53 protein-coding genes and 2 riboswitches (1 of these 55 running past the window's edge) are annotated in these 57,671 nt (G+C 47.8%); of the genes, 21 read left to right on the top strand and 32 right to left on the bottom strand.

Translation table 11 applies throughout. The annotated features are described in order from the left end of the window. From B3M90_RS13380 to B3M90_RS13420, 9 genes are all read right to left on the bottom strand, one after another. A partial coding sequence (locus B3M90_RS13380; RefSeq protein WP_290784452.1) for a TRAM domain-containing protein occupies positions 1 to 299 on the bottom strand: 299 nt, incomplete at its 3' end. Positions 300 to 324: 25 nt separating this feature from the next. Then, positions 325 to 1,287, bottom strand: a complete 963-nt coding sequence (locus tag B3M90_RS13385; RefSeq protein WP_214852387.1) for a diacylglycerol kinase — start codon at positions 1,285 to 1,287, stop codon at positions 325 to 327. Between the two features lie 147 nt (positions 1,288 to 1,434). Continuing rightward, positions 1,435 to 2,868, bottom strand: coding sequence for an Asp-tRNA(Asn)/Glu-tRNA(Gln) amidotransferase subunit GatB (gene gatB / locus B3M90_RS13390; protein ID WP_035410227.1), 1,434 nt, complete (start codon positions 2,866 to 2,868; stop codon positions 1,435 to 1,437). Positions 2,869 to 2,882: 14 nt separating this feature from the next. Then, on the bottom strand, positions 2,883 to 4,325 hold the full coding sequence (gene gatA, locus B3M90_RS13395; protein WP_214852385.1) for an Asp-tRNA(Asn)/Glu-tRNA(Gln) amidotransferase subunit GatA: 1,443 nt from the start codon (positions 4,323 to 4,325) through the stop codon (positions 2,883 to 2,885). A gap of 15 nt (positions 4,326 to 4,340) precedes the next feature. After that, the gene (gene gatC, locus B3M90_RS13400; protein WP_023469336.1) at positions 4,341 to 4,631 is read right to left on the bottom strand and encodes an Asp-tRNA(Asn)/Glu-tRNA(Gln) amidotransferase subunit GatC; all 291 of its coding nucleotides are present in this window, start codon (positions 4,629 to 4,631) and stop codon (positions 4,341 to 4,343) included. 200 nt (positions 4,632 to 4,831) lie between these two features. Next, positions 4,832 to 6,076 (bottom strand): Nramp family divalent metal transporter, encoded by a 1,245-nt coding sequence (locus tag B3M90_RS13405; RefSeq protein ID WP_290756756.1) that lies wholly within the window; start codon positions 6,074 to 6,076, stop codon positions 4,832 to 4,834. A 111-nt stretch (positions 6,077 to 6,187) separates the two neighbouring features. Beyond that, a complete protein-coding gene (gene putP / locus B3M90_RS13410; protein WP_290784455.1) occupies positions 6,188 to 7,699 on the bottom strand; it encodes a sodium/proline symporter PutP in 1,512 nt (503 codons plus the stop codon). 78 nt (positions 7,700 to 7,777) lie between these two features. Next, positions 7,778 to 9,322 (bottom strand): L-glutamate gamma-semialdehyde dehydrogenase, encoded by a 1,545-nt coding sequence (gene pruA / locus B3M90_RS13415; protein WP_029342578.1) that lies wholly within the window; start codon positions 9,320 to 9,322, stop codon positions 7,778 to 7,780. 131 nt (positions 9,323 to 9,453) lie between these two features. After that, complete coding sequence (locus B3M90_RS13420) at positions 9,454 to 9,741, bottom strand: HesB/YadR/YfhF family protein (protein ID WP_035410238.1); 288 nt, start codon at positions 9,739 to 9,741, stop codon at positions 9,454 to 9,456. A 121-nt stretch (positions 9,742 to 9,862) separates the two neighbouring features. Here B3M90_RS13420 and B3M90_RS13425 point away from each other — a divergent pair, with 121 nt between their 5' ends. From B3M90_RS13425 to B3M90_RS13440, 4 genes are all read left to right on the top strand, one after another. Next, on the top strand, positions 9,863 to 10,702 hold the full coding sequence (locus tag B3M90_RS13425) for a hypothetical protein (RefSeq protein ID WP_290784457.1): 840 nt from the start codon (positions 9,863 to 9,865) through the stop codon (positions 10,700 to 10,702). A 13-nt stretch (positions 10,703 to 10,715) separates the two neighbouring features. After that, positions 10,716 to 11,165 (top strand): thioredoxin-dependent thiol peroxidase, encoded by a 450-nt coding sequence (gene bcp, locus B3M90_RS13430; protein ID WP_056063163.1) that lies wholly within the window; start codon positions 10,716 to 10,718, stop codon positions 11,163 to 11,165. A 330-nt stretch (positions 11,166 to 11,495) separates the two neighbouring features. After that, a complete protein-coding gene (locus tag B3M90_RS13435; RefSeq protein WP_214852369.1) occupies positions 11,496 to 13,145 on the top strand; it encodes a peptide ABC transporter substrate-binding protein in 1,650 nt (549 codons plus the stop codon). 269 nt (positions 13,146 to 13,414) lie between these two features. Then, entirely contained in the window at positions 13,415 to 14,065 is a 651-nt protein-coding gene (locus B3M90_RS13440) for a homing endonuclease associated repeat-containing protein (RefSeq protein WP_214852367.1), read from the top strand. 97 nt (positions 14,066 to 14,162) lie between these two features. Here B3M90_RS13440 and B3M90_RS13445 read toward each other — a convergent pair whose 3' ends face one another. Next, positions 14,163 to 15,860 (bottom strand): GGDEF domain-containing protein, encoded by a 1,698-nt coding sequence (locus B3M90_RS13445; RefSeq protein WP_214852365.1) that lies wholly within the window; start codon positions 15,858 to 15,860, stop codon positions 14,163 to 14,165. 134 nt (positions 15,861 to 15,994) lie between these two features. On the opposite strand from B3M90_RS13445, the gene B3M90_RS13450 reads away from it, so the two are divergent. Then, a complete protein-coding gene (locus B3M90_RS13450; protein WP_214852363.1) occupies positions 15,995 to 16,603 on the top strand; it encodes a YktB family protein in 609 nt (202 codons plus the stop codon). Between the two features lie 31 nt (positions 16,604 to 16,634). Here the strand turns inward: B3M90_RS13450 and B3M90_RS13455 are convergent, their stop codons facing one another. The 6 genes from B3M90_RS13455 to B3M90_RS13480 form a co-directional block, all read right to left on the bottom strand. Then, the gene (locus B3M90_RS13455) at positions 16,635 to 17,147 is read right to left on the bottom strand and encodes a hypothetical protein (protein ID WP_035410262.1); all 513 of its coding nucleotides are present in this window, start codon (positions 17,145 to 17,147) and stop codon (positions 16,635 to 16,637) included. Positions 17,148 to 17,309: 162 nt separating this feature from the next. Then, positions 17,310 to 18,380: an ABC transporter substrate-binding protein gene (locus tag B3M90_RS13460; protein WP_056063175.1), complete on the bottom strand. Its 1,071-nt coding sequence runs from the start codon at positions 18,378 to 18,380 to the stop codon at positions 17,310 to 17,312. Between the two features lie 3 nt (positions 18,381 to 18,383). Further along, positions 18,384 to 19,184, bottom strand: coding sequence for an ABC transporter permease (locus B3M90_RS13465; RefSeq protein WP_035410268.1), 801 nt, complete (start codon positions 19,182 to 19,184; stop codon positions 18,384 to 18,386). Next, complete coding sequence (locus tag B3M90_RS13470; RefSeq protein ID WP_414655232.1) at positions 19,184 to 19,990, bottom strand: ABC transporter permease; 807 nt, start codon at positions 19,988 to 19,990, stop codon at positions 19,184 to 19,186. Before B3M90_RS13470 ends, B3M90_RS13465 begins: the two co-directional genes overlap by 1 nt. Beyond that, positions 19,990 to 21,084, bottom strand: a complete 1,095-nt coding sequence (locus tag B3M90_RS13475; protein ID WP_035410273.1) for an ABC transporter ATP-binding protein — start codon at positions 21,082 to 21,084, stop codon at positions 19,990 to 19,992. Before B3M90_RS13475 ends, B3M90_RS13470 begins: the two co-directional genes overlap by 1 nt. Positions 21,085 to 21,097: 13 nt before the next feature. Further along, positions 21,098 to 21,643, bottom strand: a complete 546-nt coding sequence (locus B3M90_RS13480) for a helix-turn-helix domain-containing protein (RefSeq protein WP_290784461.1) — start codon at positions 21,641 to 21,643, stop codon at positions 21,098 to 21,100. Between the two features lie 187 nt (positions 21,644 to 21,830). Here B3M90_RS13480 and B3M90_RS13485 point away from each other — a divergent pair, with 187 nt between their 5' ends. From B3M90_RS13485 to B3M90_RS13495, 3 genes are read left to right on the top strand one after another with little or no spacing between them, the layout of a single operon-like run. Continuing rightward, the gene (locus B3M90_RS13485) at positions 21,831 to 22,676 is read left to right on the top strand and encodes a DegV family protein (RefSeq protein WP_290784462.1); all 846 of its coding nucleotides are present in this window, start codon (positions 21,831 to 21,833) and stop codon (positions 22,674 to 22,676) included. 59 nt (positions 22,677 to 22,735) lie between these two features. Then, positions 22,736 to 23,464: a tryptophan-rich sensory protein gene (locus tag B3M90_RS13490; RefSeq protein ID WP_214852355.1), complete on the top strand. Its 729-nt coding sequence runs from the start codon at positions 22,736 to 22,738 to the stop codon at positions 23,462 to 23,464. A gap of 51 nt (positions 23,465 to 23,515) precedes the next feature. Continuing rightward, a complete protein-coding gene (locus tag B3M90_RS13495; protein ID WP_035410282.1) occupies positions 23,516 to 23,863 on the top strand; it encodes an iron-sulfur cluster biosynthesis family protein in 348 nt (115 codons plus the stop codon). Between the two features lie 233 nt (positions 23,864 to 24,096). On the opposite strand, the gene B3M90_RS13500 is transcribed toward B3M90_RS13495, so the two are convergent. The 3 genes from B3M90_RS13500 to B3M90_RS13510 form a co-directional block, all read right to left on the bottom strand. Beyond that, on the bottom strand, positions 24,097 to 26,139 hold the full coding sequence (locus tag B3M90_RS13500; protein ID WP_214852352.1) for a bifunctional diguanylate cyclase/phosphodiesterase: 2,043 nt from the start codon (positions 26,137 to 26,139) through the stop codon (positions 24,097 to 24,099). Positions 26,140 to 26,319: 180 nt separating this feature from the next. After that, the gene (locus B3M90_RS13505; protein ID WP_290784463.1) at positions 26,320 to 27,057 is read right to left on the bottom strand and encodes an anti-sigma factor; all 738 of its coding nucleotides are present in this window, start codon (positions 27,055 to 27,057) and stop codon (positions 26,320 to 26,322) included. Then, positions 27,038 to 27,601, bottom strand: a complete 564-nt coding sequence (locus B3M90_RS13510) for an RNA polymerase sigma factor (protein WP_029342596.1) — start codon at positions 27,599 to 27,601, stop codon at positions 27,038 to 27,040. Before B3M90_RS13510 ends, B3M90_RS13505 begins: the two co-directional genes overlap by 20 nt. A gap of 226 nt (positions 27,602 to 27,827) precedes the next feature. Here B3M90_RS13510 and B3M90_RS13515 point away from each other — a divergent pair, with 226 nt between their 5' ends. From B3M90_RS13515 to B3M90_RS13525, 3 genes are all read left to right on the top strand, one after another. Next, a complete protein-coding gene (locus B3M90_RS13515) occupies positions 27,828 to 28,091 on the top strand; it encodes a metal-sensitive transcriptional regulator (protein ID WP_214852345.1) in 264 nt (87 codons plus the stop codon). 177 nt (positions 28,092 to 28,268) lie between these two features. After that, complete coding sequence (locus B3M90_RS13520; protein ID WP_290784465.1) at positions 28,269 to 29,075, top strand: SMP-30/gluconolactonase/LRE family protein; 807 nt, start codon at positions 28,269 to 28,271, stop codon at positions 29,073 to 29,075. A 126-nt stretch (positions 29,076 to 29,201) separates the two neighbouring features. Further along, a complete protein-coding gene (locus B3M90_RS13525) occupies positions 29,202 to 29,930 on the top strand; it encodes an MBL fold metallo-hydrolase (RefSeq protein ID WP_214852343.1) in 729 nt (242 codons plus the stop codon). Positions 29,931 to 29,991: 61 nt separating this feature from the next. Here B3M90_RS13525 and B3M90_RS13530 read toward each other — a convergent pair whose 3' ends face one another. After that, positions 29,992 to 31,602: an alpha-glucosidase gene (locus tag B3M90_RS13530; RefSeq protein WP_290756713.1), complete on the bottom strand. Its 1,611-nt coding sequence runs from the start codon at positions 31,600 to 31,602 to the stop codon at positions 29,992 to 29,994. Positions 31,603 to 31,750: 148 nt separating this feature from the next. On the opposite strand from B3M90_RS13530, the gene B3M90_RS13535 reads away from it, so the two are divergent. The 4 genes from B3M90_RS13535 (at position 31,751) to B3M90_RS13550 (ending at position 35,700) form a co-directional block, all read left to right on the top strand. Then, positions 31,751 to 32,938, top strand: coding sequence for an aminotransferase class I/II-fold pyridoxal phosphate-dependent enzyme (locus tag B3M90_RS13535; protein ID WP_290784468.1), 1,188 nt, complete (start codon positions 31,751 to 31,753; stop codon positions 32,936 to 32,938). A gap of 62 nt (positions 32,939 to 33,000) precedes the next feature. Next, a riboswitch (SAM riboswitch) is annotated at positions 33,001 to 33,105 on the top strand. An 83-nt stretch (positions 33,106 to 33,188) separates the two neighbouring features. Continuing rightward, positions 33,189 to 34,202 carry a methionine ABC transporter ATP-binding protein gene (locus tag B3M90_RS13540; protein ID WP_214852337.1) on the top strand — a complete coding sequence of 338 codons (1,014 nt, stop codon included), beginning with the start codon at positions 33,189 to 33,191 and terminating at the stop codon, positions 34,200 to 34,202. Beyond that, positions 34,192 to 34,857: a methionine ABC transporter permease gene (locus B3M90_RS13545; protein ID WP_214852335.1), complete on the top strand. Its 666-nt coding sequence runs from the start codon at positions 34,192 to 34,194 to the stop codon at positions 34,855 to 34,857. The genes B3M90_RS13540 and B3M90_RS13545 overlap by 11 nt, the downstream gene beginning before the upstream one ends. A 27-nt stretch (positions 34,858 to 34,884) precedes the next feature. After that, complete coding sequence (locus tag B3M90_RS13550; protein ID WP_290784470.1) at positions 34,885 to 35,700, top strand: MetQ/NlpA family ABC transporter substrate-binding protein; 816 nt, start codon at positions 34,885 to 34,887, stop codon at positions 35,698 to 35,700. A gap of 60 nt (positions 35,701 to 35,760) precedes the next feature. On the opposite strand, the gene B3M90_RS13555 is transcribed toward B3M90_RS13550, so the two are convergent. The 3 genes from B3M90_RS13555 to B3M90_RS13565 form a co-directional block, all read right to left on the bottom strand. Further along, complete coding sequence (locus B3M90_RS13555) at positions 35,761 to 36,258, bottom strand: GNAT family N-acetyltransferase (RefSeq protein WP_290784472.1); 498 nt, start codon at positions 36,256 to 36,258, stop codon at positions 35,761 to 35,763. An 88-nt stretch (positions 36,259 to 36,346) separates the two neighbouring features. Beyond that, positions 36,347 to 37,225, bottom strand: a complete 879-nt coding sequence (locus tag B3M90_RS13560) for a CAP domain-containing protein (RefSeq protein ID WP_214852329.1) — start codon at positions 37,223 to 37,225, stop codon at positions 36,347 to 36,349. Positions 37,226 to 37,313: 88 nt separating this feature from the next. After that, positions 37,314 to 37,595 (bottom strand): hypothetical protein, encoded by a 282-nt coding sequence (locus B3M90_RS13565; RefSeq protein WP_290784475.1) that lies wholly within the window; start codon positions 37,593 to 37,595, stop codon positions 37,314 to 37,316. On the opposite strand from B3M90_RS13565, the gene B3M90_RS13570 reads away from it, so the two are divergent. Beyond that, positions 37,576 to 37,932, top strand: a complete 357-nt coding sequence (locus tag B3M90_RS13570) for a hypothetical protein (protein WP_035410328.1) — start codon at positions 37,576 to 37,578, stop codon at positions 37,930 to 37,932. The two genes, B3M90_RS13565 and B3M90_RS13570, sit on opposite strands and share 20 nt — an antisense overlap. Before the next feature lie 17 nt (positions 37,933 to 37,949). Here B3M90_RS13570 and B3M90_RS13575 read toward each other — a convergent pair whose 3' ends face one another. After that, on the bottom strand, positions 37,950 to 40,700 hold the full coding sequence (locus B3M90_RS13575; protein ID WP_290784477.1) for an FN3 associated domain-containing protein: 2,751 nt from the start codon (positions 40,698 to 40,700) through the stop codon (positions 37,950 to 37,952). Positions 40,701 to 40,828: 128 nt separating this feature from the next. Continuing rightward, positions 40,829 to 41,008 carry a hypothetical protein gene (locus B3M90_RS13580; protein WP_035410333.1) on the bottom strand — a complete coding sequence of 60 codons (180 nt, stop codon included), beginning with the start codon at positions 41,006 to 41,008 and terminating at the stop codon, positions 40,829 to 40,831. Between the two features lie 600 nt (positions 41,009 to 41,608). Here B3M90_RS13580 and B3M90_RS13585 point away from each other — a divergent pair. Further along, complete coding sequence (locus B3M90_RS13585) at positions 41,609 to 43,639, top strand: thioredoxin domain-containing protein (RefSeq protein ID WP_290784480.1); 2,031 nt, start codon at positions 41,609 to 41,611, stop codon at positions 43,637 to 43,639. 200 nt (positions 43,640 to 43,839) lie between these two features. Continuing rightward, on the top strand, positions 43,840 to 47,427 hold the full coding sequence (locus B3M90_RS13590) for an SH3 domain-containing protein (protein ID WP_290784482.1): 3,588 nt from the start codon (positions 43,840 to 43,842) through the stop codon (positions 47,425 to 47,427). 330 nt (positions 47,428 to 47,757) lie between these two features. Here the strand turns inward: B3M90_RS13590 and B3M90_RS13595 are convergent, their stop codons facing one another. From B3M90_RS13595 to B3M90_RS13615, 5 genes are all read right to left on the bottom strand, one after another. Then, on the bottom strand, positions 47,758 to 48,846 hold the full coding sequence (locus B3M90_RS13595) for a universal stress protein (protein ID WP_290784484.1): 1,089 nt from the start codon (positions 48,844 to 48,846) through the stop codon (positions 47,758 to 47,760). Further along, a complete protein-coding gene (gene kdpC, locus B3M90_RS13600) occupies positions 48,843 to 49,364 on the bottom strand; it encodes a K(+)-transporting ATPase subunit C (RefSeq protein ID WP_290784486.1) in 522 nt (173 codons plus the stop codon). Before kdpC ends, B3M90_RS13595 begins: the two co-directional genes overlap by 4 nt. 14 nt (positions 49,365 to 49,378) lie before the next feature. Further along, positions 49,379 to 51,445 (bottom strand): potassium-transporting ATPase subunit KdpB, encoded by a 2,067-nt coding sequence (gene kdpB / locus B3M90_RS13605; protein ID WP_414655234.1) that lies wholly within the window; start codon positions 51,443 to 51,445, stop codon positions 49,379 to 49,381. A gap of 20 nt (positions 51,446 to 51,465) precedes the next feature. After that, positions 51,466 to 53,106: a potassium-transporting ATPase subunit KdpA gene (kdpA, locus tag B3M90_RS13610; RefSeq protein ID WP_290784490.1), complete on the bottom strand. Its 1,641-nt coding sequence runs from the start codon at positions 53,104 to 53,106 to the stop codon at positions 51,466 to 51,468. A gap of 325 nt (positions 53,107 to 53,431) precedes the next feature. Next, a riboswitch (cyclic di-AMP (ydaO/yuaA leader) is annotated at positions 53,432 to 53,585 on the bottom strand. Positions 53,586 to 53,825: 240 nt separating this feature from the next. Continuing rightward, the gene (locus B3M90_RS13615) at positions 53,826 to 54,020 is read right to left on the bottom strand and encodes a hypothetical protein (RefSeq protein ID WP_023469379.1); all 195 of its coding nucleotides are present in this window, start codon (positions 54,018 to 54,020) and stop codon (positions 53,826 to 53,828) included. 170 nt (positions 54,021 to 54,190) lie between these two features. Here B3M90_RS13615 and B3M90_RS13620 point away from each other — a divergent pair, with 170 nt between their 5' ends. Further along, positions 54,191 to 54,670, top strand: a complete 480-nt coding sequence (locus tag B3M90_RS13620) for a glutathione peroxidase (protein ID WP_035410348.1) — start codon at positions 54,191 to 54,193, stop codon at positions 54,668 to 54,670. A 46-nt stretch (positions 54,671 to 54,716) separates the two neighbouring features. On the opposite strand, the gene B3M90_RS13625 is transcribed toward B3M90_RS13620, so the two are convergent. Both B3M90_RS13625 and B3M90_RS13630 read right to left on the bottom strand, forming a co-directional pair. After that, on the bottom strand, positions 54,717 to 55,286 hold the full coding sequence (locus B3M90_RS13625) for a hypothetical protein (protein ID WP_290784492.1): 570 nt from the start codon (positions 55,284 to 55,286) through the stop codon (positions 54,717 to 54,719). Positions 55,287 to 55,349: 63 nt separating this feature from the next. Further along, a complete protein-coding gene (locus B3M90_RS13630) occupies positions 55,350 to 56,423 on the bottom strand; it encodes a glycerate kinase (protein WP_290784494.1) in 1,074 nt (357 codons plus the stop codon). A 133-nt stretch (positions 56,424 to 56,556) separates the two neighbouring features. On the opposite strand from B3M90_RS13630, the gene B3M90_RS13635 reads away from it, so the two are divergent. After that, positions 56,557 to 57,246, top strand: a complete 690-nt coding sequence (locus B3M90_RS13635) for a hypothetical protein (RefSeq protein WP_290784496.1) — start codon at positions 56,557 to 56,559, stop codon at positions 57,244 to 57,246. Further along, positions 57,243 to 57,671 carry the 5' portion of a hypothetical protein gene (locus tag B3M90_RS13640; RefSeq protein ID WP_290784498.1) on the top strand. 192 nt of this gene lie beyond the right edge of the window, so only the first 429 of its 621 coding nucleotides appear in the window; it begins with the start codon at positions 57,243 to 57,245; the stop codon falls past the right edge of the window. Before B3M90_RS13635 ends, B3M90_RS13640 begins: the two co-directional genes overlap by 4 nt.

Here is a 57,671-nt window from a genome sequence, read left to right on the forward strand (position 1 = left end):
CGGTTGTGCTTGAACTTGAGTTCTGCATCGTATGACAAATGTTGCAATTGGCAACCACCACACTGGTTGTAAACCGGGCAAGGCGGCTCGACACGATCGACACTCTTCGTCTTTTGACGGATGATGCGACCGAATCCGTAAGACTTCGTCGTTTTCGTGATCTTGATCTTGACCTGTTCCGTCGGCAATGCGCCCGGGATGAAGACCGTATATCCATCGATGCGCGCGACCCCTGACCCTTCATGTGTCAGATCGACGATCTCGACGACGTGTTCATCGTTCTTTTGTACTGGAATCATGAATATCCTCCTTAAAAACCTCGCTTCACGCGAGGTTCGTTTCTGCTTCTTGAAGTTGTGTATTGATTTGTTCCATCTCTTCGATCCGGAACTTTGGTGTCATGACTTCGAAATGAGAGCGAAGATTCGTCATCTCGCCTTCGCAGATGCCGCCAAACTCACCATCGATGTTCAAACTCATCTCTGATGTATTCTTCATGCGGACGAATGAGGTCGTGACATGCTCGATGCAAGGGTCTGAGAAATGATCCCCTTTTAAGGCAAGACGCATGACACGAATCAATTCGACGAGGTTACATTTCTTCAGAATGAAGAGATCGAACCGACCGTCATTGAGTGACGCGTTCGGTGACAACTTCTCGAATCCACCGACAGAGTTCGTATTGGATGTCAAGAACAGCATGACTTCTCCTTTGAATATACCCTTTTCATGCTCCAGTTCGACATATGTCGGTCGGATTTGCGGAAGTTTCTCCATCCCTTTGACGTAGTACGCGAGCTGTCCAAGTGCCGTCTTCAGCTTTGAAGGCACTTCGTACGACAGTTCTGTCATGATGCCGCCACCAGCGATGTTGATGAAGTAATGGACGCCTGTCGAACCTTCGATCTTACCGATATCGACCGGCATCGTATGTCCCGTGCAGATAACATCCATCGCCCCTTCGATCGTCAACGGAATACGCATCGCCCGACCAAAGTCATTCGTCGTTCCAACAGGTAATACACCAAGCTTTGGACGTTTGCTATAAGCTGCCATTCCACTGATCACTTCATTCAACGTACCATCGCCGCCTGCAGCAACGACAAGATCAAAGTCTGCTTCGCATGCTCGTGCTGCTTCATACGTTGCATCACCGACCGCTTTCGTCGAGTAAACAGATGTCTCATAACCCGCTGCTTCGAGTCGGTCGAGGATATACGGTAAGTTTCGTTTAACCATCTCTTTCCCGGAAGTCGGGTTATAAATCACGCGCGCTCTAGGTCTCATAAGATTTTCTCCTTTTTGACTCAACCGTTCATTTGATACATAACTGTTTTATTTTACATGAACTCTCGAGACATTACAAAGCCAAAAAAGACAGCGTCCGTTTCTTCACCTCAGCGAGGGAGAGACAGACGCCATCTTAAGTGCAACTTATTTCAGTTTTTCGAGCTCTTCGTAGAAGAGTTGATCAAGGAGAGCAGGGTTTGCCATTCCTTTTGTTTTCTTCATGATCTGACCGATGACGAAGCCTTTCTTCCGATCACGTCCACCGAGTAACTCCTCAACGACGGCTGGGTTCGCTTCGAACATCTCGACGATGAGACCACGCAACAATCCTTCATCCGAAATTTGTGCAAGACCGTTTGCTTCAACGTATGCACGCGGCTCGACACCTTCTTCGATGACTGCCGTGAAGACTTGTTTGGCGATTTTCGAAGAAATCGTGCCGCTTGCGATCAAGTCGATCATCTCTGCCAAACGCGCTGGTGTCATCTTGACTGTTTCGAACGTTTCCGTCGATTTATTCAAGTGACCTTGGATCTCACCGACTGTCCAGTTGGCTGCTGCTTTTGGCTCTGCACCAGCTGCAAGTGTCGCTTCGAAGTACTCTGCCATTTCACGCGTGACCGTCAATTGTTTCGCATCATACGCTGAAAGACCGAGTTCTTCTTGGTAACGAACACGGCGTGCGTCTGGAAGTTCCGGGATGCCGGCACGAATCGCTTCTTTCCAATCGTGATCCAATACGAGCTTGACGAGGTCAGGCTCTGGGAAGTAACGATAGTCCGACGCCCCTTCCTTGACACGCATGAGGACGGTTTGTTTTTTCGTCTCATCGAAACGGAGTGTTTCTTGACGCATCACACCACCAGCAAGCAGTAACTTGCGGTGACGATCTTCTTCAAACTCAAGACCCTTTAAGACATTTCCGAACGAGTTCAAGTTCTTGAGCTCTGTTTTCGTACCGAACTTCTCTTGTCCGTATGGACGCACCGAGATGTTACAGTCGCAACGGAGTGACCCCTCTTCCATCTTGACGTCTGAGACGCCTGCATATTGCAAGACTTCCTTGAGACGTTCGAGGTAGGCGACTGCGTCTTTCGGTGAACGCATATCCGCTTCACTGACGATCTCAATTAGCGGTGCACCTGTCCGGTTGAAGTCGACGACCGAATGGTTGGCACCCGTGTGGTTCATCTTACCGGCATCTTCTTCCAGATGGACACGTTCGATTCGGAAGCGTTTCGTTTCGCCATCGACTTCCGCATCAATGTAGCCATCAAAGCCGATTGGTTGATCAAACTGCGAGATTTGATACGCTTTTGGCGTATCCGGATAGAAATAGTTCTTCCGGTCGAATTTTGTTTGATCAGCTACTTGGCAGTTGAGCGCCATCGCTGCACGAACGGCGAGTTCGACGGCTTTTTCGTTGATTTTCGGCAAGACGCCCGGGTGTCCAAGACAAATCGGACACGTTTTCGTATTCGTCTCTGCGCCATATTCCCGCGCACAACCACAGAACATCTTCGTGTTCGTGCTCAGTTCGGCGTGGACCTCGATCCCGATGATCGTTTCAAAGTTCATGATACATTCGCTCCTTATAACTTCGGAAGCGCGAATCCACCTGTCGCAAGCTCAAACGCATGCGCAGCGCGATAGATCGTCGCCTCATCGAAATGTTTTCCAATGATTTGTAAGCCGACCGGAAGACCGTCGACGAATCCAGCTGGAACCGAGATCGCTGGGACACCTGCTAAGTTAATCGGAATCGTCAAGATGTCATTCGCATACATCGTGACCGGGTCATCGAGCTGTGCACCGAGTTCGAATGCTGGTGTCGGTGCTGTTGGTCCGATGATGACGTCATAGTTCGCGAGGACATCGTCGAAATCCTTTTTGATCAACGTCCGAGCTTGTTGTGCTTTTTTATAGTAGGCATCGTAGTAACCAGAGCTGAGCGCATACGTTCCGAGCATGATCCGGCGTTTGACCTCGTCTCCGAATCCTTGTGAGCGGGAATACTTGAAGACATCTTCAAGTGCATCCGCTTCCGCACGGACTCCGTAGCGAATACCGTCAAAGCGCGCAAGGTTTGATGATGCTTCTGATGAAGCGAGTAAGTAGTACGTCGCAAGCGCATATTTCGAGTTCGGGAGTGACACCTCATCAACCGTCGCACCGAGTGCTTCGAGTTTTTGGATCGCTTCACGGATGTTGGCTTTGACGCCTTCACTGACACCCTCGCCGAAGTATTCTTTCGGAACAGCGATCTTCAGACCTTTGATATCACCAGTCAACGCTTGTGTATAATCCGTTGCTGCAACGTTCGCAGACGTCGAATCCATCCCACAGTGTCCTGCGATCGCGCTCAAAAGATACGCGTTATCTTCGACTGTTCGGGTCAACGGACCAATTTGGTCAAGCGATGACGCGAACGCAACGAGACCAAAACGTGAGACGAGACCGTAAGTCGGTTTCAACCCGACGACACCACAATAGGCAGCCGGCTGACGAATCGAACCACCTGTATCCGAACCGAGGCTGAACAAGACTTCGCCTGCTGCGACAGCAGCTGCTGAACCACCCGAAGAACCGCCTGGAACGTGTTTCGTATTCCATGGATTGCGAACCGGTTTGTACGCTGAGTTCTCGTTTGAAGAACCCATCGCGAACTCATCCATGTTCAATTTCCCGATCGTGATTGCCCCTGCTTCATGCAGACGCTCGACGACCGTCGCATCATGTGCTGGTACGAAGTTCTCAAGGAATTTCGAACCACATGTCGTCGTCATTCCTTTCGTGACGATGTTATCCTTGACGCCGATTGGAAGACCAAACAGTGGGTTCGCTTCGTGTTTCGCGACATCATCCATTCGTTTCGCTTGCTCGAACGCTTCTTCATTCAATGAGAGAAACGCACCGATTTTTCCGTCGACGCGGTCGATTTGATCAAAGGATTCCTTGACGAGTTCAGAAGCTTTGACTTCGCCATCCTGAATGAGTGTGTGTAATGTTTTGACACCATGTTCAAAAAGTGACATCGGGTCATTTCCTCCTTATTCGAACACCGCTGGGACGCGGACTTGTCCGTCTTCCCAATCGGGTGCGAGTCTTTCTACTTCCGTACGCGGAAGTGATGGACGTACTTCGTCCTTACGTAGGACGTTCTTTAAATCGAGGACATGAGTCGTCGGTTCGACGCCTGTCGTATCGAGTTCATTTAATTGTTCAGCGAACCCAAGAATCTTCTCGAGTTGTCCTGTGAATTGTGCTACTTCTTCATCTGTCACGGCAAGGCGTGCCAAATGCGCCACGTGGCGGACTTGCTCCTCATTAATCTTTGCCATGTCATTCCACCTCCGGAACTTTTGCGATATATTTTACACTATTTCTAATCATAGCACTTTTCGTCCAGACAAAAAAGACGATGGTGCATCGGGGGGAGGTCCGCACCATCGTCCTTATAGGGGTAGCAAAGCTTCCGGGCGGAAAGCTTCTAGTTATGAAATACCCGGTTTAAATCAGACGAAACAAAAATACTGAATATTCATACTAAGACATCAACAAGCAGATAGACATTGAAGACGATGACGATCGAGACAATGATCCAGGACAACGCGTTCATGAACCGACTGTTCCGATGTTCTCCCATGTACCGCTCACTTGCTGTCGCCCGAATCAAGGGAATCAACGCAAACGGAATCCCGAACGATAAAGCGACCTGACTGAGGACAAGTGCCCGTGTCGGATCAAAACCGGAGAAAAGTAACAAAATCGCCGGTAACATCGTCACGGTCCGGCGAACGAACAGTGGCAGCTGGAGATGGAGGAAGCCGCGCATGATCGCGTCCCCCGACATCGTCCCGACGCTTGATGAAGCGAGACCTGATACGAGTAAGGCAATCGCAAACAGATACGGCGCGATGCCACCGAGCGTGACATGTAGTCCTTCATAAATTTCTTCAAGCGAACCGGCTTGATACTTCGTGTCGTAAAAGACGCTGGCCGCGATGACGAGCATCGCTCCGTTGACTGCTCCGGCAATCAACATCGCACCCCAAATATCGAAGCGTTGGATCCGTAGCAACGGCATCTTGTTCGCGACATGCCCCATCCGTCGTTTCGTTAAATCGGAATGGAGATAGATCGCATGCGGCATGACGGTCGCTCCAAGCATCCCGGCAGCAAGGACGATGCTCGACGTACCTTCGAATCCCGGTAACAACCCTGCCGATAAATCTCGGAACACCGGATGGACTTCAAATACTTCAATCGCAAAAGCCGCTGCGATGATTAAAACAAGAACGGCGATGACGGCTTCGAAATGACGGAGTCCCTTTTGCTCGAATCCGAGGATGACGAATGATAGGACTGCCGTCAACAATGCCGCCATCCGTAAATCGATCGCAAACAGTAAATGAAATCCGAGTGCGGCTCCGACGAACTCGGCGAGATCGGTCGCCATCGCGACGAGCTCCGCTTGTACCCAGTAGAAGAAGCGATAGACCGGCGACAACTCTTCCCGGATCACCTCCGCTAAACTGAGATTGCTGACGATTCCAAGTTTGGCTGATAGGAACTGAATGACGACCGCCATCAAGTTCGAGGCAACGATGACCCAGAGCAACAAGTAGCCATACTGGGCACCTGCCGTCATGTTCGTCGCGAAGTTTCCCGGATCAAGATACGCGACGGCAGCGACGAACGCCGGTCCGATATATGTCCGTTTTCTTGGTAAATCTTGTGTAAGTGGCTGTGTCGCCATCTCGTTCACCTCACTTTTTGTTTTCATTATACGCTTATTTTGCGCAAGTGCAACAAATATGTTTATGGTAAATAATAACGTATCAAGTAAATAAAAAAGGGGTGTCTCCTTTACTCAGGAAACACCCCTCTCCGTTATTTAGACGATTTTCCGCTCAGGCTCTGCACCTTTTAGCTGCGCTTGTACTTGATCGAACTCATCATAGATCGCTTGACTCGGTTCCTTCGTCACAAGACTACCGATGACGAGCGCAATCGTCGAAGCGATGAAAGCTGGAATCATCTCGTACATTTCCGAAATGTACGATGGTAATCCGGCGACGTTCTGATTGATGAGAATCCAAGCGATGACGACGACGGATCCCGTAATCATCGAAGCAAGTGCTCCGGTCTTGTTCATCCGCCGCCATAGTAGGCTGAACAGCACGACTGGACCGAACGCTGAACCAAAGCCAGCCCACGCATATCCGACGAGCGTCAGAATCGACTTTTCTGCACCAAACGATAAGAGAATCGCTAGAAGCGCCACGACGAGAACCATCAAGCGTCCCATGATCATCAATTCACGATCTGAAGCATCGCGTTTAAAGAAACGGTGATAGAAATCATTCGTTGCCGCACTTGAAGAAACGAGCAGCTGCGTCGAAATCGTCGACATGATCGCAGCAAGTAAGGCTGCAAGCAACAACCCTGTAATGAACTCTGGGAAAAGGTCACGTGATAATTGAATGAAGACATTCTCTGGATTTTTTAATCCTGCACTTTGTTGCGTGTAATAGGCATATCCGATCAAGCCCGTCACCATTGCACCAACGATCGAGAACGTCATCCAAATCATCCCGACACGACGCGCCGACTTCATCTCATGTAAGTTACGAATCGCCATGAAACGAACGATAATATGCGGCTGTCCAAAATATCCGAGTCCCCACGCGAGAAGCGAGATGATACCGATCGTCGTCGTCCCTTTGAACAGTTCCAGTTTCGAGACGCCTGTCGACCGGATCGTCTCGAGTGTATCGTTAATCCCACCACTTAAAGTCAGCGCGACAGCTGGTACGATCAGCAATGCGATGACCATGATCATCCCTTGCACGACGTCCGTCCAACTGACGGCAAGGAAACCACCGAGGAAGACATACGCAATGACGACGCCTGCGAGAATCCAAAGACCTGTTGTATATTCAAGACCAAAGACAGCTTCGAATAAACGACCACCTGCGACAAAACCACTTGATGCGTACATTATAAAGAATATTAAAATAACTCCAGCTGAAACGGTACGCAAAACACCACTTTTATCGTGGAATCGTTTTTCAAAGTAATCGGGAATCGTGATTGCATCCCCTGCATGTGCCGTATACGCACGCAGACGAGGCGCGACGAGTAACCAGTTGGCATAAGCGCCAAGTAATAATCCGACGACAATCCATCCACTGGACAGACCAGTTGCATACATCGCACCCGGTAAACCCATCAACAGCCACCCACTCATGTCACTTGCTCCTGCAGAGAGCGCCGTGACGACGGGACCGATCGTACGTCCTCCAAGCATATAGTCATTCATGTTCTTCGTCCGATAATACGCAATGACGCCAAGTGCGACCATCAGGCCGAGATATAGCAAAATCGCGAACCACATTCCGTTCATCCTTGCTCCCCCTTTTTCCGTGATATAAGAAAAACGGGTGTGCAGGTCGCACACCCGTTTCGTCTATTAAACACCATTTCAGAACATTTCTGAAGTAGTTTTTGCTTGAAGATGTAAAGTCAAGTAATCCGGTCCGCCCGCTTTCGAATCCGTACCTGACATGTTGAACCCACCAAATGGTTGGTAGCCGACGATTGCGCCTGTGCAACCCCGGTTGAAGTAGAGGTTACCGACGTGGAAGTTCGCACGTGCGTACTCTTGATTCGTCCGGTCTTGCGTGATGACAGCACCTGTCAATCCGTATTCCGTGTTGTTTGCGATATCGATTGCTTCTTTGAAATCTTTCGCTTTCGTGAAGGCGACGACTGGTCCGAAGATTTCTTCTTGCATCAAACGATCCGTTGGTTGAACGTCCGCGACGACTGTCGGTGAGACGAAAAATCCTGTTGAATCGTCAGCCGTACCACCTGCGACGATGCGTCCTTCTTCTTTTGCGACGTCGAAGTACGACGTGATTTTCTTGAAGGCTGCTGCATCGATGACTGGTCCGACATTGTTTGAGACATCCGTCGGGTTACCGATGCTGAGTTTGTTTGTGTTCGCGACGACTTTTTCGAGCAACTCGTCATAGACAGAGTCGAGTGCGACGACACGTGAACAAGCTGAACATTTTTGACCTGAGAATCCGAATGCCGCTTTCGTGATCATGTCCGCTGCGTAATCGAGGTCAGCCGACTCATCGATGACCATCGTATCTTTTCCGCCCATTTCCGCGATGACACGTTTGAGCCAGATTTGACCTTCGTTCAGTTTTGATGCCCGCTCATTGATGCGAAGACCGACATCACGTGATCCCGTGAAGCTGATGAAACGTGTTTTTGGGTGATCGACGAGGTAGTCGCCGACTTCTGCTCCTGAACCGGGTACGAAGTTCAAGACGCCTGCCGGAAGACCAGCTTGCTCCATCACTTCAACGAATTTCGCTGCGACGACCGGTGTCGTCGATGCTGGTTTCAAGAGGATCGGGTTCCCTGCCACGATTGCTGCGACGGCTGTTCCAGCCATGATTGCGAGTGGGAAGTTCCATGGTGAGATGATGACACCGACACCGAGTGGAATGTAATCGTAACGGTTGTATTCGCCTGGACGACTCTCGACTTTCTTACCGTCTTTTAAGACGAGCATCTGACGTGCGTAGTACTCGAGGAAGTCGATTGCTTCTGCTGTATCCGCATCCGCTTCATTCCAAGGCTTCCCTGCTTCTTTGACGAGGTAGGCAGAGAACTCATGCTTCCGCTTACGGATGATGTTCGCTGCTTTGAATAGGACGTCCGCACGTACAGACGGATTGACGAATTTCCATGTTTCGAAGGCTGTGACTGCTGCTTGCATCGCTTCTTCTGCATGTTCCTGTGTCGCTTTTGAGACACGTCCGACGATCTCTTCTTTGTTGGCCGGATTGACGGAGACGATTTTATCTTCCGTCGTCACATGTTTTCCACCGATGACGAGCGGATAATCTTTGCCGAGTTCTTGCGTGACGAGTGCAAGTGCCTCTTCGAACGCTTTCTTGTTTGCTTCTTGTGAGAAGTCCGTGAATGGTTCGTGTTTGTACGGAATCATCTCTATTCCCCCTTTAATCTCTACTTTAAATCGCTTACATTCTCCATTGTACAGAAGCATGAGTCCGCTTACAATTATTCTAGTCAAAAAAAATAAAGGAGCGACCGATTCGGTCTCTCCTCGTTCCTCTATCATTCCTTCGCTTGTGAAAAAACAATCTCTTCGTTTTCGATCGAGACTTTGACGTCTTGTCCTTGGAATAACCAGTCATCTTGGTCAGATACGACGAAATGAATACCGTCGACGACTTCCTCGACCGCTGCCCGTTCGACTTCTTCCATATGAACGCCGACGGAGAAACCTTGCGTTAAATCCGTTGATCCACCATATTTTGCGAAAAAGCGAATCGTATCGCCCGATTGTGCTTCCATCTCATTTTTAAAGTATTGCAATGCCTCGTCTGTAATATGAATTTTCATACCTATCACTCCCCTTTCGTTTAGTGTACCGATATCCTACTCAAAAAAGCGAATTTCCTGTATGGTAGAGACAAGATTAGCTATGAAATCATCACGGAACACCCATCTAGGAGGAATTCGAATGAAACGATCGCTCGTAGTGTTGCTTGCGACCAGTCTCGTACTCGTCGGTTGCGGAAACGATTCCCCGTCTTCTACAAATACCAAATCCCCGAAGACGACGGAAACGAAACAACAGAAGGCTGAACAAGCCGTTCTCGATATCTATCAAACCTATGAAAAAACGCTCGGTCAATCGGGACGAGCAGATGCGAAAGACCTCGCATCGATTGAATATACAGGTGACGCAAAACAACTTGAACCCCTCGCCGTTGGTGCGAAGAACTTGAACGTCATTCCCGGTAAAATCGTCAAGTCGTTCCAAAAGGGTGACGTCGCTTATATCATCCATGAATTCAAGGATGCGAAGGGATCCATTCTCCCGAACCGCGGATCGAAGCTGTTATTGAAGAAAGACGATGAATGGAAGATCGTTCTGACACCGACGACGTTCGACCCGGCCGTCTTCTCGACGCTTGGTGACCTATTCACTGGGTTTAACGCCGATGAGTATGGTGTCAATGCGAAAGCAGCAGACGAAATCGGGAAAACGGATGAAAAAGAACAGGATGCCGTCTTCTCTCGCGTCAATGCACAAACGGATTATATGGCGCTTGAGATGAACAGTAACATTCTGATGATTTACGGTGAGGCGCTGAAGAATGAAGGAAACCCAGAGACGCTCGTTGATTACTATCAAGACTATGCGGATTGGTATGAGGACGAACAGCCTCTCCTCATGAAGACGGCGAAAGCCGGTACGGATTATGAGAAGTACTTGATCGCACTCGATCCGTTAAAAGAAAGCCTTCAAAAGAAGCTTGAAAAATATGCGGATCAATTAAACATGGAATTAGGATAAGGAGGAATTTTTCATGCAAGCACCAACATTCACCCTTCCAAATGCACAAGGAGAACCAATCTCCCTTGAGGATTATCGTGGAAAAAAAGTCGTACTTTATTTCTATCCAAAGGATTCAACGCCGGGTTGTACGACCGAGGCATGTGATTTCCGAGATGCGACGCAAGCTTTTGAAGAGAACAACACCGTCATTCTCGGCGTCTCCGCCGATAGCCAGAAGCGTCATCAGAACTTTATCGCGAAATACGAATTACCGTTTCAATTGTTATCAGATGTCGATCACGAAGTCTGTGAACAATATGGCGTCTGGCAATTAAAGAAGAACTACGGTAAGGAATATTATGGAATCGTACGCTCGACTTTCTTAATTGATGAATCCGGTGAAATCGTCAAGGAATGGCGTAGTGTGAAAGTAAAAGATCATGTCGCAGAAGCACTTCAATACGTACAAGAACGGAAATAATTCGAAGAACCAGTTGAATCATCCAACTGGTTCTTTTTGTATGTGCAGATTATTAATATTTCTAATTTTATCCTTACATAAAAATAATTTCATGTAAGGAAACGTTGGTATCACACACAATTTTAATGATTTTGAAATAATCTGAAAATATCCTATTGATTTTTCTGAATATTGTATTTATTATTGATAACAAGTTGATCCGGTGCTTTCCATAGCTTAAGAATAAAAGGCGATGACCCCTCTTATTTTTAGTCGGACACCGGATCGCTATCCTATCGGTTCTTATCGTTTCACCATATATATCTATTTCTTTTGGGAGGGATTTACTTTATGAAGAAGAAAAAGGCACTCGCACTCGTCGGAGCACTGACAATCGCTGGATCAAGTCTTGCGGCATGTTCGACGACAGATGAAGGTAAAAAAGAAGGCGGCTCGACGTCAGGCGACAAAACTTCAGACAAACAAGTCTTGAACTTAACGAGCGGTTCAGACATTCCGGCTCTTAGCCCGACAGTCGCAACGGACTCTGTATCCTTCACGGTATTGAACAACGTTCAAGAAGGTCTGTTCCGTCTTGACGAGAATCAAGAAGCGACACCAGGTGTTGCTGAGAGTGTGGATGTTTCGGAAGATGGACTTACATACACGTTCAAACTTCGTGATTCAAAATGGTCGGATGGCAGCGATGTCACAGCAAAAGACTTCGAATATGCGTGGAAACGCGTCCTCGATCCGAAGAGCGGTTCGCAATATGCGTATATCATGTATATCATCGATGGTGCGGAAGCGTACAACACGGGTAAAGGGAAAGCAGATGACGTTGCAGTTAAAGCGGTCGACGACAAAACACTCGAAGTCAAGTTGACGCAACCGGCTGAATACTTCAAATCATTGACTGGTTTTGGTTCATTCATGCCGCTCAAGCAAGAATTCGTCGAAAAACAAGGGAAAAACTTTGCGACGAAGCCGGATACATTCCTCTACAACGGACCATTCACTCTCTCGGATTGGAAGACGGAAGTCGGCTGGAGCTTTAAGAAGAACGACCAATACTGGGATAAAGACAACGTCAAGCTCGATGACATCAACTTCAAGATCGTTAAGGAAGTCTCAACGAGCGTCAACCTTTACGAAAAAGGTGATGTCGACCAAGTCGGTCTGACGAGTGAGTTCGTTGATCAGTACAAAGATAGCAAAGAGTTCGATACGCGTCTTGATGCATCAATGTACTACATCCAAATGAACTTCAAGAATGAACTCTTGAAAAACAAGGATATCCGTAAAGCGATCGATTCGGGATACGATAAAGCGCAGATGGCGAAAGTCCTCTTGAACAACGGTTCGATCCCTGCATACTACTACGTACCAAAAGACTTCGCAAAAGGTCCAGACGGTAAAGACTTCCGTGACGGAAACGAAGGCTTCGGTTCATACGACGCTTCTTCAGCCAAAGCATCGTTCGAAAAAGGTCTCAAAGAAGTCGGTAAGAAATCGGTGAAACTCGAGCTTCTTTCGTACGATGATGACAACTCGAAGAAAATCTCTGAGTACCTCAAAGGCGAGTGGGAGAAAAACCTCCCAGGTCTTGAAGTCACGATCAAACAACAACCGTTCAAAAACAAATTGGATCTTGAATCAAAAGGTGAGTTCGAACTATCCTTCGCAGGATGGGGACCTGACTACCAGGATCCGATGACGTTCCTCGATATGTGGGTAACGGGTGGGCCATACAACCGTGGTAAATACACAAGCGATAAGTATGATTCGCTCATCAAATCGGCTCAAAAAGAAGTCGATGCAGCGAAACGTTGGCAGTCACTGAAAGATGCTGAGAAAACACTCCTTGAAGATGATCAAGCCATCTCAGTCATGTACCAACGTGGAGCATCCTTCCTACGTAAACCGTATGTCAAAGGAATCGTCAACCACAAAGTTGGTGCCGATACTTCGTACAAATGGGCTTCCATTGAAGGAAAATAAGTTATACCCGAAGACCAGATTCGCTGACGAGCGTGTCTGGTCTTTTTTTCCATATGAGCCGTTTGTCCTATTTTTCTGAATAGAATTAAAATTTCGTGTCATTCTGTTTTCATTTCCATGACTTCCATTTATACTAAGCAAAGAATCCGATTCACTTTATTTACAATATTTTGCGGGAATTATTCATAATTAATGGAAATGTACCGATATATCTAATACAGAGGACTTTTGCCTCAATATTACATCGAACTAGGAAGGAGGACTCACTCATGAAGCAACGTGTACTTACGAGTCAACAGAGTTATACAGAAGAGCAGCTTGAGATGATTGAAGCCATCCGTGCGGTCGGTGAACTCATCCAGGATCGTCCACGCCGCACTGTCTATCGCCGTTATGCTCTCGCGAATGACTGGCCTCAGCCAGAAAACATCATTCGTCAATTCGGTTCATGGCCAGAAGCCTTATCGGCTGCTGGATACGAGTGGAATGTCGATCAACAGCCGGAGGAACTCGAGCGGGCACCTAAATACACGAAAGACGAGATCTTAAAGTCATTCGAACGGTATGCACAAGACGTCGGCTCGACGATCACGCTCAAAAAGTATCAAATGTGGCGTAAATCCGTCCATCATGCCCCGAGTCACTATCACATCGTCAAGATGTTCGGTTCATGGCATGACGCTTGTACCGCAGCAGGACTCGAAGCAAGTGTCACCTATTCAAAAGCTGAACTTGCTGCTTCCCTGCGTCAAGCAATCGAAGAAGTTGGCTTCTCCCTCTCCTTTGAAGCATATCGAGAATGGGCAAAGCGAAACAACAAACCATCGACGAAAGCCTTACTTCATCGCTATGGGTCTTGGTCAGCCGCGATCCATGCGATCGAAAACGAGATTCGCCTTAGTAAACAACAAGCCCAATGAACTTATACCTTCTTCAATCCTTCTCGTTCATTTGAACTGGAAGGATTTTTTACATCAAAAAAGAAGGTGACGCATCCGCCACCTTCTATTCGCTTCTTTAAATGACCTTCTCTTTCCACTCCTGATACGATGCGACACGATCGCGTCCTTGGAACTTGGCACCGACGTACATCGCCCGGTCCGCATTTCGAATCAGACTCGCAAGATCCCCAAGTTCCTTTAACGTATCGATTCCGATACTTGCTGTGATTTGAAGGGTGTGACCTTCAACTAAAATAGGATGCGCATGTAACGTCTCACGAATCCGTTCTGCAACGATTTGTGCGGAATCAAGATCCGTATTTGGTAGCAAGATGACGAATTCCTCTCCCCCGTAACGCGCAACGAGATCCGTGATTCGTGTTGCTTGCATCAATAACTTCGCGACTTCAAATAAAACGACATCTCCGACTTCATGACCATACGTATCATTGATTTGTTTAAAGTGATCCAAATCAATCATCAATGCAGAGAACGGATACAGATCGCGTTGTTTAATACGACGATCGCCCCACTCTTGTAGCGCACGATAGTTTGGCAATTTTGTCATCGCATCTGTTCGACTATCCGTCAATAACCGTTCTCGCTCGTGCGCTCGTTCAACGGCCCACGATAGAACACGTAAAGCACGGTATAACTCGTATCCGAAGTCCTTCGTGAACTCTCCACTCGCATGGGACGCAAGGAATAAGGAGCAGTTAATCGTCTCCGTCGCCTCCGGTTGGATGAAGAGGACAGATTGTGTTTCTTCTGGCAGACAATCGTACAGACGAATATCCCACTCTTGTTGCATGCCGTAAAGAAGGACTTCTTCTTTTTCGATGATATCTTCAATGATTCGTCCTTCGACATGATCTGCTTTTAACTTTCGTCCATCCTTCAACGAATAGTAGACAGTCTGCTTGCCTTCTTCAAAATCAAACTTAATCCAAGCGATATCCGGTTTGACGAATTGGTTGAGCTGTCGCAGATACCGCTCGATGATGAACTGTGCATCGCCGTCCTTCCAAGCTGCTTCTTTCAATCGCTCGATTTGCTCCCAATGTTCGATACGATCAGACGCTTCGACCGAACTCCCGAGTGCTCGTTTGATGATGAACAATGCAAATGCTGCCATGACGAGTCCACTATTCCCATTCCCTTGGACGACGAGTGTACTGAAGATCCCATATAACAGTTCTGCCGTGATGACGACTGCTTCAAAGCGTAAGAGCTGGAACATGACGTCACTCGGGATGTTTTCTCCGAGAAGAAATCGAGATAACTGGTATTGTAACAAGAGTACGATCCAAAGGATCGCGACCATCGCTAGTAACGGAACGATGTTTTCTGTCAACAGGAATGCGTCTCCGTGTGTTCCACCTAGGGCATTATAGGCAAGACCTGCTGGCACGATCAGAAACAACTCGAGCGCGACATTGAACGGATAGTTGTGCAACATCCGACGACGTCCGATTGGCGTATGGATCGTCCGCAACTGATAGATGAGCATCGTCAGTTGACCGACGAAAATCGCTGATAACAAACCATATGATAAGAACGTGAAGAGAACAAATCCAAAATGAAAGGTAAAACTCATATGACGACGGCGGACAGGATCGATGACGAAAATCGTCGACAAGGCGGTAATCAATAAGAACGTAAACAAATCGATGCTGAGATTATAATCCTTTGACTTCGCAAAAAGATCGATGCCAATGACGATTACGAAAAAAACGACCCAGCTTCGGAGGAGATATTGTTGAAAACGACGCACAAAACATTCCCCTTCCTCTTAAGTATATATTTGTACATTAATGGAAATCGATATGTCCATTATTCTACTTTTCAAGCAAAATGTCGAACTTCGATAGTATCCTTTGATACAATTGATGTGAGGTGATATTTTTCATGACAAACACATTCACGCAACATGCATTTGATACATTTCAGATTGATGGATTAGAACCCCGGATGAAGGCGATTCGTGAACGGATTCAGCCTGTCTTCCGCGACATCGGTCAAGAAGTCGCACCTGACTTGACGGTCGCAACAGCAGAAGATGTCCATGTCCACATCGCGCAACATGCTCGGCGGAAGGTCAATCCTCCGAAAGATACATGGATGGCATTCTCACCCGATAAACGTGGATATAAAAAACATCCGCACTTCCAAGTCGGTCTATTTGATGATCACTTGTTCATTTGGCTCGCTTATATTTATGAGTTACCGAACAAACAACAATATGCATCAAAACTGTTACAGCATACGGAACTGCTGACGACTCTTCCGGATGATTTCGTTGTTTCTTATGACCATATGAAAAAAGACGCGGTTCCTGTTCACGCGACGGATCTTCAAAAAGGTTTACAACGTTTCCACGACGTCAAAAAAGCAGAGTTCCTTGTTGGTCGCCATATTCCGGCAGAACAAGTTCATCAACTGTCACGCGAAGAATTACTCGCAATGATTCGAAATACCTATTCACATCTCGTACCACTCTATAAAACGATTAAATAAAAAGGATGGCCGAATCGGTCATCCTTTTTCGTTAGTTATATTTTACTAGAATTGACATGACTTGTGTACGGTCGGAATTTAAATTTAGATAAATGTTGACCTGTTTCGAGGAAACAGTCATGACGTTGAATGTTTTATCGAGTTTCGCTGTCGGATATGCTTTTTTAGCTTCTTTGACCGTCACCGTCCGTTTGATTTGCTTTGGATCATAGACGATGGCGCTAACTTTAGCTTTTGTGTCCTTCACACCATACGTTGAACAGTAATGTAGGGAGCGATCTGCTGAAGCAAGACCATTTCCACTTTGACACCAATTGGAGTTCTTTTCCCCTTTGTACGCTTTATGTACTTGTGCAAGTGTCGTTTTTTCAAGTACGACTTTTCCATCGAGTGAGCGCGCTTGTTTCGCTTGTGTTTGAATTTCTTGAAGCCATTTGACGTCTGATTGTTTTGATGCCTCGACCGGTTGCTGTTTATATGAAGTTCCTGACACGATGCTGACAGTGAGAGCGGCAGTTAAGATGATTCCTAAAACTTGTTTCATGATGATGTCCTCCCCGGTGCCTGTAAAAAGGCGTTGATAATAAACTCATTCCCCTATTTCAAAAAATTATTCAGTTTTTACAGTTTTTTTTTGGGAACTTATATTTATTTTTATGAAGAGAAATAAAAAAAGAACCTAGTGCCCCTAGCACTAGGTCTTTCCTCATTTCTTATGCATCTTAAACTCTAAGAACAACTCATTGTAATGTGCGAGCATCTTCTTCCCGAGGTTCTCATAGACTTCAAGCGTATCAGTGACTTGTTTATCAGGATAGAATCGTTTATCCGTCCGAACCGACTTGTCGAGTAACTTTAAGCCTTCTTTGTTCGGTGTCGAATAACCGACGTAGTCCGCATTTTTCGCTGAAATATCTGGGCGTAACATGAAGTTGATGAACTGATGTGCTCCCTTGACGTTTTTAGCTGTCTTTGGAATGACGATATTATCGAACCAGACGTTTGAGCCTTCTTTTGGAATGACGTAGTCAAGTTTGTCGTTCTCACTCATGATCTCGTTCGCATCTCCAGACCAGACGACACCAAGTCCTGCTTCTTCGTTCGCAAGCAATAACTTGATTTCGTCCCCGACGATCGCTTTGACATTTGGCGTCAAACGCATCAGATTCGCCTTTGCTTCCTGTAGCTTCGACTCATCCGTCTCATTCAAGGAATAACCGAGACTGTTCAAACTCATACCTATCACTTCACGCGCACCATCGGCAAGTAGAATCTGGTTCTTCAGCTTCGGATCCCATAGATCCTTCCAGCTCGTCGGTTTTTTTCCGATCAAGTCTTTGTTGTAGACGATACCGACCGTTCCCCAGAAATACGGAATCGAATACTTATTTTTCGGATCAAAGGATAGATCCAAGAAACGTGAATCAATATTTTTGAGATTCGGGATTTTTTGATGATCAATCGGCAGGACGAGCTTCTCATCGATCATCTTTGCGATCGCATAGTCGGATGGGACGGCGATATCATACGTCGTTCCTCCCTGTTCGATTTTCGTCAACATCGCTTCATTCGAGTCGAATGTCTGATAGACGACCTTGATGCCGCTCTCTTTTTCGAACTGTTTGATCAGTGCCGGATCGATATAATCGCCCCAGTTATAAATGTTCAGGACATTCTTACCTGAATACCCTTGTGTCTCGTTTAACTGATTCAAGGTGAATAGGATGACACCCGAGATCAAGAAAATCGCGACGAATAATTGAATCAATTTTTTCAACGGTCATTTCACCTCCGGTCGCGAAAGCTTCGTAGCAGCTCGTTGGTTCAAGAAGTAGTAGCCGATGACGAGCAGGAATGTAAACAAGAAGATGACGGTCGACAACGCATTGATCTTCATCGAAATCCCTTGGCGGGCAAGTGAGTAGATTTCGACAGATAACGTCGTAAAGCCGTTTCCTGTCACGAAGAATGTCACCGCAAAATCGTCAAGTGAATACGTCAATGCCGTAAAGAATCCAGCAAAGATACCGGGTGTGATGTACGGCAGGACGACCTTCGTTAAGACATCCCAGCGACTCGCGCCTAAGTCACGCGCCGCATCGACGAGCGTTGGACTCATCTCCTGTAATTTCGGCAAGACGAGAATGACGACGATCGGTACCGAAAATGCGATATGAGAGAGTAAGACTGACGTAAAGCCAAGCTGGATTCCAAGCATCGTAAAGAAGATCAGAAACGATGCTCCGATGATGACATCAGGGCTGACGATCAAGATACTGTTGAGCGTCAACAACGACGTCTCGACACGTTTCTTGCGGACCGCCTGGATCCCGATCGCTCCGAATACTCCGAGAATCGTCGAGATTGCAGCTGACAACAACGCGATGACGAGTGTGTTCAAGACGATGATCAACAAGCGTGAATCTTGGAAGACTTCCTTGTACCAATCCCACGTGAACGAATCGAAGTTCGTCATGTTATCAGCGCTGTTGAACGAATAGAATGCGAGATAGAAAATCGGAGCATACAAAATGATGAAGACACCGATCAAATAAAGATTTGCTAGTTTCAGACGTTTCATCAAGTCGTCGCTCCTTTCTTCCGTTTCGTACTTGTCAAGGCAAGGATGATTGCCATCGCGATGATGAGGAAGACGGCAATCGTAGCGCCCATGCCCCAGTTCTGTGTCACGAGGAATTGCTGTTCAATCGCCGTACCGAGCGTAATGACGCGGTTCCCGGCAATCAAACGCGTGATCATGAACAGTGACAATGCCGGAATGAAGACAAGCTGACAGCCTGATTTCACACCGTCAAGTGTCAACGGAAAGACGACACGACGGAATGTCGTGAAATTCGAAGCTCCGAGATCACGTGCCGCGAAGACGAGAGATGGGCTCAGTTTTTCTATCGCGTTAAAGATCGGTAGGATCATGAACGGAATGAAAATGTAAACCGAGACGAAGACAAAACTGAAATCGGTAAACAGGATTTGCTTCCGTCCGATTCCGATCGCTTCAAGCGTTTGATTTGCGAGACCATACGTACTGAACAATCCGATGAAGGCGTAGGTCTTCAACAATAAGTTGATCCACGTCGGCAAGATGACGAGCAACAGCCAAAGTTGTTTATGTTTCGTCTTCGTCAGCAAATAAGCCGTCGGATAACCGATCAAGAGTGAAAACAAGGTGATCAAAAAGGCATACCAGAACGAACTAAGCGTCATCGTTAGATACGTCGATGTGAAGAAGTTCCGGTAGTTCTCAAATGAGAAATTGCCATCAAGATCAAGGAATGAATAATAGACGACGAGCACAATTGGTGCGATGACGAATAAGGCGACCCAGAATAGATACGGGATGAGATACCAGTTACGTGATTTCTGCATCATAACACCCCGTCGTAGGATTCCAGACGCTTATCAAATTCTTCTTCCGTCTCGTTCAATCGCATGACGTGGATCGCTTCCGGATCAAACGTCAGACCGATTTGTTCACCAACCGTCGCTTTTTTCGTACTGTGGACGAGCCATTCGTTTCCGACTTCATCCATACAGGCGATTTCATAGTGCACCCCACGGAACAACTGTGAGTCGACCGTAACCTTTAGTTTTCCTTGTGTCACGTTCGTGATTTCAAGATCCTCGGGACGAATGACGATTTCGACCGGTTCGTTCAGCTCAAGACCGCGGTCAACACATTCGAATTCTTTTTCTGCGAACCAAACTCGATAATCTTCGATCATACGTCCAGGAATGATATTCGACTCGCCGATGAAGTCCGCGACGAAGCGGTTGATCGGTTCATCATAAATATCTGTCGGCGTTCCCGATTGTTGAATGACGCCGTGATTGAGAACGAAGATTTCATCTGACATCGCGAGTGCCTCTTCTTGGTCGTGTGTGACGAAGATGAACGTGATTCCAAGGCGACGTTGTAAGTCGCGGAGCTCATATTGCATCTCTGTCCGCAATTTCAAGTCGAGTGCCGAGAGCGGCTCATCAAGCAAGATGACTTCCGGTTCATTGACGATTGCCCGGGCAATCGCGACACGCTGCCGTTGTCCACCCGACATCTCGGTGATTTCCCGTTTCTCATAACCGGACAAGTTGACGAACTTCAATGCATCGGTCACACGTTGTGCGATTTCCGCTTCCTTCACCTTCTTGATCCGAAGACCAAAAGCAATGTTTTCGAAGACATTTAAGTGTGGGAACAGTGCGTAATCTTGGAAAACGGTATTAACTTGACGTTTGTTCGCCGGCACATCATTGATCCGTTTCCCGTCGAAGATAATGTCTCCCTCTGTCGCTTCCGAAAAACCGGCGATAAGTCGTAAGATCGTCGTTTTTCCGCACCCCGACGGTCCGAGTAACGTATAAAACTTTCCGCGTTCGATTTCAAAGCTGACTTGATCAAGAACGGTCTGATCGTCATAACGTTTCGTGACGTCCTTGAATTGAATGATCGTAGTATCTGCCAATCTAGTTCCTCCTTTATAGGTATGAGTCGGTTGCGGTCACGAGGACCTTTGTCTCTTGCATTGACTCATTGCGTAATTGATGAATTTCTGAAGCCTTATAGTAAAGTGTCTCCCCTTGCTTCGCTAAAAAAGACTGACGTCCGAGCATCAATGTGACGTTCCCCGCGAGCACATAGACAAATGTTTCCGCCCCCGACGGTTCATACGTCTTGAAGGCTCCCCCTGGCGCAAGTGTCAGCAGGACCGGTTCCATCTCTTTTTCATTCGATTCCGGAATGAGCCATGTGACATGATACCCTTGTTCTTCGTCCGCATATGTTGTGACATCTTCTTCTCCATAGACGACTTTTTGATTGAGTGCGTCCTCATCAAAGAAATCCTTCGGTGAGATGCCAAGGACTTCAAGGAGATGAAACAGTGTCTCGATCGATGGGGAACTGATTTCCCGTTCGAGTTGCGAGATGTATCCTTTACTCAGGTCTGTTCTTTCCCCGAGTTCCTCTTGCGTCAATCCCTTTTGAAGACGGAGGTTCTTGATTTTTTGTCCGATTGAGTACAATCGACGTCCTCCTCTCATCGGCTTAGTTTAGTATAAGATGACTAAAAGTTTACTAATCACGTACCGATTATAGCGTATTTCATTATTTAATCAACTAAAACGTTTGATATTTTTTAATGTTCATTTGACAGCGAGAACGCTTACACCTACAATTATTATCAGGTACTAAATTTAGGAGGAACTTGTAATGCGGATTGCTTGGATCACTGATAGTACGACGATTTTACCGGATACGATCGCAAAGCGCGACGATCTCTCGGTTGTCCCTTTACTCGTCATGAAGGATGGCGAAAGTTTCATCGATGGGGTCGATGTAAATGCGGAAACCGTCTATAGCTGGATTGATGCAAAACATAAAGTGACGACGAGTCAACCTTCCATCGGTAGTTTTACCGAACACTACGAACGACTAAAAGAAGATTACGACATCGGTTTTGCTGTCCACCTGTCGAGTGAACTGAGCGGAACGTACAACGCTTCCGTCCAAGGCGCAGAAATTGCCGGCTTCCGCTTGATCGCGATTGATTCTCGTTGTGGGATTTATCCGGCTGGTCAGCTCTTAGCAGAGGCAATGGAGCTCGTCGAAGCGGGACACTCGATTGAATCCGTCGAACAGATCATTCTGGAGCGTCGCTTCGACCACCATATCGAATTCACTGTCGCGAACCTCGATCAATTGCAAGCCGGTGGACGGATCTCCTCGACGAAGGCATTCGTCGGTAACTTGTTGCAACTCCGTCCGTTGTTCCACTTCGAAGAAGGCAAGATCGTTCCATACCAAACCGTTCGGACGTTCAAGAAAGCCTATTCGAAGATTTTTGATCACCTTGTTTTGATTCTCGAGCGCGGTCAAGTGACGGACATCTCGTTGTTCCACGCGACAGCGTATGAACTGGCGCTCGATTGGAAAAATCGACTCGAAGCACAGTTCGACGTCCGGGTCCGAATCGATGATTTAACGCCGGTTCTCGGTTCACATACCGGAAACCCCGCCATCGGCATGTCCTTTTTGAACCCGATGCGTCGACCATGATGACTAATGAAAATGATTTTTGGGTAAACCTTCTTTAGAGAATAAAGGAGGTTTTTTGTTTGAAAAATAAATGGATTTGGCTTAACTGGGTCGGCTTCATCTTTACGATTGCTGTGAACGCCCTCGATGGTGGAAAGACAGGACGGATTTCTGACTCCATCTTTACGTTATTCAAACCGGCTGGTTATGCGTTCTCGATTTGGGGATTGATCTATACGATTTTACTCATTTGGTTGATTCTCCAAACGATCCCAAAATTCAAGGAACATGAACTGGCGAAAAAAATCGGACCATGGTTCCTGATCAGCTGTTTATTCAATGCTGGCTGGATTGTCTCATTCACCTTCGAATTGTTCGTCGTATCTGTCGTCGTCATCGTTGGTCTCTTGCTGTCATTGATCGTCATCTACTCGAAAATCGACCGCGAGACGAAAGGCTTACGCTTCAAGCTACCTTTCTCGCTTTATCTCGGCTGGGTATCGGTCGCAACGATCGCCGACATCTTCCTGACGATCAACGCAGAGGGCGTGACGTCGTGGCTTGGAATCGGAGATGCCGGTTGGACGATGATTATGCTTGTCGTCGGTGTCATCGTCGCCCTTCTCTTCATGTTCGCAAACCGCGATCCGATTTATCCGCTCGTCTTCGTCTGGGCGTACATCGCAATCAATTTCGAGTCGGATAACGGTCTCGTCGATACGGCGGTTCTCGGTAGCGTCGTCTTATTGTTAGCCGGGTATATCTTCCTTCTTGTACGGATGCGCCGTCGAGTCAGCGTGAGCAAGTGACGTTCCTTTCTCATTCGAACGGCGTATACTAGAGAAAAGGAGTGAATGACCATGAACATCACATTTACACCATCTGCTCAGGAACGAATCAATCAATTACGCGGTGAAGTATCCGGTCAACTACACCTCTACTACGATACAGAAGGTTGCGGTTGCGGAAACTCTGGTATCTTCAGTATTCGTCTCGTCGATGAAGCGACCCCGGAAGACATGACGATCGACTCGAATGTCGGACCCGTTCTTGTCAAACGATGGTCGAGTCATTTCCTCGATCAAGACATGACGCTCGATTACAACGCGGAGAAAAAAGCGTTGATCCTTAAAAGCGATGGACAATACTTCAATACGAACGTGCTCGTTACGGATCAGACAGGCTGTGTCCTCACGGTTCGTTCATAAGCACAGACGAAAAAGGCAACTTCCGCGATGGAAGTTGCCTTTGTTTGTGTTCGAACAGACAGGTGCTACGTTAAAAGCTTGGATGGTCTGAGTATGATTGAATGTACTAGATGTCTGTCTGCGTCGTGCACAAGCTGGTGAGAAAATCCAGCGCTTTGCGTCCCCCCAGACGTCGCATGCATCATCCTCGCATGCTTATCTAGTATACGAACGAAAGTCGTGTTTGGATTGCTTTATCCGACATTTAGAACGGTCTCTTCAATCATCCGCTGATTCAGATCCTTCACATGCATCGGCTTACTGTAATAATAACCTTGTCCATAATCACAACCGAGACGTTTCAGGAAAAGATGCTGTTCGAGTGTCTCGACGCCTTCCGCGACGACTTCGATCCCGAGACTCTTCGCAAGCTGGATGATCATTTCCGTGATTGCCGTTCCGCGTTCGTCATGCGGGACTTCATCGATGAACGATTTATCGATCTTCAGGATATCAATCGGGAGATGCTTCAGGTGTGTCAATGATGATAGACCCGTTCCGAAATCATCAAGTGCGATCGTCAGACTGAGTTGTTTCAGTTCACCGAGCATCATCATTGCCCGGTCGAGGTTCTCCATGACGGATGTTTCCGTGATTTCAAGCTGTAGCTGTAGTTCGCTCCCATTCTTCAATGAATGGTGGACGATTTCCTTAATCATTAAGTTGTGTGACTCGGACCGGAAATGCATCGCTGATAAGTTCACCGAGACTTGGCGAATGAAATAATCTTCCTTCTTCCAAATCTCCATCTGGGCGACGGTCTCTTTGAGTACCCACTCAGTTAAACGGTGAATCAAACTGTATTTTTCTGCAAGCGGGATGAACTCCGCCGGTGAGATGAATCCAAACTTCGGATGATTCCAGCGGATCAAGACTTCCGCTTGATCAACTTTTCCCGTCGCAAGGGCGATCTTCGGTTGATAGACGAGGGTGAACTCCTTGAAATCCGTCATCGCCCGGCGTAAGGATCCGACAATCAATTGCTCTCTACGATCCGAGTGTAGTGAGTCATCATACACGATGAAGCGATCACGCCCCTCATTTTTGCCAGCCCGAAGCGCACTCTCCATCTGACCGATCCGCATCTCAAGTGATTCCTTCGCATTCGGGAGGATGACGCCCATCGTTGCTGTCAAATGAACCGGTTGATCTTCGAGATCAATCGGAAGACGTACATCGTCTAAAATTTGTTCGAAGACATCCGTCATGTCTTCTTGTGAGACACGTTTGATGAGGAAGAACTGCGTCCCGTTATAACGAATACACGCTTCATCTTCCTTCAACGTCTGTAACATCCGTTCTGCGAATTGGCGGATGACCGCATCTCCCTTATCGAATCCGAATGTGTCATTGACCCATTTGTATCCATCAAGATCAAGTAACGCCATCGCCATCTCCTGCTTAGCACGACCATACTGGGCATCGACTCTTGTCATGTGATGATCAAGCCATCGTCGGTTGTGTAATCCCGTCAGATGATCGGTATACGCCATCATCTGCAGTGCACGACGTTCGAGGTGAATGTAGAGACCTGCAATCAACACGAGAATCAAGAAGACCGGTATCGCGACTTCGTTCAAGATGTTCGACGTGATTGGAGCATCACCGATAAGTCCGGCATCTGAGGCTGGAATACAGAACGATGTGCCGAGCATTCCGACATAATGCATCGAAGAGATGGCAAACCCCATCACGACTGCGATGGGAATCAAGATTCGTTTCTTATCGACATGTCTCAAGCGATGAAGCAGTAGCAAGGCGATATAGGCGACAGTGACTGCAATCAGGACGGATAAAAAAAATAAACTCTTCTCATACCGAACGGCTCCACCGAACTCCATCGCCATCATGCCAAGGTAATGCATCGTAGCGATTCCGCACCCCATCAGGGATCCTGCTAAAATGACCTTCTTTCGCGTAATCGTCGACGAGTACAACAAATGAAAGGCAATGAAAGCAGCCAAAATAGCGGGAATGACGGATAAGAACATTAAAAACCAATCATAGCGAACCGTGACGGACAGAGAGAATGCTCCCATCCCGACGAAATGCATTCCCCAGATCGATAACCCCATCGTCAACGACGAGAGGAACAAGGCACGCTTCTTTAAGGAAGTCGCTTTCGCTAGACGACGATTTAACTCCAGTGAACCATATGAGCCGAGGATGGCAACGAGCACCGATAACACGACCAATGTCACTTCGTAGTGTTTCGTTAAGATGATCCATTCATTCATTGTATGAGGTCTCTCCTTATGAAATGTCATTCTCCTAACTATCGTCTGCTCTGACTCTTTTTTTCAGTGAAATTTAGAAATTCGTTTGATTTCTTATCATTCCATCACTTTTTTACCTAATCCACTCGACATCTTACACAAAAACGGATCCGCTCGAGACGGATCCGTTAAACATCATTTTTAGAGTGCTACCGATGCGACGATTTCACCCGTCGGTTTTTCTAAATCCGGTTCGGGTTCGACCGTGATGGCGACGGCATCAACTTTTCCGTCTCCTTTAAGCGGGAAGACAGCTGCTGCCTCTCCATCTTTTTCGATGACACCGTTCGCAGTAGGTGTCTCTCCTTCGAGCGTCCACAATTGATAGAGCTGACCTTTTTGAAGCGGTGGTAAATCTTTCAGTTGAACGAGCATATATGATTTATCGTTTTGCGTGAAAATCATGCTCGATCCTTTAATGGACTCGGTACTTTCAAAGTTCCCCATCCCTTTGATCTCATCCATGGCTAACGTCTCTGGTGTATCTGTGCTCTCTTCCTGTGACAGGAAGTAGGCATTCGCACCAAGCGAGAGAATCAAGGCGGCGGCGATACTCATCAACCAACCGAGTGGCACACTCTTCTTCTTCGTTTGTTGCTGACGTGCTTGTTTAACGTCTACCGGAGTAGTCATCGGTGCTTCCTTCGGAGACGCTGCCTCTTCTGAACCAAGGACTTCTCCAAGAATTCGTGCTTTCATACCTGCAGGAACGGGTCGCTCCGGAAGCGATTCAGCGATGGGAAGCATGAGTTCTTCCATTTCTAAAAGCGATTCACGACATTCTTCGCACGTCGAAAGATGCGCTTCGAACGCGTCGCGATCAGCTGCGGATAATGTTCCATTAAAATAATCGATTAAGTCATGACAACGTTCTTCCATCTCGTTCCCTCCCATCCATTCGTTTTCGTAATGCTTGAATCGCGCTCCTGATTCGCGTCTTGACCGTTCCAAGAGGTAAATCGAGCTGCTCTGAAATCTGTTGTTGCGTCATCCCCTGGAAGTAAACGAGTTCAATCAGCTCTTGCTGTTCTGGCTTCAATTCACTGACCGCGCCGCGTACTTCAGCAGCCGTTTCACGCTGCATGACCGTCCGCTCGACCGGCTCGTCGTATCCACCATCCCGCTCTTCGACTTCGATCGTCGGTTGTCGTTTTTCACGACGGAGACAATCGAGTGCCGCGTTACGTGTAATCGTTAAAATCCACGATGAAAACTTTCCTTTTTGTGTATCAAAATCAACACGACCGTTCCAAATCTTCATCCATACTTCCTGTATGACTTCTTCGGACAACCGGTCATTATTCGTAAAGCGATGGGCGAATGAAAACAATAACCTCTCGTACTTATCGTATAATGTCTCGAGAGCTTGCTCGTCACCGCTACGCATCAGATGATAAAGCGATTCATCGGATTGAGTGTGCATCCTTCTCCTCCTTCTGACGTCAGCCCTATCATATAGTATACGCAAGCTGACACCAAATCGTTTTCGATTTCACCCATTTTCTAAGTAAAAAACTTCACCACATCCATATTCCCTCATTCTATGAAAAGTATAGCTTAAAATTCTGCTGAATTGACAGCGATACCGTAATGGGCATAGCATAAAGATACTACATGACGTCAGGTCAACGGGAATCGGAGGAATAAAGATGGATTATGATCGGAAGATGAAAAACCGTGTTAGTCGGATTGAAGGACAGCTACGAGGTATTTTACGGATGATGGAAGAAGGGCAAGATTGCCGCGATGTCATCACCCAGCTCTCCGCTGCCCGTTCTGCGATTGACCGGACGATCGGCGTCGTCGTTAGCTCGAATTTGATCGATTGTGTCAAGGAAGCAGAACAAAATGGCGATGGACAAACAGAAGAACTCGTGAAGGAAGCGGTCAACCTATTGGTGAAAAGCCGCTGACGTCACGTTCATACCGATAGTCTGCTTTGGAAGCAGGCTATTTTTTAACGTTTCTTTTCCCAAAGTCGTTGCGAGTGTACACCTTGACTTAGGTTTGATTGCGTATCAAAACAGGTATACTAAATTGTTATTACTTGGACAGCATGTAGAGCCGTCCGCTTAGGAGGAAGAGTACTCATGACCGTTTCCCTATTCATTGATATCACCTGCAAGACAGGTGAATCCCCTGTTTACGACGCAAAAACAAAACGCTTTTATTTCGTCGATATTCCGAATCAACTGCTCTTTTCATATGATCTTGTTACAGAAGCACTTAAACCATATACGTTGCCAAGCGCTATTACATCGATTGCCTTGACGGACGCTCCGGACTTATTGCGTGTCACATCAGCACATGGCTTTGGCACGTTCGATCTCAAGGAAGGACATCTGTCTCTCGAACATCAATTGTCATTACCGGATTCTGATCGGATGAACGATGGCAAGCTCGATCCGACCGGACAATATGTCGCTGGTAGCATTAATGAAGAAGACGGTAAAACAGCTGGGCTGTTCCGTCTGCGTCATGACGGTTCCATCGATGTTTTACACGAAGACTTGACGAACTCCAATGGACTCGTCTGGTCAGAAGATGGCAAGACGCTCTATCATATCGATACACCAACGAAAAAAGTCTATGCCTTCGACTACGCTCCCGATGCCCCACTTTCGAATAAACGCGTCGCCGCTGATCTCGAAGAGGAAGAAGGATTCCCGGATGGTATGACGAAGGATGCTGAAGGTCATGCTTGGATCGCACATTACGCCGGATCATGTATTACACGTTGGAATCTCACGACGGGCGAAAAACTGGATCATGTCGACTTCCCTGTCTCGAATCCGACATGTCCGATTTTTTACGAAGATCGCTTACTCGTCACGACAGCTGCCAACGGAGATGATGCACCACATGCCGGTGCTGTCTTCGCGGTGACATTTGAATAATTAGCAAGGGAGGGATCATCTAGTAATAGATGGTGCCTCTTTTTACACATAATCCGTCTAGACGCCTATTCAAAAACAGACGATACTAAAGAAGAAGTCTATTTACTTTTTGAAGGAGTGAAGCCGATGCGTGTCACGATCATCGAACGTTTACACCAATTGCAGACGACCCCATCCTTTTTCCCGGTCAATTGCTACCTGTTTGAAGAAGCAGACAGTTTGACATTGATTGACGCCGGACTCGGAATCAACGCAAAGGCGCTTTATCACTATATTCGAAAGCAAGAAAAACCGCTCGGCGCAATTATCCTGACACACGCACATGCCGATCATGTCGGCTCGCTCGATTTCCTTGCGAATGCCTTTCCTCTCGCTCAAGTCTGCATCAGTTACCGTGATGCCGCATTGCTCAGTGGGGACGAGACGCTACGCGAAGGCGAAACGACCCCTTTAAAAGGCGGTATTCCGAAAAACATCAAAACACGTCCAGATCGATTGCTCGAAAGTGGTCAACAAGTCGGCAGCCTCAGCGTCATCGCTTCGCCAGGTCATACACCTGGTTCGATTTCTCTTTGGCATGAAGGTAGTCGGATGCTGATCGCCGGAGATGCCTTTCAGACACAAGGGGGACTCGCTGTCTCCGGTGACGTCCGTTGGCAATTTCCGTTCCCAGCACTTGCGACATGGGATCCAGACGTTGCTCTTCGCTCCGCTGATCAATTAACGGAACTGTCTCCGGATATTCTTGCCGTCGGACATGGTCCCCTCATCCTTGGACCAAGTTACGAGATGCGCCAAGCCGTCGATCGATTCACGCACGTCTTACAGACGAAAAAATCGTCACCTTTCAAATAACACACGAAAAAACATCCGTACGCGTTCCTGACACGTCGCGGATGTTTTTTCGTCCAGTAGTTCAATTCTGTTCTGTAACAGCATATCGATATACACGTGCTTCATAAGGACGTAGTTCATCCGAGACATCTGGATAGTTCGACACAAGCAACTTATCTTGCGATAAAACGAAGGCAGTTTGCATCGGTTCGTCATGCACGTTGAGAACGATCCGCCACACTTCTCCCTCTAGTTCCCGCTCATAGATGTAGAGATACGGATCATGAAGAGCTAAGTCGCGATACGTACCATAGACCATGATTGGATGATCCTTTCGCATCTGAATCAATGCTCGGTAAAAGGCAAGGACGGATGATGGATCGGCTTCTGCTTGCGCGACATTGATGTCCGTGTAATTCGGATTGACCGCTAACCACGGTTTCCCACTCGTAAAGCCTGCCGCGTGCGTACCGTCCCACTGCATCGGCGTGCGGGAGTTATCGCGTGCGAGTAACTGCATTGACGAGAGTACGACCTCCGGATCCTCGCCGCCAGCGACGCGCTCCGCGTATCGATTTTGAAAGGCGACGTCTTGATAGAGCGACGGATCCGAGAAGCGAATCCCCGTCATCCCAATCTCTTCTCCTTGATACACGTATGGAATGCCAGGTAATGTATGCAACATCAAACCGAGTAGTTTCGCACTCTCGACTCGGTATCGTTCACTGCCGAAGCGGGTCACTTGTCGCGTATGATCGTGGTTGTTGAGAAACTGTGAATTGACACCTAATGGGTATAAGACGTCATACCATCGTTTCTGAATTTCCTTGAATCGTAAAAGGTCCATTGCCTCCATGTCGTCCGCGATTTCGAAGTGAAACAGCGTTCGAAGTTCTTCACGTTCTTCACTGACATATAACAGACCGTCTTCTGGACCGACGAACGGAATCTCACCGACCGTGAACAAATCTTTCCCGGCAAGGACGTTCGCATGCATTTCCTGAAGGAAGTCGTGCACACCTGGTTGATTCCCGAGATACGATAGATTAAACGGATTGACGACATCCTCAAGCGAACGTTTTTTGATCAAGTTGATGACGTCCATCCGGAAACCGTCAATCCCTTGAGCGATCCACCAGTTCATCATGTCGTAGATCGCTTGCCGGACAGCCGGTTGTTCCCAGTTTAAGTCCGGTTGTTCTTTCGCAAAGGAATGGAAATAATATTGTTCGCGCTCTTCACTCCACGTCCACGGGCTCGGCGCAAAGTAAGACCGCCAATTGTTCGGGGGCGTCTCTTTCGTTCCATCTTTCCAGATGTACCAATCATCCTTGTCGTGGATTCGGTCCCGCGACTGACGGAACCAGTCATGCTGGTCACTCGTATGATTGACGACCAAATCAAGAATTATCTTTAAGCCGCGTGCATGAGCCGCTGTGATCAACTCTTGTAGATCGCCCATCGTCCCCGCCTTGTCCATGATCGTGTAATAATCGGCAATATCATAGCCATTATCGATGTCTGGAGAACGGTAACATGGATTTAACCAGACGATATCGACACCAAGCGATGCGATGTAATCTAGCTTGTCGATGACACCTCGCAAATCACCGATGCCGTCCCCATTCGAATCCTTAAAACTGCGCCAATAGACTTGATAGACGACTGCTTCTTTCCAGCTAGCTCGCTTCATCTCCTCACTCCTCTCCCTACTCTCTATTCCCGCTCCACATATCTGTACCTGTTTATTGGACGATTTTTTTGAATTTCAAAAAAGTTCTTTTCTTTTGACTGAATATTCGTTATCCTTGACGACAATACTACGAAGGAGGCACACATCCATGAAACATTTCGCTCCATCCATCGCCATCGATCGGCTTCCTGCTCCCGTTTTCGCTGAACTTGCGAACCGGATCGGTGCTGTGAAAGCTGCCGGACATGATGTCATTACCCTTGGTCAAGGAACACCCGATCAAACGACGCCCGTACATATTCTCGACGCCTTGAAACAGGCGATCGATGAGCCAACAAACCTTCAATATCCACCATTTCGTGGACATGATTTTCTAAAGCAAGCCGTCGCGAGCTTTTATGCGAACGAATTCGGCGTCACGATCGATCCGGCAACCGAGGTCGCAATTCTTCTCGGTAGTAAAGCCGGAATCGTCGCCTTACCACAAACGATCGTCAATCCTGGAGAAGGTGTCATCGTCCCGGATCCGGGGTACCCGGATTACCTGTCTGGAGCAGCACTTGCTGGTGCTTACCCGATTACACTTCCATTGCTTGAGAAAAATAACTTCCTGCCGGATTACGATTTACTTGATACGACAGATGTCGAGCGCGCCCGGATGTTGTTCTTCAATTACCCGAGTAATCCGACAGGTGCGACAGCGACAGCAGAAGCCTTCGAACAGACCGTTGCCTTCGCGGATGCCCATGATATTTGTGTCGTCCATGATTTAGCCTACGGCGGCATCAGCTTTGATGGTCCCACACGAAGCTTCTTGCAGACGGAAGGGGCGAAGGAGGTCGGAATCGAGTTGTTCTCACTCTCGAAACGCTTCAACATGTCTGGCTTCCGAATCGCTTTCGCGATCGGAAATCCGTCCGTCATCTCAAGCATCGAGACGTATCAGGAACATCTCTACGTCAGTGCCTTCACACCGATCCAACATGCAGCGACCGTTGCCCTGACGAGTGACCAAACATGTGTCCGTGAGTTAAGTAGCTTATACGAAACACGACGTAATGCCTTGTTCGCTAAACTCGATGCAATCGGTTGGAGCGGACCACGACCGGGCGGTTCCTTCTTCGTCTGGCTTCCGGTGCCTGAAGGATACACGTCCCAAAGCTTCACGGATCATCTGCTTGACGAAGCACACGTCGCCGTTACCCCTGGATCATTCTTCGGCGAATACGGCGAAGGCTACGTACGGATCAGCTTAATTGCTGACGTCGAACGGCTAGAGGAGGCCGTCGACCGAATTGGAACGCTCAACCTGTTCCGGACACCTGTTGCAGAATAATTCTGAAAAAACATTTGACAGATGGGAATCATTTCCGTTAAAGTAAATCCCAACAGCATAACTACTTATCGAGAGCGACCGAGGGATTAGGCCCAACGACGTCCGGCAACCACCTATCAGGAACGGTGCCACATCCTACAGAATGGATTCATTCTGAGAGATAAGTTACGAAATCTTACACTTTCGTCGCTTTTTCTGGTTGCTCTGCTACTAGGAAAAAGCGACTTTTTTTGTATGAGGAGATGAGCAGATGATTGAATTCAAACAGATTACGAAACGGTTCGTCCGAGACCGGACCCCGATTTTTGCATTACGAGATGTCGATTTGACGATTCAAAAAGGAGAAATCTTTGGGATCATCGGTGAATCCGGTGCCGGTAAGAGTACGTTGCTTCGTCTGATCAACGGTCTCGAGCATCCGACACAAGGAACGGTAAAGGTCGACGGTGTCTCGCTCGGCGGGATGTCAAAAGCAGATTTGCGTCAACTTCGCTTGCGGACAGGAATGATCTTTCAGCATTTCCAATTGATCCAGTCGCGTAATGTCGCAGATAACATTGCTTTTGCACTGAAGGCTGCCGGCGTCAAACGAGCAGATTTTCCGGAACGGATCCGTGAACTCGTCTCGCTCGTCGGACTCGAAGGATTCGAGACGAACTTCCCGAGTCAGTTGAGCGGCGGACAGAAACAGCGCGTCGGGATTGCCCGGGCACTCGCGAATGATCCAACCGTCTTGTTATGTGACGAAGCGACCTCTGCCCTTGATCCGGTCACGACGCTGCAGATTTTAGATTTGTTGAAAGATTTGAATGAACGACTCGGATTGACGATCGTCCTCATCACGCATGAGATCGATGTCGTCAAACAGATTTGCCATCGTGTCGCGGTCATGTCTCAAGGGGAAGTCGTCGAAGTTGCCTCTACATACGATTTGTTCAGTCAAGCCAAACATCCGGTGACACAACATTACGTCGACACGGCACTCCAGATCGAGCTACCGGAACGCATCTTGCAAGCGACACCGGGAAAGATCATCCGCCTACAGTTCACGGGCGAGAAGACCGGTGAAAGTACGTTGTCGGAAGCCATCCGTCGATACGATATCTCGGTCAGCATCCTGCACGGAAAAGTCGATTACATCCAAGACGTCGCTTTTGGTGTCCTAATCGTCAGCTTGACGGGATCCTCCGATCAAATCGCACCTGCCCTCGACTGGCTCGCGACGGAACTTCATACACTCGAGGTGATTCAGGATGTGGCTTGATCGTATTCAAACGATGTTACCTGAGCTCTTGAAGGCGCTCGGTGAGACGGCGTGGATGGTCGGAATTTCACTTGCCTTCGCATTGGTCGTCGGAATTCCGCTCGGGATTCTCTTGTTCGTCACCGACCGCGGATTATTTTTTCAAAACCTTGCCGTCCGCCGTGTTCTTGACTTCGTCGTCAACATCGTCCGGTCCTTGCCGTTCATCATCTTGCTTGTTGCCCTCATTCCATTAACGAAATTTTTGCTTGATAATACGATTGGTCCAACAGCAGCATCCGTCAGCCTCAGTGTCGCAGCGATTCCGTTTCTCGCACGACTCGTCGAAACATCACTGCGTGAGATTCCACCTGGTTTGATCGAAGCAGCGGAAGCGTGCGGTGCGAAACCATTACGGATCATCGTCAGTATCCTTTTACCAGAAGCACTCCCTGGCATCATTCAGGGCATCACGCTAACGACGATCAGTTTGATCGGCTTCTCGGCGATGGCTGGGATCGTCGGCGGCGGAGGTGTCGGTGACCTCGCGATCCGCTTCGGCTATTATCGCTATGATAATCTCATCATGATCGTGACGATCGTCGTCCTCATCGTCATCGTCCAGAGCATTCAAGCACTTGGGAATCAACTGGCGCGAAAAACAGATAAACGCTAATCATACATACAAAGGGAGAGTGGAATCATGAAAAAACGATACGCCTTTTTAGCAACAGCCTTACTCGGTGCAGGAGTCCTCGCAGGATGTGGAGACAGCAGCGCTGATGAAAAAGACAAGACGATCAAGATCGGGGCGACAAGCGGTCCTTATAGCGATATGGTCAAACAAGCGATTCAACCACAACTTGAAAAGAAAGGCTACAAAGTCGAAATCGTCGAGTTCAGTGATTATATCCAACCGAACATCGCGCTCGGTAGCGGCAATATCGACGCTAACTTATTCCAACACTCGATTTACCTGAAGACATTCTCTAAAGAAAAAAATCTCGACCTAAAAGGACTCATCACCGTTCCGACGGCACCGATGGGACTATATAGTAAGACGGCGAAGACACTTGACGACGTCAAGACGGGCGCTGAAGTCGCGACGCCGAATGATCCGACGAACCAAGCGCGGGCGTTGAACCTCTTGGCAGAACAAGGCTGGATCGAACTGAAGCCAGATGTCGATCCACTGACCGTCTCAGAGAAAGATATCGTCAAAAATCCGAAGAAACTCGTCATCAAGCCGCTTGAAGCAGCGCAACTGCCACGTGCCATCGAAAGCGTTGATGTCTCAGCAGTTCCAGGGAACTTCGCGCTTGCTGCGAAATTCGATTTACTCGATGCGTTAGCACTCGAGACGATGGACGAGCAATACCGGAACCTCATTGCTGTCCAAACGAAAGATGCAGACTCACAAGTCGCGAAAGACCTGAAGACAGCTGTCGAATCCGATGCATTCAACACAGTCATCGAAAAATCATTCAAAGGTTTCAGCAAACCAAATTGGGCAAACTGATTTTAAAAACGACCGAAATTCAAAAGAGATCATCTCTCATTGAATTTCGGTCGTTTTGTGTTAGAACCGATACCACATGAGTTCTTCATCATGATAGGTACCATCGATTTTCAACGCCCGCGGTTCAATCGCGTACGATTCGAATCCAAGCGACCGATACAAGGCTTTAGCGGCTTCATTCGTCCGAACGACCGAGAGATGAACCTGCTCGATCCAAGGACGTTCCTCTAATGCCCGTAATGCCTCTTGTACCAATTGCCGTCCGACCTGCTGTTTTCTGATGCTTGGAGTGACGTACATCGCAAATAAATTGGCTCGATGTCGCATCTTGTCCAGCTCGGAGCAGACAACGGTGACGACACCGACGAGCTCTCCTTCATGAAACGCACCGAACGTCGCTGCTTGTTCGCTCTGAAACCGCGTAGCATACTGGTCGACCGGCCGATCTTTTTCTGCTTCATAATCGGAGCCGAACGCTTCCGGATGATTCTGTAATGCTTCTAATCGCAATGCTTTATAGAGTACTGCATCTTCTGGATTCAATCGACGGATTTCCAATCGCCCCACCTCCTGCCTTTAGTATAAAACAAACAATCTCATGAAAAAGAGAACGACATCGTGAAATGTCATCCTCTTTTTTACATACTTAAGGTGTTCGGAAATTAATCGTGAAGTACGGTGCGTTGTCACGAAATGCCACACCGACATCGGCTTGCTTGTACTCTTTTTTCAAGATATTTTCTCGGTGTCCTTGTGAATTCATTAGGCCCCAATGCGCCGCAAAGACGTTCGGATACCCCATCGAGAGGTTTTCGCCAGCATAGCTGAACGTGATTCCTCCGCGTTTCATCCGGTCGAACGGATCACGACCTTGTGGATCTGTATGCGAGAAGAAATTATGTTTCGCCATGTTTTCGCTGTGACCACGGGTGACCGGCTTCAATGCTGTGTACGGTGCTAACGGATTCAACTTATAATCAGCGCGTTCCCAGTTCATCAAGCGAAGCATCAGTTTCTCATCCGTCGTCCGTAGCGCATTTGACGATGTACCGTAGAAGCCTTTTTTCTTCGCTTCGACGTCTTTCGGAATCGCAAGTGTCGCTTTGACTTTATTGCCGTCATGTTGATCGAAAAAGTACGTCACATAGTTGCCTTTCTTCTCATAAACGGCGGCATGGTCCAGATTCAACATGTAGTTTGTGTTGCCTTTACGATAGGACTTCACTGCGGACCACCCCTTTTTCTTCAAGGAGGATTCCGTATCCTTATTCAATACTGCACCTTGTGTCGTCACACCGTTTTTGAAACGATATTTGCCGTAGTCCTTACCATCCTTCGTTAAGGCGACGAATTCTTCCGTTGAAGTCCGTCTGACTTCCCAGTCATATCCGGGATACTCACTGCTATATCGATCAATCAGCTTGCCGCCACTTTTCGGGTAATCGGCTTCTGCCTGTTCCATTGGAATGTTTTCGTAGCCGAAAAAGGCTACCGCTGCTACTCCGATGATCAACCATTTTTTCATGTCGTCGTTTCGCCTCCTTTAATCTCATTACCTTTATTTTAAAAGAAATTGTTCCCCCCGAACAGTCATCGGCTCTCATTTGTCTAAATCACATCTTCCGTCCACAAACCTGACACATTTCATGAGAACGCTCTTCCTTTAGTGAAATGCTTTCTTTTAAACGATTCTTGAAAACATTTAGTACAGAGACTAAAGTATATTCCCCTTTTCTTAAAATGTGTGAACATTCTTTTATTTCATTCTCAGCGAATTTTGGTTGCTCTCCTAATCTTGACTCGGTATCATTAAAATTCGTAAGCCAAACTTTCAATGCTTTTCCAAATAACATAATGATATGAAGGAGCTGACCTATGGTTTTACTGTATTTCATTTATGAATCCATTGCCTTTTTACCCATTCAACAATACTTATTCTCCGGCTGGATGATCCTTGTCGCCTTGACTGTATCCTTTAGCTTAGCCAATGCCCACGAAGATGTTCGTCTCAATCAACGACTTGGATTTGAAATACTCGTTCCAGGTTCCGGTATGTTGCTCTCAAAACAATTCATTCCTGGTCTCGCTATCATTCTATTATTGATCATCATTCACTTCACGTATATGTTCCGTGCCATCCCGTTACCCGTTGCCTTAATTTCCACACTCTCGATCAGTACACTCTCACTTCTTTTACTCTTTATCCCAGCACGCAAAAAAGCGGACCGTTAAGTCCGCTTTTTTTGATTTTATTGGTATTTCGTTGTTTCAGCTAGTTTGTATTTGTTCGACAATTCAAGCCAGATCGTTTTGCCTTTGATTGTCTTCACTTGAATATATGGACGCCCTTGAGACACGCGAAGTGCGAGCAATTCACCTTGTTGATTGGCGTGTGTTTCACTGGCTTTATCCCAGTTGCGACCCAATTTACGTTCAATGAAGATATGCTTCCCTTTTTGAACAGCACGCCAGATGCCGACTTCTGCTTTTCCTTTGACCGGTACTGCCGTTTGTGCACCTTGAATCGAGATGATGGCTGGATCGTGGTCACTCGCGCTACCGTCTGCTTCCATGTAATCCGAGTTGATGTTGACGATATCTGACGATGTATACGACTTCAAGTTATTCGAAATTAAGATATGGTCGAGCACTTGCGCATTTCCGTTGTAGACGTATGAGTAACGCTCAGATTTCGGAAGATCATCGACTGTGTTCCAGAGATTTTTCCCTTTCAGGATGTCTAACGTTTCTGAGAACTGGAAGTCGTTGAGGTCACCAAGAACGACGACATTCGAATCTTTGACTTCCGTCTTCAATTCAGAGACGAAGTTTTGGACGATGTTCGCAATCGCATGACGCTGGACCTCACTCTTACGAACGACCGGTTGGTTTTTACCGAAGTCAGCTCCATCGCCACCTTTTGAGTTGAAGTGGTTGACGATGACATGATATGAATCACCATTGAAGAGGAATTCCGCGACGAGCGGTTTCCGCGAACTCGCGAAGTTCGGATCCGTCGGCTGAATGCGACCCGGGTTTTTCGTCAGCTTGCCATTTTCAACTGCCACGGCTTCCGTCGCTCCACCTTTTTCTCCTGGTGCGAGTGATACACGTGCTGGATTGTAGAGGAACCCGACACGGATATTTCCGCCTGGTTGCCCGCCGTCCTTTTTATCTTCTGGTGCGATGTCCGTATACGCATACCGGACACCTGTTTTTGCTTCGATCGCTGCGATCAATGTCTCAAATGATTTCGAAGCGTCGACTGTGCCGCTATCCGTTGCGCCGTCGTTATCCTGCATCTCTGTCAAACCAACGATGTCTGGTGTCTTCAGGAATGTCGCGATGCCTTCCGAGACACGATCAACTTTTCCAGCATCCGCTGTCGACGCGAAGTTCTCGACATTGTATGAAGCGACAGTCAGGCGTGATTCACCCGTTTCGATGTTCGTCGGTTGACGTTCCGCTTCGCTCGTAACGAGTTTCGGAAGGTCTGCTGCTTTTGCGAGTACTTTGTAAGCCGAATAGTTGTAGCTCATGACACCCTCAATCGTTCCATCGAATGTGTCTCCGGCTTTCGCACGATACGATGAACTTCCCATCTCGACGAACAAGCGCTCCGGATTGACGTTGTCCTTCGTCAGAATCGGTGTGCCACGTTTCGTATAGACCTTGTTTGCGTCTGTTTGTGTACGAACTGGGATCGTCCGGTTCGCTTGTGGTCCTGTGACGATCGCGTTCGGTAAAGCAACACGCATGCCTTCTAAGCTTTCGTATAAATCGATCGTATCTTCTTCCGGGTCAAACTGAGCGAAGGAATCGTTATCGACGACTTGAGTCGGAATCAAGACGCCTTTATCACCAAGGACGATACTCGCTGGTAACCCTTCGTTGAGCGCACCCTTTACGAGATTGACCGTACTGATTTCCGTAACGGCTAGATCCGTATCGAATTTATCGCTGTATCCGCCAAGGATCCATTCCTTGACGTAACCTGTCGTCGCGACCTTTTGTCCAACGGCAGCACCGTGGTTTTTCGCGTAGACGAGAATACCTTCTGATGTCCGGCTGTCGTTATCCGGATTTGGATCCTGCATATAGAAGTTGTTCGCATCAACGACATACGTGACGACGCCCGTCGTCCGGACGAGTTGATCTGCGTATGGTGATGTGTGCGCGACGCCTTGGATACTGCTGATTTTAGTGATTGGTGGTGCGATGTAGTACTTGAATGTCGAGACAGCTGACGTTTTCCCATCCTTGACAGCAACCGCTTGAATCGTCACTTCGTCATTGATCGTAATCGGTGATGTGTAAACCGGACTGTCAACAGTCGGTGTCGTACCATCAACTGTATAATGAATCGTTCCTTCACCTGACAGTGTCACTTGATCCCCACGCTCGACCTCACCGACTGGAGTAGCCGTTGGTGCAACGAGAATATCGCCGGCTTCCGTCTGATGGCTACCGAGATTCGTCAGTGTATCGACAGGAAAGCTCGTCCACTGTGATGGTTCATACGTCTTAACACCTGATGTAACACCTGATTTCCGAACAAGTGTCGTGTCTTTTGCGAAATCAACTGATGAACCGATCGGTCCGATGATATCAAGAACGACGTCGCCCTTTTTTAATGCAACTGGATCATTTCCGTTGAAGTTCAACGAACCCGTCGTCATTTGCGCTTTTGCTTTGATGTCTGCATTCGCACTTGCATTCGCGATAACGAATGTTTTACCTGGATCTACTTTCCCCGATAATGTGATTTTGGACTCAGATGGTCCACCGTTCGTGTATTGAACGAGTGTATAGTCTGCTAAATCAATGATTTGCCCCGATCCATTGTATAGCTCGATTGCCTTGTTGTTACTTGTTCCTTCTATGTATTCAGACAAGATGACGCCTTCGCCTTCTGCCCCGACAAGACCCGCTTGTGGAAGGATTCCTGCAGTCAATACTCCGGCCAATGCCCACTTTCCAAACGTACTGCCGTATTTCATGATGTGACCCCCTATTGAATTTTCTGACACTTCTTTATAATATCAGATTATATTCAAAAGAGTGTATATTTTTCGTAAAAAAGATACCATCCTTCGTAAACGAAAGAAATGGTACCGCTTACAATATTTTATTGTTCGTCTTTGTGACTTTCGTACCATTTTTCAGCTTGTGATGTCGCAATCGGAATAGCGCGTCCCTCTTCATACCCTTCTTCTAACAAAGCGTTCGCGATCTCAATCGCTTTTTTTCGAAGCGGTGGATCAAAGTTCTTGAATGAATCCGGATAGTTGTTCTCATTCCATGGCATGTCGTCACCCCCTTCTTTCCGCTTTACCCGAAAAAAGGCATAAAAAAAACGCCTCATCAGCGTGTCGTTGTTTTTGGTTGTCATGAGAATCGAGGATTACAGGTGATCAAAACACCTGAAACGACGAAAGCCCTACCTCTCTTTCGTTGTTACGGCTCCTTGGCCGCGCCAGCTGAATCAAGCATTTTAGCAAGAATCGTGATGCGTCTGCAACGGACGCATGATACTGGGATTTTTAGAAATAGCTCGGGAATGAGCGGAAAAGTATCGATTGGAAGGTTTATCTTGCTGGGTCGACTTCTTCCCGTAGTATGAAGAAGGACAAAATAAAAGCGATGACTTATGTCTGACTCATTTGTCAGTAGCGGTCTAAAAATCCTGACCTGTCGATTTAATTGTATGATATGGATTGAAGATTCTCACATGAGTGATCATCCCCGATTCATGACTTATATTAATCTATCATACTTTCTTTTATAAAGTCAATCTTTCTTTTGGAAAATCGTTTTTCCTCGTCTTGGAATCAGAGTTGCACCTGCTACAAAAGCCGAGTATCGTGAAGAGGACTCATTATTATAGAAGAAACGAGGGAAATCCATCATGTCGAATCGACTTATCCATGAAACGAGTCCCTATCTATTGCAACATGCCCACCACCCTGTCGATTGGTATCCCTGGGGTGAGGATGCCTTCACTGCCGCACGCGAGACTGGTAAGCCAATCTTTTTATCGATCGGGTATTCGACGTGCCACTGGTGCCATGTGCTGTCTCGCGAAAGTTTCGAAGATGAAGAAACGGCACGACTCTTAAATGAACGCTATATCTCGATCAAAGTCGACCGAGAAGAACGTCCCGACATCGATCATTTGTACATGACGGCTGCTCAAGTCATGAATGGACAAGGCGGCTGGCCGCTGAGCGTCTTCATGACAGCGGATCAACAACCATTTTATATCGGCACGTATTTTCCAAAAACGCCTCAGTTCAATCGTCCGAGTTTTCGTCAAGTGACACTCCAGCTCAGCGAACAATTCCGCCATTCACCAGAGAAAATCGCACAAGTCGGTCAGAATATGTCGCAGACGCTTCGCGACGTATTGCAGCCTGCGACGTCTACCCGTACTTGGGATGAATCGATCATTCATGACACTTTCGATCAAGCGATGCGACGATTTGATCGTCAACATGGCGGATTCGGAGAGGCACCGAAGTTCCCGTCGCCTGCCCTGCTCCGTTTCTTGCTCGATTATTATCAGTTCGCGGAAGACGAGACGGCACTTCATATGGTCATGCGATCGCTGATCGCGATGCGTGACGGCGGGATGACGGATCAAGTCGGCTACGGTCTATTCCGCTACACGGTCGATGCCAAGTGGGAAATTCCTCATTTCGAGAAGATGCTCTATGACAATGCCTGGTTTGCGACAGTATGCATCGAAACGTATCAAGCATCGGGTCAAATTCGCTTCTGTCGCTATGCAGAAGAAGTCCTGACGTTTGTAGAACAGGAGCTGACCGCACCGGACGGCACCTTTTATGCTGCACTGGATGCAGATAGCGAAGGGGGCGAAGGACATTTTTATACGTTCACGGAGCGTGAGCTGACCGATTTACTCGGACCAAACGCGCTGTTCCCCCGCTTCTATCATGCTTCATCATCGGGAAACTTTGAGGGACGGAACGTCTTTTACCGGACAGGACGAACACTCGAGGCATTCGCACGTTCTATTCACTTGTCGCTTGCTGAAACAGCGTCGCAACTCGAACACGAGCGCCAAATTCTTCTTCGTGCGCGAAATGAACGCATTCGACCGTTCCGTGATGATAAACGGTTGACATCATGGAATGCGATGATGATCTCGACGTTCGCTAAAGCCGGCCGTGTCCTTGGTGAACCGCATTATACGCATGTCGCAACGCGTGCCATGACGTCCCTTGAACGATTCGTTCGTACCGAACAGCACCTTGCTGTCCATTACCGCGATGGCCAAGTGACCGGTCACGGTTTCCTCGATGACTATGCGTACATGATTGATGCACATCTCGAACTATTCCAGTCTACACACCATGCTCTCCATCTAAAGGAAGCTTTAGCTTTCGCAGATGTGCTGCAGGATCAATTCCAGACAGTAGATGGTTATTTTTATCTGACGTCGTCACGCTCCGACAAACTACTTGTTCGTCCACTCGATCTGTATGATGGCGTCACACCTGCCGGAAATAGCGTTGCCTTGAACGCCCTTTTCACGCTCAGTCGTCTTACTGGTCGTCTCGTTTATCAAGAGAGTGCTGAACGGGCTCTCGCAACCTTAATAGAGGAAGTCGAGCAACAACCGACCGGATTCGCCTCACTTGTCAGTACCTTCACCTACCGGCAGATGGAACCGAAGGAATTGATTATCTTGCTTCCGGAAGAAGTAGACATCCCGCTCGAAATCAAGCAACTGCAACAGTTACGCTTACCGGAAGTTGCTTTGTTGATCGGTACGAAGCGCGATCTTCTTCCGCACGTCCCACTCCTCGCGGATTATCCAGAACCAGACGAGCCAATGGCTTACCTCTGTCATGATTTTGCTTGTGAACGCCCGACGACGAATTTAACAGAAATCCTCGCACGTCTCAATATCTGACCATATTCCCTCTTGTTTAAAAAACAGGAGGGTTTTTCAAAAAACCAGTCCCCTTTTTTCAAAAATATCCAACATCTTATTCATAAAAATCCGATATTGTCGATAGTAAGGACAGGCAATAGATTTAACAACTTAGACTTAGACATCCTAGAAGCCGATTCCGTCCATCCAGACGAATATCTACTAGGAGGAAAGATACTTTGAACACGACATCATTCTCGAAGACCTTGAAGGTGTTCGCAAGCTTTCTCATCGTTTTCAGCATCGTATTGACATCTCTCCCGATGGCTGAAGCAGCAACGACGAAAGCGACGACCTATCGTCTGTCTACCGATAGTTATCTGTACGATAAGACGGCATCTTCTCGGAAACGCTTGTTGACGATCAAGACCGGAACTGTCGTTTCATCCACGTATGCTTCTGGCTCGTTCAGAAGGGTCACATATGCTGGAAAAACGGGATATGTTGCGTCGAAATACCTCACGCTGTACGAAAAGAAACAATCCGTTTCAGGACAGCGCTACCTTGTCCTCAAAAAGACACCGATCAAAAAGACAGCAGTGGATACTGCAACGACGATCGGCACGTTGAACGAAGAGGATGTGTATTACACGTCACAACGTGTGACGAATCCATATGGCGAGACATGGTACCGCGTCAAATATGACGGCAAGACAGGCTATGTCGTTGCTGGCGCAAAAGCGGTCGCCTATAAAAAGGTGACGAACACGACGTTAAAAACGATCGATGCTTACATCTTGCGTCAGTACGCCGGAACAGGTTATCCCAAAGTTCAGACCATTCCATCTGGAAAAGACGTCAAAGTCGTCGGCCGGATCGAAAAATGGGTCAGTATCCAGTACGACGGGAAGACAGGCTACATGCATCAAGATGCGTTCGCCTCTTCTGAAAAGCAAAATGTGACACTGATTCCACAAACACGGTATCAGACGAAAAGTGTGACACCACTTTACAGTCAAGCCGAGGCAAAACAAAGTCTAGCGAGTCTACCAAAAGGTACGGTCGTCACTTCGAATGCTAAGACGGCAATTTATCATCAAGTCACATATGCCGGAAAGACAGGGTATGTATTATCCGCTACGTTGGCAGAGTACACAGAAAAAACAAAGCTTCCGTCTTCACGCTTCTTGTTGACATCACCACTCGTCATCAAAACGACACCTGCCGCGAATGCAAAAACACTTGCGACACTGAGTGCCGGAAACGTCTATTATACGAAAACACGTGTGACGAATCCGCTCGGCGAAACATGGCATCAAGTATCGAAGGAAGGCAAAATCGGATTCGTACCAGCCAATCAAGCAACACCGATTACGTACGAAACTGAATCAAAGCTCTCTTTAAAAACGACGGCATCGACGGCGATTCGTTCCTATGCGGGTCCATCGTATGCAACAGTGCAAACGATCCCGAGCAATACCGTCATCAAAATTTCTGGACGAATCGGGAATTGGTACCGGGTCAGTTATAACGGTAAAACGGGATATGCCGCATCAAACACGTTTACGACACTTGCGACGAAGCAGAAAATTGCAGGTGCACGCTTTGAGCTTGAAAAAGCAGTTTCCATTAAATCTTCACCAGATGCAAAAGCATCGACACTTGCAACTTTGCAGAGCGGTGATATCTATTACACGACACAGCTCGTCACGTCAAACGGACAGCAATGGCATCGTGTAAGCAAAGATGGAAAGACGGGCTACATCCCAGTCAACCAAGGCAAGAGTGTGCAGTACCAATCGGACCGGATCTTCATGCAGACGACGGCTTCGACTCCACTTCGCTCGTATGCCGGAAACACTTACGCGACCGTTAAAACGATTCCTTCTGGTACAAGCATTACCGTCACTGGAATGATCGATGACTGGTATCGCGTGACGTACAGCGGGAAGACGGGTTATATCGCTTCACGTTACGCCAAGGAAAAAGTCATGACGCAATCGATTCCTTCTTCTTATTATCGCCTTGAACGTACCGTCGAAGTGAAAGCATCGCACCATGCGACAGCAGAAACCGTCGTTCGCCTTTCTTCTGGAGACGTCTACACGACGAATCAAGTCGTCACGAATGGTCATTCCGAGCAATGGCATCGCCTGACAGTCGATGGGAAGACCGGCTACGTTCAAATCAATCAAGGTTCACCGGTCACCTATGAGAGCGTTAATAATCACCGCTATCAAGCAACGACGGATACGACACTCCAGTCGGATGCCGGTTCAGCCTATGCGACAGTGGCTAAGCTGCCAAATGCAGCCGTCGTTCAAGTAACAGGCAGTCTCGATCAGTGGTTAAAGATCAGCTACGCTGGGAAAAATGGCTATGTCTTAAAATCAACACTGACACCGTATACCGAAACGAAAAAGATCACAGGTGCACGCTTCTTGGCGAATGAATCGCTCGTCGTCAAACAAGCACCGGACGATCAAGCATCGAATGTCACGACACTCGCGTTCGGAAATGTCTATTACACTTCTGCTTTGATCACGTCGTACACGAACACGTCGTGGCATAAAGTAACGATCGACGGGAAAACGGGTTATATCCGTACCGGACAAAATACGTCATCGATCAAATATGAATCAAAGGACAAAATGTATGTACGGGCAACATCAGACGCTGCCTTACGGTCTTACGTCGGTAGCTCCTATAATGTCATCAAGACGATTCCGAAAAACCTCGTCGTTACTGTCTCCGGTCAAATCGGTGATTGGTATAAGATTTCGTATGATGGAAAAAGTGGGTACGCGTATAAGGGGGCGTTCGTGACGACTTCTTCGAAATTAAACGTCTATAATTCTGTCGCGACACCGTATACGTTCGATACCTTCATCAGCGCCCAGATGAAACTGAACCCACCACCACAAACGGATATCTATAAAGATAAATTGATGTATGTCAGTACGGGTTACGTCCGTCTCGGCGGCGCACTTGATCCAGTCAATGGAACAATTGCGACTGTCACAGCGACGACACCACTTAACATCCGCTCTGGTGCTTCGACGGCGAGTCACGTCTACGGTCAGTTCCAACCTGGTCGAATGATTCGCGTCTATCAATCAGTCAGTGGCTTCTATACGACAAAGCCACGTGTCTACACGAGTGCGACAAGTGGTTACTCAACGATCCAATGGTTGAATGCCCTCGAAACGGACGTCCGTGACGCTGCCGATCCACTGAAAGTCGACCGCAACTCTTCTGCCTTCTATCAGTTCCTCGATCTCTCGAAAACGACAGGAGCATCGGCTGCGACACTTGATAAGATGTTAGCGAACGTAACGAAAGGACTCGGGATCTTCAACAAGTGTAGCAACGGTAGTTGTGGACAAGCGTTCATCGATGCTGGTCAAAAATACAGCGTCAACGAAGCTTACTTGATCTCACACGCTTTACTTGAGACAGGCAATGGACAATCGACACTCGCAATGGGTGTGACATGGAATGGACGTAAAGTCTATAACATGTATGGAATCGGTGCGTATGATTATGATGCGATCAACACCGGCGCTGCTTATGCCTATAAAATGGGCTGGTTCACACCAGAAGCGGCAATCGTCGGTGGTGCTGAATTCATCAGCACGAAGTACATCCATAATGAATACGGACAAAACACGCTCTACAAGATGCGTTGGAGTCCGATGCGTCCTGGTAGCCATCAATACGCAACAGACATGGGATGGGCCGTTAAGCAAACGTCTCGGATCTATTCACTCTATCAACAGATGGATAGCTACACAGCTGTCTTTGATATTCCAGTCTTCGCTCGTTAAGGAGACGATGAACCAACGTCTTTAAATCAATGAATGTGTTCCAACATCAAAAAAGGAAAGACTGTTCTGGTGATCCCACCGGAACGGTCTTTCCTTTTTCATTAGTAGCGAACGAGCAGGATCATCCTCAACTCCTGCAGGAAAAGAAAGCGCGCTCGACGCTTTCGACAGGGATAGGTAAGACCCGGTAGACCGTATGAAATGCGAGGATGTCGCAACTTACCTCCCGCCTGCGGAAAGGGAGGATGACCAACTGACTCGTTCGTCTTATGAAACGATAGACTGATGATCTTGTGAAGAAAACCCCTGCATTTACGCGGAAGGGCTCCCCTAGCGTTCCATGTCATCGGCGACGATTTGGATATCGATGCCGCGGACATGACGCATGATTTCATTGATGATCGATCCGCGTCGGATTTCCTGCCAGCGGGTCCGCGCGGATTGACCGAGAACGATTTGCGTGATGCGATGATGTTTGGCAGCGGCGGTAATCGCTTGAGCAATCGAACGTTCGCCTTGAATCCGGATCAGCACTTCTGCTCCGAACAAGGCACCACTCTCCCGCACCATCGCAAGCACTTCCTTCTGTTTCGCATTCAATTGATTTTCCGCTGTCGGTAAAATCGTCAGAACATACAATTCCGCCTTTAATCGACTTGCCATGCGAAATCCGCGATAGATCAACTTTCGCGCGTTATCATTAAGCTGGATGCAGACGAGAATCCGTTCTTGTAACGTCGCTGGGTCTTTTTCAATCAACAAACGTGATTGATAGACTTGATCGTCGACTTCGTCCGCGACTTGTCGTAACGATAACTCCCGTAAGCTCGCGAGATTCTGAAGCGAGAAGAACGAATTCAGACTCTGTTCAATCTTTTCTTTCTTGTAGATTTTCCCTTGCTCGAGTCTCTCCCGTAACGTTTGCGGCGTCACGTCGACGAGTAAGATCTCATCGGTCTCTCCGAGAAATGGATCCGGGATTCGCTCCCGGACCTCGATACCCGTCACTTCTTTGACTTTAAAGAGTAAGCTTTCGAAGTGCTGGATGTTGACGGCCGAGTAAACGTTGATCCCGGCGTCAAGGAGTGCCGCGACATCTTGATAGCGTTTTTTCCGTTCTGATCCGGGAGCATTCGTATGCGCCAGTTCATCGATCAAGACAATATCCGGGTGACGGGCAATGATCGCGTCCACGTTCACCTCGGGAAACACTTTCTCTTTATAGACGACTTCAAGTAACGGGACTTGTTCGAGCTGTCCGACCATCTCCGCCGTCTCTTTTCGACCGTGCGTCTCGATCAGACCGATGACGACATCCTTGCCTTCAAGCGTCAAGGTTCGTGCATCGGCAAGCATCTTATACGTTTTTCCGACACCAGGAGCTGAGCCGATATAAAGCTTCAGCTTTCCCCGTGTCATGACTTGCTCCGATCAAGTGCTAGGTTCAAAAGGAGGACATTGACGTAATCATGCGTTCCGGCTTCTTTCGTGATTAGCTTGCGTACCTCATCACGCGATAGGTCGCGTGCGGTTGCGATACGCTTCGCTTGATCCAAAGCATAAGCGACTGAGATGTGCGGATCGAAACCAGAACCGGATGTCACGAGGGCATCGTCCGGAAGCGAAGCGCCGTCCTCTCGGTTCTGTTTCTGCAATGCCGCTATCTTCGTACCAAGCTCCGGGTTCGATGCTGCTAGGTTATCTCCAGCAGATGACCCCGCTAATTGATCGACCGCTGAGGGGCGTCCGTGAAAATACTGTTTCGACGTGAACGGTTGCGCGATCAATTCCGATCCAATGAATTTTCCGTTTTCCTGTACGAGTGAGCCGGCTGCTTTATCCGGCACGAGAATCTGACCGAACAGCGTCAGCAAGGCGGGAAAGACGATCCCGCATAATGCTGTGATGAAGATCGTCACACGAATGGCTTGTTTCATGATTCGTTTTCTCCTTAAAGGATGCTTGCAAGCAAGACATCGATGATTTTAATCCCAATGAACGGTACGATGACACCGCCAAGACCGTAGATGAGTAAGTTACGCCCGAGCAATTGATCGGCTGTCATCGGTTTATACGAGACACCTTTCATCGCGAGCGGGATCAGCATCGGAATGATGATCGCATTGAAGATTAGGGCCGACAAAATCGCTGTCGTCGGGGAATCGAGTCGCATGATGTTGAGTACTTCCATTTGCGGAATCGCGACCATGAACATCGCCGGGATGATCGCAAAATATTTTGCGACATCGTTGGCAATCGAGAATGTCGTCAACGCTCCCCGTGTCATCAAGAGCTGCTTCCCGATTTCGACGACTTCGATGATCTTCGTTGGGTTCGAATCAAGATCGATCATGTTCGCTGCTTCTTTCGCGGCTTGTGTCCCACTGTTCATCGCTAGACCCACGTCCGCTTGCGCGAGCGCTGGTGCATCATTCGTACCGTCTCCTGTCATCGCGACGAGGTGACCGGCTGCTTGTTCTTGCTGGATGACACGGATTTTATCTTCCGGTTTACATTCGGCGACGAAGTCATCAACGCCTGCTTCGCGAGCGATCGTTGCTGCCGTCAACGGGTTGTCGCCGGTACACATGATCGTTTTGATCCCCATCTCACGCAACCGATCAAACCGTTCCCGCATTCCTGGTTTGACGGTGTCTTTCAAGTAAATGACTCCAAGAATCTTCGCATCTATCGCAACGACAAGTGGGGTTCCACCTAAGCGTGAGACTGAATCGATCGTTTCTTGCAAATCATTCGGAATCGTTCCGCCTTGTTCTGTCACCCATTCTTGAATTGCTTGACCCGCCCCTTTCCGTACACGACGACCATCCGTCAAATCCAGACCTGACATCCGTGTTTCCGCACGGAACGGAATGATTTCTGCTCCATCTAACCACTCGCGTTCGACTGGCATGTCTCGTAGTTCTGCGAGTTCTAGGACAGAACGTCCTTCCGGTGTCTCATCGGCTAAAGAAGCGATGATCGCCCCTTCGAATGCTTGCTCGACAGAGCGTCCACCGACCGGCGTGATCTCTGACGCCATCCGGTTTCCGAACGTGATCGTTCCCGTTTTATCTAAGATGATTGTTTGGATATCCCCTGCTGCTTCGACCGCCTTCCCGCTCATCGCGATGACGTTAAAACGGGTGACACGGTCCATCCCGGCGATGCCGATCGCGGACAGCAAACCACCGATCGTCGTCGGAATCAAACAGACGAGCAAAGCGATCAAGATTGGACCAGAAAGATTGAATCCAAGATAGTTCGTAAAGACGGGTAACGTCATGACGACGAGTAAGAAAATAAATGTCAAGCTCGTCAACAGTGTTGATAAAGCGAGCTCGTTCGGTGTCTTTTGACGGCTTGCGCCTTCGACAAGCGCAATCATCTGATCGAGGAACGATTCCCCTGGATTACTCGTGATCCGGACTTCAATCTCATCACTAACGACGAGTGTTCCACCGATGACCGACGAGAAATCACCCCCCGCTTCCTTGATGACTGGTGCCGATTCCCCTGTGATCGCCGATTCATCAATTGAAGCAAGACCTTTGATGATCTCACCGTCACCTGGTACATATTCACCGGCCCGGACGAAGACGATGTCGCCTTTCCGGAGTGTCGCGGACGAGACGCTCTCAATCAATTGTCCGACACGTTTACGAGCCATGACGTCCGCTTTCGATGCTTTTAGCGAGTCTGCTTGTGCTTTCCCGCGTCCTTCGGCGATTGATTCTGCGAAGTTCGCGAACAAGACCGTCAAGAAGAGGATGATGCTGACCGTCAAGTTAAAACCACGCATCTCATCAATGAAGATCGTATAGCCGATTGCGAGCAAACAACCGATCCAGACGACGAACATGATTGGTTGTTTGATCATGTTGACGGGATTCATTTTTTTAAAGGCATCCATTGTCGCCTGGCGCGCGATTGAGCCGTTGATTGCTGATTTTGATTGCTGATCCGGCTGCTCATTCGGTTGGTGTTCCTCGGGCGTCGGATGCATGATATGTTCCATCATATGCTTTTATCTCCTGTTCACATCGTCAGCCAGTCCGCGACCGGTCCAAGTACGAGCACTGGCAAGAATGTCAATGCACCGACGAGTACGACCGTACCGAGGAAGACTGTTCCGAAGAGTGGTGTATCTGTATTAAACGAAAACGCATCTTGCGGTACGGACGGTTTCGCCTTCAGTGAACCGACGATCGCAAGCATTAAAATCAATGGGATGTAACGTCCGAAAAATAACGCGAACGACGTCGAGACGTTCCAGTAGACATTCGCGTCCCCGAGCCCTTCAAATCCGGAACCATTATTGGCTGTCGCTGACGTGAATTCGTACAAGACTTGTGATAGCCCGTGATAGCCTGGATTCGAGATGCCAGCGACGCCTGGTGCGACGTACATGGAGATCGCGGTTCCGACGAGAATCAAGAATGGTGGCACAAGAAGTGCGATCGCGATCATCTTCACTTCGAACGTCTCGATTTTCTTACCGAGGAACGTTGGTGTCCGACCGATCAAGAGACCTGTCAGGAAAACTGCGACGAAAGCATAAAGCAAGACATTCAAGAATCCAGCTCCGGCACCGCCGTACACGACGTTGAGCATCATGTTTCCGAGCTGGATCAATCCAGCAAGCGGATGGAGTGAGTCATGCATCGCATTGACCGCACCGGTTTCAGCTGCTGACGTAATCGAGCTATAGAGCGCTGTACCGACTTGACCGAAGCGTAATTCCTGACCGTGTGCAGTCGGGTTCGTAAATAGGCTACCTGCCATGCCGAACGTCATCATGATAAATAAAATCGTCATGACACCGAGGAAAAGCCGCCCCTGTTTCGCAGAACCGATGATTTTTCCATACGCGACAGGAAGTGACATCGGAATCAATAACATCAAGAACATCTGGATGAAGTTAACGAACTGGTTCGGGTTCTCAAACGGATGGGCACCGTTTGCTCCGAAGAAACCACCGCCGTTGTTACCAAGCTGTTTGATGACTTCAAACGCGGCGACCGGTCCACGGTAAATCAACTGCTTCGCCCCTTCAAGCGTCGTGACGCTGATTGCGCCACTAAACGTCTGTGGTACGCCGAGTAAAATCATCAACATCCCGAAGAACAATGAAATCGGAAGCAGGATGCGGAAGATGAAGCGAACGAAGTCGGCATAAAAGTTACCGAGCGGTTTATTCGCAAGACCACGGATGACAGCGATACAGACCGTGAATGCCATCGTCGGTGCAACGAATAACATCGTTCCGAGGACGAACGTTTGTGAGAGATACGATAACGCTTCACCCGAATAGTGTTGTTGATCGGTGTTCGTCATGAAGCTGATCGTCGTATGGAGCGCTGTCGACCAGTCAAGATTAGCGGCGCCGTTCGGATTGAGCGGTAGACTTCCTTGAAAGCGAAGCAACAAATACCCACCGATGAAAAACAGTAGATTGACGACTAATAGACTTTTTGAATAGCCGACCCACGATTGATCTTGTTTCTTTTCATCGACACCAAGTAACGATAGAAGGCGTCGTTCGACCTTACCGATTGTATCGACCCGACGCTCTGCGATCGGTGCGAAGTACATCCCGATGTAGCGACCGAGCAAGACAGCTGCACAAAGTGCAATGACGAGTAGGATCCAAAATTGGATCAGGAATTGAGTCCACATGTTTTTCTTTTCTCCCTATGCGATTAGAATTTTTCTGGATACATCAGACAATAACCGAGATACCAAAAGACGAGACAACCCGTCGCTAGTAAAAACCACGTCATTTCCGGTCACCCGCTCTCCACTGGACACGTTCGATCAGTCGAATCATTCCGTACGTCGTACCGAAGAAGAAGACGAACAGTACGATACTCCATAGTTCTCCCATTATGAAATTACCCCCATATTATTCAATATTTTTACAATTAAGCACGACAAAAAGACGATGTGAGGCGAAAAACGGCCCCAGCATCGCCTTTATAACTTGGCATACTGAAAAAGAGTCGTTCCCTCCTAAAAACGCCTGCGAGGTTAGCTGTCGGATTCGGGCATACCTAGGATTTCGCCCTACCTTTCCCGTTCGGAAAGGATTCACCCCGTGTCACGTGTCGTGACGATTGGGTCCCCCGCTTCAATCATGAATTCGGCGTACTTTGAGATCGAAGCATTAACATGTTAGTGTTCGTTGATGAGATGGATATTACTCCGATTTTTTAAGGTTGTAAATAGAAAAAATGAAAAAAAATAGTCTGATTTTTTAATGGCTTACTTTCGAAAAATAGTGTTTTTTAACTCTATGCTATAGAAGAAAAAAAACCGCAGAAATCGATTCTTTCATCTAAAATGGAGGAGCTCCTTTTTAGGTCGAATCGCTCTGCGGTTTCATAAGCAAATCAGAATTATGATTGCTGATTCATTTTGGCATGGACCGTCAAAGGAGCTAGCATCGTCACCCAAAGGGCAACCACTCCAGAAACAAGAATCACAATATCGCGTTCGAATCCAAGCGTCAATAAGGTAATACAACTTCCGACGAGGACGAGACAAAGCGTCGCGATCATGACGAACCGCGATTGTTTCAACATTTTTCTCATGTGGCATCTCTCCTTTCCTTCCATATTCCTTGTAATCGTAACAAAAATTCGTCGAAAAAACGTCGCTGACACCCGATTGTGATGTTTCTGTCATCTCGCAAGTAACGATAGCAGACGACGAGAAAACGGATTTGTTACACTAGAGAAGTACTTAAAAAGGGGGAATTGATATGTTACAAGATCATTCATTTCAACGCGTCGACGGAACGTCGGCATCGTTAAGTGACTACCCAGCTCAAGCATGGCTGATCGTCAATACAGCCAGCAAATGCGGCTTGACGCCACAGTTCGAAGGACTCGAGCAATTGCATCAAGACTATCGTTCGCAAGGATTGACCGTACTTGGTTTCCCATGTAATCAGTTCGCGAACCAAGACCCCGGAACGGACGAGGAGATTCAGTCGTTCTGCCAAGTCAACTACGGCGTGACGTTCCCCGTCTTCTCAAAAATCGATGTCAACGGTGAGCAAGCACATCCGTTATTCGAAGAACTGAAAGCACAAGCACCGACGACGGACGGTACAACAGACATCGAGTGGAATTTCACGAAATTCCTCGTGACACGCGATGGTGAAGTGACGCGGTTCTCTCCAAAAACGAACCCGACGGATTTGACGGCAGCGATCGAACGATTGCTCGTTCAAGTCTAAAAAATAAGCTTCCCTCCTTCTCCCTTGAAGGAACGGAAGCTTATTTTTATGTTGTCCCCGGCTCAAGGTGACGACTGATCATTTCTTCCGCCAATCGTTTGACGTCATCGATATCGCGCATTTCCGTGAACGGATGCCCCCAGACGATCAGCTCTTCGATTTCTTCAATCGGTTGCGTCGTGTATCGTGTACCATCGGCGACGAACTCTTGCGCGATCGTCGATTCAAAGGCAGCATACTTCAGGAGCCACGGTTTCTCACTCAAGATTTTGTGGGCATGCTTCACCTGCTTGAATGTCACATCGCCGACGAGGACGACGGGATCGAATCGTTCATGGAGAGGATGCGTATATTGAACAGAGATCAATAATCCATGTTGATTCGTTTTTTCTTGTTGTCGGACATACGTCCGCGTTAGGAAATGTGGAACGAGTGACTCCGCACTCTCTTTCGTCTGATGGATGCTCAAACCATGTTCCGTTTGGACGACATCCGGTAGGACCGGTTCGTATCCACGATTCGCTAATTGTTGATCGAGCTCTTTGAATAACAGCAAAGTATGTTCGACAAGCGCTCGAACTTGGCGAAACGATAATTGGATCGATTGATTGATCATAGGATGACCTACTTTCTCTAAAAGTATGGCAATATACAGTTATTTACCCAAACTTTTCCGACTTCATCCCTGTTTCAGCGAAAGTTCCTCGAGCCACTTACGTGTTTGCTCCTGTAGGCGCGTTTTCGTCTGTTCCGGATCGAGTGTGATCGGCTGATCGACATGAATCGATCGACAATCAAGTGCCTGCGGGATGTTTTCTTCGACGATTCCTGCAAGGATCAGACAAGGGACGCCAGCTGTTCTCGCCATCCGCGTGACCTCACCTGGCAATTTACCGATTTGGCTTTGACGGTCGACCTGTCCTTCCCCTGTCCAAACATAATCCGCTTGTTGCATCCGCTCTGCTACACGAAGGTGTTGCAGGATCGTCGATGCGCCCGGAACGATCCGTCCACCAAGCGCATACACGGCTCCACCGAGTCCGCCGGCTGCCCCTGCTCCTTTGACGCCCTCTAATCCAAGTAACTTTCCGATTTGTTCGAGTTGTTGATCGAGTTTTGTGATGTCATCCGGAAGTAGTCCTTTTTGTGGACCAAACAGATAAGCTGGACCATCTAGACCATGATAAGGAGCTGTCACATCTACGAGGGCTTCCAGCTGAACCGGATACGTTGAACAATGAATGGTCTGCGTCTCAAGTAACGGATTCGTATGGAACAAAATCGGCTTACCCGAGGCATCTTGAAGACGACAACCGACTTCCGCGAGTAAACCAAGTCCCCCATCCGTCGTACCTGTCCCCCCTAACGCCAGTCGGATACGTGTTATTCCTTGATCGCGTAACTGTTCCATCAAACGTCCGACACCACGCGTATTCACTCGAACAGGATCATCTCCGCTTTGACGCATCGGCAGTCCACAAATACGCGCGACTTCGATGACGGCGTCTGAATCTTTTACGGCATACTGTACTTCACACGGACGACCTGCCAGATCAATCGTCACGGCCGTCTTTTCCTTATATCCAAGCGCGAGGTAGACTTCAAGCGTTCCTTCCCCACCGTCCGCGACAGGCGAAGAATCAATGATCGCTGTCGGATCATACGCTCGAACCCCGGAGGCGACGGCTTCTGCTGCCTCCTTCGAAGAAATACTCCCTTTGAACGCATCCATTAAAATCAAGTGACGTGCCATCTGTAAGTTCCCCCTTCAAAAATCTCATATCAAGTTTTGATTGCGTTTCCAATTAATGTTACGATGATACTAATTTCAAATTACCATTACCTTATCTGACATTTCATTTTACATACACAGGAGGTCTTATTTCATGGAACGCTGTTCGTTATGTGGAACACCACTTCGTCAATTCGATACGACTTGTTCGCATTGCCAACATCCTGTTATCAAAAAAGAACAACCAGCTGAACCACCTGTTCCGTCTTCTTCACGGACTTGGCTCATCAGCACCTGTCTTTTGCTCTTTCTCGTCGGAGGAGCCGGTTTCCTGTGGTATTCGCTACAAGATCCCGTTTCCCCTGAAGCCGGTCAGACGCCTAGTGTCGAAGCACTCGCGCTTTCGGAATGGTCCGATGACCAAACAGCGTACAATCAAACGTATTCGAAAGACCGTCCTCCAACGTCCTATGATGTCCTTCGTTTCGTCCGCCAATACACTCGGACGATTCCAGAGCTTGCGACGTATTCAAAGAAATACGATTCCATCGAAACGTTTTCCGCCATCCAGTTTACGACCTTGAAGGTGTTCGAATCCGAGTTCGACCATCTCGAGCAGTTGACGAATGCCGTTGATGCTCCTGTCGCTCCAAGTGTTCTTGCCGTGACATTCCAAAAATTCACGTCAAAAGGTACCACATATCACTTGCGTACACAGGAAACGTACCAAATCGCGACAGCAACGGGTTCAAAGCCTGTGACCTACCGTGTCCATTATCGTTTGAAAGTGCATACGGATCATCTGCAAATCATTGATGTCAATCGAACGGAGGTGACCTCATGAAACGAGTGCTCCTCTGTCTGCCCCTTTGTCTCCTGATGGCGTGTTCGCCCGAAACATCCAAGATTCAAGATCAACTCGAACAACAGACTTACACCCGCGCCGTCGAACAATCGAAACAAGACATTGACGAACCGGCTGCTCGGCTGATGGTTCAGCTTGAGCGACAGCTTGCCGGTTATCAACTGCGTGATGTCTTAAAAACGGCGGAGGCGATCGAACGTCTTCAACTCGCAACGGATCATCCTGTCCGAAAACGAGCAGAAGCCATTGCCCTCAGTGCAAGAGAGACGTTGCAACAAGTCAAACAGTTTGAAGGAACATACGAAGTCGAACGAAGCACACTTGAAGATGAGCCGTTCGACGGAACCGGACGCATCCATGTCTCTTTTGACGAGCAAGATACGTTCATCGCGACGCTTCGCTTT

The sequence above is a fragment of the Exiguobacterium sp. UBA6309 genome (assembly GCF_002439205.1).
Classification (GTDB): domain Bacteria; phylum Bacillota; class Bacilli; order Exiguobacteriales; family Exiguobacteriaceae; genus Exiguobacterium_A.

Bases quoted from the DNA above. Each gene is read 5' to 3' on its own strand.
- B3M90_RS13505 (WP_290784463.1), bottom strand. From the start codon at position 27,057: ATGGAAGAACGTTGTCATGACTTAATCGATTATTTTAATGGAACATTA.
- B3M90_RS13450 (WP_214852363.1), top strand. From the start codon at position 15,995: ATGACAAACACATTCACGCAACATGCATTTGATACATTTCAGATTGAT.
- kdpC (WP_290784486.1), bottom strand. From the start codon at position 49,364: ATGAAACAAGCCATTCGTGTGACGATCTTCATCACAGCATTATGCGGG.
- B3M90_RS13520 (WP_290784465.1), top strand. From the start codon at position 28,269: ATGACCGTTTCCCTATTCATTGATATCACCTGCAAGACAGGTGAATCC.
- gatA (WP_214852385.1), bottom strand. From the start codon at position 4,325: ATGTCACTTTTTGAACATGGTGTCAAAACATTACACACACTCATTCAG.
- B3M90_RS13495 (WP_035410282.1), top strand. From the start codon at position 23,516: ATGAACATCACATTTACACCATCTGCTCAGGAACGAATCAATCAATTA.
- pruA (WP_029342578.1), bottom strand. From the start codon at position 9,322: ATGATTCCGTACAAACACGAACCATTCACGGACTTCTCACAAGAAGCA.
- B3M90_RS13510 (WP_029342596.1), bottom strand. From the start codon at position 27,601: ATGCACACTCAATCCGATGAATCGCTTTATCATCTGATGCGTAGCGGT.
- gatB (WP_035410227.1), bottom strand. From the start codon at position 2,868: ATGAACTTTGAAACGATCATCGGGATCGAGGTCCACGCCGAACTGAGC.
- B3M90_RS13470 (WP_414655232.1), bottom strand. From the start codon at position 19,990: ATGCAGAAATCACGTAACTGGTATCTCATCCCGTATCTATTCTGGGTC.
- B3M90_RS13455 (WP_035410262.1), bottom strand. From the start codon at position 17,147: ATGAAACAAGTTTTAGGAATCATCTTAACTGCCGCTCTCACTGTCAGC.
- B3M90_RS13545 (WP_214852335.1), top strand. From the start codon at position 34,192: ATGTGGCTTGATCGTATTCAAACGATGTTACCTGAGCTCTTGAAGGCG.
- kdpA (WP_290784490.1), bottom strand. From the start codon at position 53,106: ATGTGGACTCAATTCCTGATCCAATTTTGGATCCTACTCGTCATTGCA.
- putP (WP_290784455.1), bottom strand. From the start codon at position 7,699: ATGAACGGAATGTGGTTCGCGATTTTGCTATATCTCGGCCTGATGGTC.
- B3M90_RS13500 (WP_214852352.1), bottom strand. From the start codon at position 26,139: ATGAATGAATGGATCATCTTAACGAAACACTACGAAGTGACATTGGTC.
- kdpB (WP_414655234.1), bottom strand. From the start codon at position 51,445: ATGGAACATATCATGCATCCGACGCCCGAGGAACACCAACCGAATGAG.
- B3M90_RS13570 (WP_035410328.1), top strand. From the start codon at position 37,576: ATGGTTTTACTGTATTTCATTTATGAATCCATTGCCTTTTTACCCATT.
- B3M90_RS13440 (WP_214852367.1), top strand. From the start codon at position 13,415: ATGAAGCAACGTGTACTTACGAGTCAACAGAGTTATACAGAAGAGCAG.
- B3M90_RS13485 (WP_290784462.1), top strand. From the start codon at position 21,831: ATGCGGATTGCTTGGATCACTGATAGTACGACGATTTTACCGGATACG.
- B3M90_RS13630 (WP_290784494.1), bottom strand. From the start codon at position 56,423: ATGGCACGTCACTTGATTTTAATGGATGCGTTCAAAGGGAGTATTTCT.
- B3M90_RS13525 (WP_214852343.1), top strand. From the start codon at position 29,202: ATGCGTGTCACGATCATCGAACGTTTACACCAATTGCAGACGACCCCA.
- B3M90_RS13620 (WP_035410348.1), top strand. From the start codon at position 54,191: ATGTTACAAGATCATTCATTTCAACGCGTCGACGGAACGTCGGCATCG.
- B3M90_RS13515 (WP_214852345.1), top strand. From the start codon at position 27,828: ATGGATTATGATCGGAAGATGAAAAACCGTGTTAGTCGGATTGAAGGA.
- B3M90_RS13635 (WP_290784496.1), top strand. From the start codon at position 56,557: ATGGAACGCTGTTCGTTATGTGGAACACCACTTCGTCAATTCGATACG.
- B3M90_RS13530 (WP_290756713.1), bottom strand. From the start codon at position 31,602: ATGAAGCGAGCTAGCTGGAAAGAAGCAGTCGTCTATCAAGTCTATTGG.
- B3M90_RS13420 (WP_035410238.1), bottom strand. From the start codon at position 9,741: ATGAAAATTCATATTACAGACGAGGCATTGCAATACTTTAAAAATGAG.
- B3M90_RS13565 (WP_290784475.1), bottom strand. From the start codon at position 37,595: ATGAAATACAGTAAAACCATAGGTCAGCTCCTTCATATCATTATGTTA.
- B3M90_RS13540 (WP_214852337.1), top strand. From the start codon at position 33,189: ATGATTGAATTCAAACAGATTACGAAACGGTTCGTCCGAGACCGGACC.
- B3M90_RS13435 (WP_214852369.1), top strand. From the start codon at position 11,496: ATGAAGAAGAAAAAGGCACTCGCACTCGTCGGAGCACTGACAATCGCT.
- B3M90_RS13385 (WP_214852387.1), bottom strand. From the start codon at position 1,287: ATGAGACCTAGAGCGCGCGTGATTTATAACCCGACTTCCGGGAAAGAG.
- B3M90_RS13550 (WP_290784470.1), top strand. From the start codon at position 34,885: ATGAAAAAACGATACGCCTTTTTAGCAACAGCCTTACTCGGTGCAGGA.
- B3M90_RS13575 (WP_290784477.1), bottom strand. From the start codon at position 40,700: ATGAAATACGGCAGTACGTTTGGAAAGTGGGCATTGGCCGGAGTATTG.
- B3M90_RS13585 (WP_290784480.1), top strand. From the start codon at position 41,609: ATGTCGAATCGACTTATCCATGAAACGAGTCCCTATCTATTGCAACAT.
- B3M90_RS13465 (WP_035410268.1), bottom strand. From the start codon at position 19,184: ATGAAACGTCTGAAACTAGCAAATCTTTATTTGATCGGTGTCTTCATC.
- gatC (WP_023469336.1), bottom strand. From the start codon at position 4,631: ATGGCAAAGATTAATGAGGAGCAAGTCCGCCACGTGGCGCATTTGGCA.
- B3M90_RS13425 (WP_290784457.1), top strand. From the start codon at position 9,863: ATGAAACGATCGCTCGTAGTGTTGCTTGCGACCAGTCTCGTACTCGTC.
- B3M90_RS13580 (WP_035410333.1), bottom strand. From the start codon at position 41,008: ATGCCATGGAATGAGAACAACTATCCGGATTCATTCAAGAACTTTGAT.
- bcp (WP_056063163.1), top strand. From the start codon at position 10,716: ATGCAAGCACCAACATTCACCCTTCCAAATGCACAAGGAGAACCAATC.
- B3M90_RS13535 (WP_290784468.1), top strand. From the start codon at position 31,751: ATGAAACATTTCGCTCCATCCATCGCCATCGATCGGCTTCCTGCTCCC.
- B3M90_RS13560 (WP_214852329.1), bottom strand. From the start codon at position 37,225: ATGAAAAAATGGTTGATCATCGGAGTAGCAGCGGTAGCCTTTTTCGGC.
- B3M90_RS13405 (WP_290756756.1), bottom strand. From the start codon at position 6,076: ATGAAAACAAAAAGTGAGGTGAACGAGATGGCGACACAGCCACTTACA.
- B3M90_RS13615 (WP_023469379.1), bottom strand. From the start codon at position 54,020: ATGAGAAAAATGTTGAAACAATCGCGGTTCGTCATGATCGCGACGCTT.
- B3M90_RS13625 (WP_290784492.1), bottom strand. From the start codon at position 55,286: ATGATCAATCAATCGATCCAATTATCGTTTCGCCAAGTTCGAGCGCTT.
- B3M90_RS13595 (WP_290784484.1), bottom strand. From the start codon at position 48,846: ATGACACGGGGAAAGCTGAAGCTTTATATCGGCTCAGCTCCTGGTGTC.